Origin of the sequence: Flavobacterium sp., from assembly GCF_041392005.1 — a bacterium.
Classification (GTDB): Bacteria; Bacteroidota; Bacteroidia; order Flavobacteriales; family Flavobacteriaceae; genus Flavobacterium.
Genome location: NZ_JAWKMX010000020.1, coordinates 1 through 47883 on the forward strand (window position 1 = coordinate 1; position 47883 = coordinate 47883).

The 47883-nt window shown below is 32.2% G+C and carries 49 protein-coding genes; 45 read left to right on the top strand and 4 right to left on the bottom strand.

The genetic code is table 11. The features are described from left to right. The 4 genes from rplQ to R2808_RS09210 all read left to right on the top strand — a co-directional run. On the top strand, positions 1–346 hold a 346-nt coding region (rplQ, locus tag R2808_RS09195), incomplete at its 5' end, for a 50S ribosomal protein L17 (RefSeq protein WP_371270682.1). A gap of 244 nt (positions 347–590) precedes the next feature. Next, positions 591–1700 (top strand): glutamine-hydrolyzing carbamoyl-phosphate synthase small subunit, encoded by a 1110-nt coding sequence (gene carA / locus R2808_RS09200; protein ID WP_371270683.1) that lies wholly within the window; start codon positions 591–593, stop codon positions 1698–1700. A 115-nt stretch (positions 1701–1815) separates the two neighbouring features. Further along, positions 1816–3108 carry a phosphopyruvate hydratase gene (eno, locus tag R2808_RS09205; protein WP_371270684.1) on the top strand — a complete coding sequence of 431 codons (1293 nt, stop codon included), beginning with the start codon at positions 1816–1818 and terminating at the stop codon, positions 3106–3108. A 148-nt stretch (positions 3109–3256) separates the two neighbouring features. Next, positions 3257–4540 (top strand): citrate synthase, encoded by a 1284-nt coding sequence (locus R2808_RS09210; RefSeq protein WP_371270685.1) that lies wholly within the window; start codon positions 3257–3259, stop codon positions 4538–4540. Between the two features lie 32 nt (positions 4541–4572). On the opposite strand, the gene R2808_RS09215 is transcribed toward R2808_RS09210, so the two are convergent. After that, positions 4573–4953: a hypothetical protein gene (locus R2808_RS09215; protein WP_371270686.1), complete on the bottom strand. Its 381-nt coding sequence runs from the start codon at positions 4951–4953 to the stop codon at positions 4573–4575. Between the two features lie 271 nt (positions 4954–5224). On the opposite strand from R2808_RS09215, the gene R2808_RS09220 reads away from it, so the two are divergent. From R2808_RS09220 to ctlX, 11 genes are all read left to right on the top strand, one after another. After that, positions 5225–5620: a hypothetical protein gene (locus tag R2808_RS09220; protein ID WP_371270687.1), complete on the top strand. Its 396-nt coding sequence runs from the start codon at positions 5225–5227 to the stop codon at positions 5618–5620. A gap of 7 nt (positions 5621–5627) precedes the next feature. Next, the gene (locus tag R2808_RS09225) at positions 5628–8270 is read left to right on the top strand and encodes a PKD domain-containing protein (protein WP_371270688.1); all 2643 of its coding nucleotides are present in this window, start codon (positions 5628–5630) and stop codon (positions 8268–8270) included. A gap of 39 nt (positions 8271–8309) precedes the next feature. Next, positions 8310–9209: a hypothetical protein gene (locus R2808_RS09230; RefSeq protein WP_371270689.1), complete on the top strand. Its 900-nt coding sequence runs from the start codon at positions 8310–8312 to the stop codon at positions 9207–9209. Positions 9210–9376: 167 nt separating this feature from the next. After that, a complete protein-coding gene (locus tag R2808_RS09235) occupies positions 9377–9691 on the top strand; it encodes a hypothetical protein (protein ID WP_371270690.1) in 315 nt (104 codons plus the stop codon). Between the two features lie 59 nt (positions 9692–9750). Beyond that, on the top strand, positions 9751–10050 hold the full coding sequence (locus tag R2808_RS09240; RefSeq protein WP_371270691.1) for a hypothetical protein: 300 nt from the start codon (positions 9751–9753) through the stop codon (positions 10048–10050). Between the two features lie 92 nt (positions 10051–10142). Beyond that, on the top strand, positions 10143–11852 hold the full coding sequence (locus R2808_RS09245; RefSeq protein WP_371270692.1) for a hypothetical protein: 1710 nt from the start codon (positions 10143–10145) through the stop codon (positions 11850–11852). A 58-nt stretch (positions 11853–11910) separates the two neighbouring features. After that, a complete protein-coding gene (locus R2808_RS09250) occupies positions 11911–12165 on the top strand; it encodes a hypothetical protein (protein ID WP_371270693.1) in 255 nt (84 codons plus the stop codon). 247 nt (positions 12166–12412) lie between these two features. Beyond that, positions 12413–12598, top strand: a complete 186-nt coding sequence (locus tag R2808_RS09255) for a hypothetical protein (RefSeq protein WP_371270694.1) — start codon at positions 12413–12415, stop codon at positions 12596–12598. After that, positions 12555–12767: a T9SS type B sorting domain-containing protein gene (locus tag R2808_RS09260; protein ID WP_371270730.1), complete on the top strand. Its 213-nt coding sequence runs from the start codon at positions 12555–12557 to the stop codon at positions 12765–12767. The genes R2808_RS09255 and R2808_RS09260 overlap by 44 nt, the downstream gene beginning before the upstream one ends. A 108-nt stretch (positions 12768–12875) precedes the next feature. After that, positions 12876–13790 carry a dimethylarginine dimethylaminohydrolase family protein gene (locus tag R2808_RS09265; RefSeq protein ID WP_371270695.1) on the top strand — a complete coding sequence of 305 codons (915 nt, stop codon included), beginning with the start codon at positions 12876–12878 and terminating at the stop codon, positions 13788–13790. 107 nt (positions 13791–13897) lie between these two features. Next, entirely contained in the window at positions 13898–14833 is a 936-nt protein-coding gene (ctlX, locus tag R2808_RS09270; protein ID WP_371270696.1) for a citrulline utilization hydrolase CtlX, read from the top strand. Positions 14834–14842: 9 nt separating this feature from the next. Here the strand turns inward: ctlX and R2808_RS09275 are convergent, their stop codons facing one another. Further along, positions 14843–15472, bottom strand: a complete 630-nt coding sequence (locus R2808_RS09275) for a MarC family NAAT transporter (protein ID WP_371270697.1) — start codon at positions 15470–15472, stop codon at positions 14843–14845. Positions 15473–15582: 110 nt separating this feature from the next. Here R2808_RS09275 and R2808_RS09280 point away from each other — a divergent pair, with 110 nt between their 5' ends. Continuing rightward, positions 15583–15939: a CoA-binding protein gene (locus R2808_RS09280; protein ID WP_371270698.1), complete on the top strand. Its 357-nt coding sequence runs from the start codon at positions 15583–15585 to the stop codon at positions 15937–15939. Here R2808_RS09280 and R2808_RS09285 read toward each other — a convergent pair. Further along, positions 15910–17358: a sodium:solute symporter gene (locus R2808_RS09285; RefSeq protein WP_371270699.1), complete on the bottom strand. Its 1449-nt coding sequence runs from the start codon at positions 17356–17358 to the stop codon at positions 15910–15912. The two genes, R2808_RS09280 and R2808_RS09285, sit on opposite strands and share 30 nt — an antisense overlap. Before the next feature lie 63 nt (positions 17359–17421). On the opposite strand from R2808_RS09285, the gene recR reads away from it, so the two are divergent. From recR to R2808_RS09415, 26 genes are all read left to right on the top strand, one after another. Next, positions 17422–18039 (top strand): recombination mediator RecR, encoded by a 618-nt coding sequence (gene recR, locus R2808_RS09290; RefSeq protein WP_371270700.1) that lies wholly within the window; start codon positions 17422–17424, stop codon positions 18037–18039. A gap of 85 nt (positions 18040–18124) precedes the next feature. After that, positions 18125–18916, top strand: a complete 792-nt coding sequence (locus R2808_RS09295) for a polysaccharide biosynthesis/export family protein (protein ID WP_371270701.1) — start codon at positions 18125–18127, stop codon at positions 18914–18916. A 1-nt stretch (position 18917) separates the two neighbouring features. Beyond that, positions 18918–21386, top strand: a complete 2469-nt coding sequence (locus tag R2808_RS09300; protein ID WP_371270702.1) for a polysaccharide biosynthesis tyrosine autokinase — start codon at positions 18918–18920, stop codon at positions 21384–21386. Further along, positions 21383–22348: an SDR family oxidoreductase gene (locus R2808_RS09305; RefSeq protein ID WP_371270703.1), complete on the top strand. Its 966-nt coding sequence runs from the start codon at positions 21383–21385 to the stop codon at positions 22346–22348. The genes R2808_RS09300 and R2808_RS09305 overlap by 4 nt, the downstream gene beginning before the upstream one ends. Further along, positions 22349–23737 (top strand): UDP-glucose 6-dehydrogenase, encoded by a 1389-nt coding sequence (locus tag R2808_RS09310; protein WP_371270704.1) that lies wholly within the window; start codon positions 22349–22351, stop codon positions 23735–23737. Between the two features lie 10 nt (positions 23738–23747). After that, a complete protein-coding gene (locus R2808_RS09315) occupies positions 23748–25016 on the top strand; it encodes a nucleotide sugar dehydrogenase (protein WP_371270705.1) in 1269 nt (422 codons plus the stop codon). A gap of 10 nt (positions 25017–25026) precedes the next feature. Next, on the top strand, positions 25027–26118 hold the full coding sequence (gene wecB, locus R2808_RS09320) for a non-hydrolyzing UDP-N-acetylglucosamine 2-epimerase (RefSeq protein WP_371270706.1): 1092 nt from the start codon (positions 25027–25029) through the stop codon (positions 26116–26118). A 48-nt stretch (positions 26119–26166) separates the two neighbouring features. Beyond that, positions 26167–26700, top strand: coding sequence for a DapH/DapD/GlmU-related protein (locus R2808_RS09325; RefSeq protein ID WP_371270707.1), 534 nt, complete (start codon positions 26167–26169; stop codon positions 26698–26700). After that, positions 26693–27787 (top strand): oligosaccharide flippase family protein, encoded by a 1095-nt coding sequence (locus R2808_RS09330; protein WP_371270708.1) that lies wholly within the window; start codon positions 26693–26695, stop codon positions 27785–27787. Before R2808_RS09325 ends, R2808_RS09330 begins: the two co-directional genes overlap by 8 nt. 481 nt (positions 27788–28268) lie before the next feature. Continuing rightward, positions 28269–28529, top strand: coding sequence for an acyltransferase family protein (locus R2808_RS09335; protein WP_371270709.1), 261 nt, complete (start codon positions 28269–28271; stop codon positions 28527–28529). A gap of 307 nt (positions 28530–28836) precedes the next feature. Further along, positions 28837–29268, top strand: coding sequence for an acyltransferase family protein (locus R2808_RS09340; protein WP_371270710.1), 432 nt, complete (start codon positions 28837–28839; stop codon positions 29266–29268). Between the two features lie 28 nt (positions 29269–29296). Continuing rightward, positions 29297–29626 carry a hypothetical protein gene (locus R2808_RS09345; RefSeq protein WP_371270711.1) on the top strand — a complete coding sequence of 110 codons (330 nt, stop codon included), beginning with the start codon at positions 29297–29299 and terminating at the stop codon, positions 29624–29626. Positions 29627–30941: 1315 nt separating this feature from the next. After that, a complete protein-coding gene (locus tag R2808_RS09350) occupies positions 30942–31319 on the top strand; it encodes a hypothetical protein (protein WP_371270712.1) in 378 nt (125 codons plus the stop codon). Between the two features lie 380 nt (positions 31320–31699). Beyond that, positions 31700–32701: an asparagine synthase-related protein gene (locus R2808_RS09355; RefSeq protein WP_371270713.1), complete on the top strand. Its 1002-nt coding sequence runs from the start codon at positions 31700–31702 to the stop codon at positions 32699–32701. Between the two features lie 458 nt (positions 32702–33159). After that, positions 33160–33741: a glycosyltransferase gene (locus tag R2808_RS09360; RefSeq protein WP_371270714.1), complete on the top strand. Its 582-nt coding sequence runs from the start codon at positions 33160–33162 to the stop codon at positions 33739–33741. 23 nt (positions 33742–33764) lie between these two features. Further along, positions 33765–34271 carry a glycosyltransferase gene (locus R2808_RS09365; RefSeq protein ID WP_371270731.1) on the top strand — a complete coding sequence of 169 codons (507 nt, stop codon included), beginning with the start codon at positions 33765–33767 and terminating at the stop codon, positions 34269–34271. An 18-nt stretch (positions 34272–34289) separates the two neighbouring features. Beyond that, positions 34290–34931 carry a hypothetical protein gene (locus tag R2808_RS09370; RefSeq protein ID WP_371270715.1) on the top strand — a complete coding sequence of 214 codons (642 nt, stop codon included), beginning with the start codon at positions 34290–34292 and terminating at the stop codon, positions 34929–34931. A 24-nt stretch (positions 34932–34955) separates the two neighbouring features. Further along, complete coding sequence (locus tag R2808_RS09375; protein ID WP_371270717.1) at positions 34956–35672, top strand: hypothetical protein; 717 nt, start codon at positions 34956–34958, stop codon at positions 35670–35672. Beyond that, positions 35672–36838, top strand: coding sequence for a glycosyltransferase family 4 protein (locus R2808_RS09380; RefSeq protein ID WP_371270718.1), 1167 nt, complete (start codon positions 35672–35674; stop codon positions 36836–36838). The genes R2808_RS09375 and R2808_RS09380 overlap by 1 nt, the downstream gene beginning before the upstream one ends. Continuing rightward, a complete protein-coding gene (locus tag R2808_RS09385) occupies positions 36831–37433 on the top strand; it encodes a sugar transferase (RefSeq protein ID WP_371270719.1) in 603 nt (200 codons plus the stop codon). The genes R2808_RS09380 and R2808_RS09385 overlap by 8 nt, the downstream gene beginning before the upstream one ends. Position 37434: 1 nt before the next feature. Further along, positions 37435–38046, top strand: coding sequence for an acetyltransferase (locus R2808_RS09390; protein WP_371270720.1), 612 nt, complete (start codon positions 37435–37437; stop codon positions 38044–38046). After that, positions 38043–38597 (top strand): sugar transferase, encoded by a 555-nt coding sequence (locus tag R2808_RS09395; RefSeq protein WP_371270721.1) that lies wholly within the window; start codon positions 38043–38045, stop codon positions 38595–38597. The genes R2808_RS09390 and R2808_RS09395 overlap by 4 nt, the downstream gene beginning before the upstream one ends. Beyond that, positions 38594–39712, top strand: a complete 1119-nt coding sequence (locus R2808_RS09400; protein ID WP_371270722.1) for a DegT/DnrJ/EryC1/StrS family aminotransferase — start codon at positions 38594–38596, stop codon at positions 39710–39712. Before R2808_RS09395 ends, R2808_RS09400 begins: the two co-directional genes overlap by 4 nt. 98 nt (positions 39713–39810) lie before the next feature. Then, positions 39811–41760, top strand: coding sequence for a polysaccharide biosynthesis protein (locus R2808_RS09405; protein ID WP_371270723.1), 1950 nt, complete (start codon positions 39811–39813; stop codon positions 41758–41760). A gap of 7 nt (positions 41761–41767) precedes the next feature. Continuing rightward, positions 41768–42535, top strand: a complete 768-nt coding sequence (locus tag R2808_RS09410; protein ID WP_371270724.1) for a polysaccharide biosynthesis/export family protein — start codon at positions 41768–41770, stop codon at positions 42533–42535. Between the two features lie 4 nt (positions 42536–42539). Further along, the gene (locus R2808_RS09415; RefSeq protein ID WP_371270725.1) at positions 42540–44918 is read left to right on the top strand and encodes a GumC family protein; all 2379 of its coding nucleotides are present in this window, start codon (positions 42540–42542) and stop codon (positions 44916–44918) included. 182 nt (positions 44919–45100) lie between these two features. Here R2808_RS09415 and R2808_RS09420 read toward each other — a convergent pair whose 3' ends face one another. Next, positions 45101–45835, bottom strand: coding sequence for a tyrosine-protein phosphatase (locus R2808_RS09420; protein WP_371270726.1), 735 nt, complete (start codon positions 45833–45835; stop codon positions 45101–45103). A gap of 129 nt (positions 45836–45964) precedes the next feature. On the opposite strand from R2808_RS09420, the gene R2808_RS09425 reads away from it, so the two are divergent. From R2808_RS09425 to R2808_RS09435, 3 genes are all read left to right on the top strand, one after another. Then, complete coding sequence (locus R2808_RS09425) at positions 45965–46834, top strand: ABC transporter permease (RefSeq protein ID WP_371270727.1); 870 nt, start codon at positions 45965–45967, stop codon at positions 46832–46834. 80 nt (positions 46835–46914) lie between these two features. Beyond that, complete coding sequence (locus R2808_RS09430; RefSeq protein WP_371270728.1) at positions 46915–47271, top strand: four helix bundle protein; 357 nt, start codon at positions 46915–46917, stop codon at positions 47269–47271. A gap of 124 nt (positions 47272–47395) precedes the next feature. After that, a partial coding sequence (locus R2808_RS09435; protein WP_371270729.1) for an ABC transporter ATP-binding protein occupies positions 47396–47883 on the top strand: 488 nt, incomplete at its 3' end.

The window sequence follows — 47883 nt, forward strand, 5'->3', positions numbered from 1 at the left end:
AGAGCCATTAGTAACAAAATCTAAAGAAGATACTACGCACAACCGTCGTATTGTTTTCTCATACTTACGTAACAAATATGCTGTTACCGAGCTATTTAGAGAAGTTGCTGCTAAAGTAGGCGATCGTCCAGGCGGATACACACGTATCATCAAATTAGGAAATCGTCTTGGTGATAACGCCGATATGGCAATGATAGAACTAGTAGATTTTAACGAAATCTATGGCGGCGGTAAAAAAGAAGTTAAAAAATCTACACGTCGTAGTAGAAGTAAAAAATCAGCAGAAACTGCTGCTCCAGAAGCACCAGCCGCTGAAACTTCAGAAAACACCGAAGCAACCGAATAATTATGAAACTATAATATTCAACATAAAAAAGGATAAACTATTTAGTTTATCCTTTTTTTTATGAGTTATAACTAACTACTATTTGAAGCACATATATAGTTAACACTCAATTTTTGTCGTGCTGTTCGCAGTACGCGGTACTTTGCTACCATCACGGCTATACTTCACGTTCTAATAAAAAACTAATCCAGAATCACGCAATACTAAAACCTAATTTATAAATTTGCAAAAACAACAACACACTATGAAATACACAAACCGTCAACCTGCCGTTTTAGTACTAAAAGATGGTACAATTTTTCACGGAAAATCCATCGGAATCTCAGGTACAACCTTTGGAGAAGTAGCTTTTAACACCGGAACAACAGGTTACCAAGAAATTTTTACCGATCCATCTTATTTCGGACAAATTATGGTTACAACCAATGCACACATTGGCAATTACGGTGTAAATCCTAACGAAGTTGAATCTGATGGAATGAAAATTTCGGGGTTAATTTGTAAAAACTTTAGCTTCAATTATTCGCGCTCTAATTCCGAAGAAAGTTTATTTGATTATTTTCAAAAACAAAATCTTATCGTAGTTTCTGATGTTGATACACGTGCTTTAGTAAGTTACATTCGCGATAATGGAGCAATGAATGCTGTTATTTGTACCGATGGCACACCTATCGAACAACTAAAAGAAAAACTCAATCAAGTTCCTGATATGAATGGTCTTGAACTAGCATCACAAGTTTCTACTAAAGAGCCATACTATTATGGAAATGAAAATGCAACCTATAAAATTGCAGCATTAGATTTGGGTATCAAAACCAATATACTACGTAATCTTGCTGCACGCGATTGCTATATAAAAGTATTTCCTTATAATGCAACATATAACGATTTACAAAGCTTTAATCCCGATGGTTATTTTTTATCAAATGGTCCTGGCGATCCTGCTCCATTAATTTCAGCACAACAAGTAGCTCGCGATATTTTAACTGATAATAAACCAGTTTTTGGTATTTGTTTGGGGCATCAAGTTTTAGCTTTAGCAAATGGCATTCCAACATATAAAATGTTCAACGGACATCGGGGCATTAATCATCCAGTTAAAAATTTAATCAATGGTAAAGGCGAAATTACTTCACAAAATCACGGTTTTGCAGTTTCTAAAGAAGCCTTAGAAAACCATCCCGATTTTGAATTAACGCATGTGCATTTAAATGATGGTACAGTTGCAGGAATGCGAATGAAATCTAAAAATTGTTTTTCTGTGCAATATCATCCCGAAGCAAGTCCTGGTCCACACGATTCGTCTTATTTGTTCGATCAATTCATTCAAAACATAAAAACAGCTAAAAACTAAAACGTTATCGTCAATAAGTTTTTATGTCAATTCCATAAAATAATTTATAGATTTAATAAATTTGTACAACTTTTTTTGAAGGTTTTTAAAAAATTATAATTTAAAATAGTAAAATATGAGTATCATTATTAAAATTCACGCACGTCAAATATTAGATTCAAGAGGAAACCCAACAGTTGAAGTTGATGTAATTACTGAAAATGGAGTTTTGGGTAGAGCTGCTGTGCCAAGCGGTGCTTCTACTGGCGAACACGAAGCGGTTGAATTACGCGATGGTGGTAAAAACTATATGGGTAAAGGCGTGTTAAAAGCCGTAGAAAATGTAAATACTACTATTGCAGCAGAAATTGTTGGAATGTCTGTTTTTGAACAAAACGCTATTGACAAAGCAATGATTGAATTAGATGGTACTCCAAATAAATCAAAATTAGGAGCTAATGCTATTTTAGGTGTTTCTTTGGCAGTAGCAAAAGCGGCAGCTAACGAATTAGGAATGCCATTGTATCGCTATGTAGGTGGTGTTTCGGGTAACACTTTACCTGTTCCAATGATGAACATTATCAACGGAGGTTCACACTCTGATGCGCCAATTGCATTTCAAGAATTTATGATTATGCCTGTTAAAGCTAAAAACTTTACGCATGCCATGCAAATGGGAACCGAAATTTTTCATAACCTTAAAAAAGTATTACACGATCGTAATTTAAGCACAGCAGTAGGTGACGAAGGTGGTTTTGCTCCAACTTTAGCAGGCGGAACAGAAGATGCACTAGATTCAATTAAATTAGCTGTTGAAAAAGCAGGTTATACTTTTGGCGACGATGTTAAAATTGCTTTAGATTGTGCTTCTGCCGAATTTTATGTTGATGGAAAATACGATTATACGAAATTTGAAGGCGATAAAGGAAAAGTTAGAACTTCCGCTGAACAGGCAGAATATTTAGCCGAATTGACTCAAAAATATCCAATTGTTTCTATTGAAGATGGTATGGATGAAAATGACTGGGAAGGTTGGAAAATGCTAACCGATAAAATAGGAAACAAAGTACAATTAGTTGGCGATGATTTATTTGTAACCAATGTTGAACGTTTATCTCGCGGTATTAAAGAAGGAATTGCCAATTCAATATTAATTAAGGTAAATCAAATAGGTACATTGTCGGAAACTATTGCAGCTGTAAATATGGCACATAATGCAGGTTATACTTCAGTAATGAGCCATCGTTCTGGAGAAACCGAAGATAATACCATTGCCGATTTAGCTGTAGCTCTAAATTGCGGACAAATTAAAACAGGTTCGGCTTCACGTTCTGATCGTATGGCAAAATACAACCAGTTATTACGTATCGAAGAAGAATTAGGCGAAGTTGCTTATTTTCCTCAAGAAAAAGCTTTTAAAGTAAAGTAATAAAACACAATTTAAAATAAAACCCAACTTTAATTAGTTGGGTTTTTTTATGGTTAATTATTAAGTATAAATTAACGCCTGTTTCTTTAAAAATCGATAAATATTTAGTAACTTCGCAACGTTTCATTAAATAAAATATAAAAAATATATGTCAAAAACTGCAATATTAGAATTAGATGGCACTAAATATGAATTTCCTGTAATAGTAGGAACCGAAAATGAAGTAGCTATTGATGTGGCAAAATTGCGTGGAGCAACTGGAGCCATTACAATTGATCCTGGATATAAAAATACAGGTTCTTGTACAAGTGAAATTACTTTTTTAGATGGAGAAGAAGGAATATTACGTTACCGCGGATATGCCATTGAAGATTTAGCCGAAAAAGCAAATTTTCTTGAAGTTTCTTATCTTTTAGTTTTTGGAGAATTGCCTACAGCATCGCAGTTAGAAAAATTTGAAAATGATATACGAAAACATACATTGGTTAATGAAGAAATGAAAAACATCATTGATGGTTTTCCTAAAACAGCTCATCCTATGGGTGTTTTAGCGTCGTTAACAAGTGCATTAACAGCATTTAATCCAAAATCGGTTAATGTTGATAATGAAAAAGAAATGTATGATGCAGTTTGTAAAACTATGGCAAAGTTCTTAGTTATTGCAACGTGGACATACAGAAAACGCATGGGGTATCCAATGAATTACTATGATAATTCTAAAGGATATGTAGAAAATTTTATGCGTTTAATGTTTGAATTGCCAACAGGTTCTTACAAAGCCGACGCAAGAGTAGTAGAAGCATTAGATAAATTGTTTATACTTCATGCAGATCATGAGCAAAATTGTTCTACATCAACGGTACGAATTGTAGGCTCTTCACACGCAGGTTTATTTGCTTCAATTTCTGCAGGAGTTTCAGCACTTTGGGGGCCACTACACGGTGGCGCTAACCAAGCGGTTTTAGAAATGCTACAAGAAATTCACGATAATGGTGGCGATGTGGCTAAATATGTTTTGAAAGCTAAAGATAAAGACGATTCGTTCCGATTAATGGGCTTTGGTCATCGTGTTTATAAAAACTTCGATCCAAGAGCAACTATTATTAAAAAAGCAGCCGATGATGTTTTAAATGCTCTAGGAGTTGATGATCCACTTTTAGATATTGCGAAGCAGTTAGAAAAAGTTGCCTTAGAAGACGAGTATTTTAAATCAAGAAATTTATATCCAAACGTAGATTTTTACTCTGGAATTATTTACCGTGCTATGGGAATTCCTGTAGAAATGTTTACGGTTTTATTTGCTATTGGTCGTTTACCAGGTTGGATTGCACAATGGAAAGAAATGCGATTAAATGGGGAGCCAATTGGCCGTCCACGACAAGTGTATACAGGGCATACACTTCGACAATTTAACGAAATCAGTAATAGATAATGATTAAAAATCCGCATTAAGCGGATTTTTTATTACGATTCGTTTTCAGGTTTTTTATTTTCTGCTGTTGTTTCTTCCGAAGTTAAATCATTCCATTTGTCTTCTGCTTGCTCCATCAAATCAGCAGAAACTTCTTTAGCTTGATCGGCTTTTTCTTCAACCCAATCTTGCGCTTGGTCCAATTTTTCTTTTGCCGAAGCTTTAGCTTCTTCAAATTTTTCCGAAAGTTTCATTTCTTCTACTTTTTGAGAAACAGTTTCGGAAAATTCGCTTGTTTTTTCTTTTACATCAGCAGCTAATTCTTCTGCTTTGTCCATTGCTTTATCTGCAAATTCGCTTACTTCTTCCGAAGCTTCGTTTGCTATTTTTTTGGCTTTGCCAAACAAATTGTTAAAAAAGTTAGATACTCCCATAATTTTTAAATTTTGCCAAAAGTATAAAAAAATAAGAACGGTTGGTCATTTTATCTTATAAAATTGCGCAATAATTGAAATTATTTTTGTTAAAATTATGAATAAATAATAATGTTGTAACAGTAATTTTGAGTTTTTTAATCAAAAAATGTTTGTATGTATAGAAAATTACTATAAAAATGTGTTATTTTGTTGTTAAGTATTTAAAATATAATTTTTATTTATTACATTCGAAAAATAATATTATACAAATAACCTAAAATCTATACTAATGAAAACGAAAACACTTTTTTTGTGTGGAATTATTTTTTTACTATTTACTTCAGTAAATTTAATAGCTCAAAATAGTAAAGAATACAATTTGCCACCTGGTTATAAAATACATCCTAAAAAGGAAATTATCGATTTGTCTTACAAAATAGATGAAAATAATAAAAATGAAGTGTTTTATTCGCAAGATGATTTGCTTTTTTTAAAGAACCTATCAGACGTAGAATTAGAAAATTTAAAATCTGAATTACCAGACTATTATAATTACATTCAAAGCGGTAAGGCTTTTATTAATTCGCTTTCTCAAAAGGTAAAAAATATTTATACAACAAATGAGTTGTGGTATATTTATGCTTTCGATAAAAAACTAGCTACTACTATTTCGGTATTAAAATAATATGTTTATGAAAAAAAAATACACCTACTACTTAATAATTTTATTTTTTGGATATATAAGTTACGCACAAAATTACACTATGTCTAACGGAGCTAATGGTACAACTAGTACATGTTCGGGTACGTTTAAAGATAATGGTAATAACGGTGTTTACAGTAGTAATCAAAATAGTACCATTACTTTTTGTCCTTCTACACCAGGCACAGCAATAATGTTAACATTTACTCAATTTAATACAGAAGAGAGCTATGATGTTTTAGAAGTTTTTCAAGGCAATTCTGCTACAGGAACACCGTCAGATGTATTAACAGGCAGTTTAACTACTCCTTTTACATTAGTATCAAATAGCCCAGACGGATGTATATCGTTTCATTTTGAGTCAGATAGTAGCGTTACATATAGCGGTTGGTCGGCTACTATTTCTTGTATAGAACCGTGTACGCCTCCTATAGCACAACTAAACGACACATCTACGGTATATATTTGTTCTCCAAATGCCGAAAACCCAGGAAATACTACGGTTTCTTTTGATGCTTCGCCTTCGTATTCTCCAGTAGGAAATACTATTTCATCTTATGAATGGGATTGGGGCGACGGAACAACTACCACAACTACTTCAGCTACTACAACGCATACTTTTCCAACTTCTGGAATTTATAATGTATATTTAACGGTATATGATGATAATCCTGTAGGTTGTAGTAGTACAAATTCTATGACCCAAGCCATAAAAGTTTTACCAGATATTAGTTTTACAGGTACTTCTTCAACATTAAATATTGGTTGTGGCGATTCTGCTACTTTAACAGGTGTAGCAACCTCACAAGCTATAATTGAGCCTGCGCCAGCTTATGCAGGTGGTACAGTTTCTTTACCCGATGGCTCTGGCGTTAATTATTCTTCTACTCTAGATTTTAATGGGTATTTCCCTTCAGGAGCTACAATGACATCGGGTTGTTACCCAACCTTAACATTTGATTTGGAGCATTCCTTTTCTGGAGATTTACAGATTACACTAATAGCACCAACAGGACAATCGGTTATGGTTTTTAACCAACACGGCGGAGGTAATAATTTTGGAACATGTTCCAATGGTGCAGATAATGGTGTTCCAGGTTGTACAGCTCATTATACGGTGGTTAATTCTGGGGGTGTTGCTTGGACTGCTGCAGGAGTAACCACTACAACAACAAGTACTTGTGCAACATATTCTGGTGCTTGCGAAACTGGAGGTAATTATATTGCACAAACCTATAATTCTACAAATCCTTTTACGGCTTTAAATGGTGCTGCTTTAAATGGTGTTTGGACACTACAAATTAGAGATAATTTAACTTGGGACGATGGTTTTATTAGTGGATGGTCATTATCATTTCCTACATCATGCTATGGAACTATCGATTATGAATCTCCAGACGTTGTAGCTTTGCAATGGAGTGCTTCAGGTTCAGCACCGGCATTACCAACTCAAACAACTTCTTCTACTTCTGTAACAGACCCAGGGCCTATATCTTGTTCTTCTTGCGTGGGTACTCAAATGACAAATTCGCCAACGGTAGGGCCATTTAATACAACTGGTACATATACTTATACATTAACAGCAACAGATGAATATGGTTGTGAGTTTACTCAAGATGTAACGGTTAATGTTAGTTGTAGCTGTCTTTTAACTTTAGATTCAGGAAATACTTCTCAAACAATTTGTGAAGGAGATGCAATAACAAATATAGTGTATGAATTCGGAGGTGATGCAACAGGTGTTACTATAACAGGCCTACCAACAGGGGTAAGCTATTCTACAAGTGGTAATTTTGTAACAATAAGTGGAACACCTTCTGTAACAGGAGTTTTTAGTTATGCCGTGACTACTGTTGGTTGTGTAACTAATTTGACTGAAAATGGTACAATAACTATAAATACTCAAACAGTTCCAATGTTTACTCAGCTAGGACCATTTTGTCAAAATGCTATTCCTTCATCATTACCTAGCTCTTCAAATAATAGTATTTCAGGAACATGGTCTCCTGCCACAATTGATACATCATCTTCAGGAACTACTACTTACAATTTTACACCTAATTCTGGTCAATGTGCAACAGCTACGACAATGGATATTACTATTGGAGCAATACCAGTTCCTACGATAAGCACCACACCACCAAGTTGTAGTGCAGATGGCAGTAGTACGATAAGCAATTACGACCCAATGTTCACGTATGCCTTTATGCCAAATGATGGTACGAGTGTTGGTGCAGGCGGTGTAATTAGCGGAATGGTTATTGGCACAAGTTACACGGTAACAGCAAGCAATGGCAGTTGTACATCGGGTTCATCTTTAAGTTTCAGCAATGCTGCGATGTTAACAACTCCAGACGTTCCTACGATAAGCACCACACCACCAAGTTGTAGTGCAGATGGCAGTAGTACGATAAGCAATTACGACCCAATGTTCACGTATTCCTTTATGCCAAATGATGGTACGAGTGTTGGTGCAGGCGGTGTAATTAGCCAGACCGTTCAGCAGCACAAGTTACACGGTAACAGCAAGCAATGGCAGTTGTACATCGGGTTCATCATTAAGTTTCAACAATGCTGCGATGTTAACAACTCCAGACGTTCCAACCGCCAGCACCACACCACCAAGTTGTAGTGCAGATGGCAGTAGTACGATAAAGACAATTACGACCCAATGTTCACGTATTCCTTTATGCCAAATGATGGTACGAGTGTTGGTGCAGGCGGTGTAATTAGCGGAATGGTTATTGGCACAAGTTACACGGTAACAGCAAGCAATGGCAGTTGTACATCGGGTTCATCATTAAGTTTCAGCAATGCTGCGATGTTAACAACTCCAGACGTTCCTACGATAAGCACCACACCACCAAGTTGTAGTGCAGATGGCAGTAGTACAATAAGCAATTACGATCCAATGTTCACGTATGCCTTTATGCCAAATGATGGTACGAGTGTTGGTGCAGGCGGTGTAATTAGCGGAATGGTTATTGGCACAAGTTACACGGTAACAGCAAGCAATGGCAGTTGTACATCGGGTTCATCATTAAGTTTCAGCAATGCTGCGATGTTAACAACTCCAGACGTTCCAACCATAAGCACCACACCACCAAGTTGTAGTGCAGATGGCAGTAGTACGATAAGCAATTACGACCCAATGTTCACGTATGCCTTTATGCCAAATGATGGTACGAGTGTTGGTGCAGGCGGTGTAATTAGCGGAATGGTTATTGGCACAAGTTACACGGTAACAGCAAGCAATGGCAGTTGTACATCGGGTTCATCATTAAGTTTCAGCAATGCTGCGATGTTAACAACTCCAGACGTTCCAACCATAAGCACCACACCACCAAGTTGTAGTGCAGATGGCAGTAGTACGATAAGCAATTACGACCCAATGTTCACGTATTCCTTTATGCCAAATGATGGTACGAGTGTTGGTGCAGGCGGTGTAATTAGCGGGATGGTTGTTGGCACAAGTTACACGGTAACAGCAAGCAATGGCAGTTGTACATCAGGTTCATCATTAAGTTTCAGCAACGCTGCGATGTTAACAACTCCAGACGTTCTACGATAAGCACCACACCACAAGTTGTAGTGCAGATGGCAGTAGTACAATAAGCAATTACGATCCAATGTTCACGTATGCCTTTATGCCAAATGATGGTACAGTGTTGGTGCGAGCGGTGTAATTAGCGGAATGGTTATTGGCACAAGTTCCACAGTAACAGCAAGCAATGGCAGTTGTACATCGGGTTCATCATTAAGTTTCAGCCCAATGCTGCGATGTTAACAACTCCAGACGTTCCAACCATAAGCACCACACCACCAAGTTGTAGTGCAGATGGCAGTAGTACGATAAGCAATTACGACCCAATGTTCACGTATGCCTTTATGCCAAATGATGGTACGAGTGTTGGTGCAGGCGGTGTAATTAGCGGAATGGTTATTGGCACAAGTTACACGGTAACAGCAAGCAATGGCAGTTGTACATCAGCGTTCATCATTAAGTTTCAGCAACGCTGCGATGTTGCACAACTCCAGACGTTCCAACCATAAGCACCACACCACCAAGTTGTAGTGCAGAAGGCAGTAGTACGATAAGCAATTACGACTCAATGTTCACGTATGCGTTTACACCAAACGATGGTACGAGTGTTGGCGCAGGCGGTGTAATTAGCGGAATGGTTATTGGCACAAGTTACACGGTAACAGCAAGCAATGGCAGTTGTACATCGGGTTCATCATTAAGTTTCAGCAACGCTGCGATGTTAACAACTCCAGACGTTCCAACCATAAGCACCACACCACCAAGTTGTAGTGCAGAAGGCAGTAGTACGATAAGCAATTACGACCCAATGTTCACGTATGCCTTTATGCCAAATGATGGTACGAGAGTGTTGGTGCAGGCGGTGTAATAGCGGAATGATTTATTGGCACAAGTTACACGGTAACAGCAAGCAATGGCAGTTGTACATCGGGTTCATCATTAAGTTTCAGCAATGCTGCGATGTTAACAACTCCAGACGTTCCAACCATAAGCACCACACCACCAAGTTGTAGTGCAGAAGGCAGTAGTACGATAAGCAATTACGACCCAATGTTCACGTATTCCTTTATGCCAAATGATGGTACGAGTGTTGGTGCAGGCGGTGTAATTAGCGGAATGGTTATTGGCACAAGTTACACGGTAACAGCAAGCAATGGCAGTTGTACATCGGGTTCATCATTAAGTTTCAGCAATGCTGCGATGTTAACAACGCCAGACGTTCCTACGATAACCACCACACCACCAAGCTGTAGTGCAAACGGCAGTAGCATGATAAATAATTATGACCCAATGCTCACGTATGCTTTTACACCAAACGATGGCACGAGTGTTGGCGCAGGCGGTGTAATCAGCGGAATGGTTATTGGTACAAGTTACACCGTAACAGCAAGCAATGGCAGTTGTACATCGGGTTCATCTTTAAGTTTCAGCAATGCTGCGATGTTGGCATCTCCAATATTTACAAGTATCACAAGTAATACGCCTATTTGCGAAGGAAGTGATGCTATATTTTATATAAGTGGAACATCGGGAGCTACTGTATATTATTCAGAAAATGGAGGAGCTACCCAAACAATTGTATTAAACTCATCTGGAAATGCAGTCTTAACTTTGAACGCAGCTCTTTCTGATCAAACAATAGCATTATCAAATATTGTTTTAGGATCTTGTAATACAATACTAAACATATCTACTACTGTAGAGGTTACATACATGTCAGCTTCTATAAATTATGATAATCCAAGTTATTGTCAAGATTATGGAAATGTATCGGTTAACTTTTCAGGAGATACAGGAGGTGTTTTTAGTGCTTCGCCTTCTGGTTTAGCTATTGATTCTATAACTGGAGAAATTAATACTACAGCTAGTTTAGTTGGAATTTATACTGTAAGTTATACTTTGCCTGACAATTCGCCTTGTGTTAATCCTTTCGTTTCAACGGTTTTAGAGATAGAAGGTATTCCCGCCATTACATCAATAGATTATGATGCTATATGCGATGGTGATTTGGCAAATATTTTGGTAAACATGAACAACGCTACAGGTTTTCAGTGGCAAGCCACTTTAACGAATGTTACTTATGGTGGTTTTACAAGCGGGAATGAGACAGATATTAATCAAATAGCTACTTTAACAGATCCGTTACAACAAGGTTCTATTACTTTTTCGATTTTACCAATTTTAACGGGAGGTAATTGTTCAGGCTCACCTGAAACTATTATAGTTTATGTTAACCCAGTGCCTGTTATAACAGATATAACAATTACACCAGGTACGGCATCTGTTTGTTCGGGCGAATCGGTTACTTTTACGGTTTCGGGCGACCCGAGTGGTATAACGTATAACTGGACAGCGGTATTAAACGGCGTTAGTGTTGTAGATGGTATTACTAGTGGAACCACTACTACTGGAATAGTTACCTTAACAGTTGCTAGTACAAACAATACTGCAGGAGATTTTTATGTAAGCTTTACGCCACAAATAGGTTCATGTGTAGGTTTACCAGAGGATAGTGATAGCGTAACGGTTAATCCTATTCCAGGTTCTGTTATTCCATCTGTTTATACAATTTGTAGCGAAACTAGTTTAGCTGATGTGTTTGACATTCAATTAGATTTTCCAAGTAGTAGCCAATACAGGGTAGAAGTGGTTTGTTATAGATGCAAGTAACAATGTAAGCGGATATTCAGATGGTAGTTTAAGTCGCCGCCTCCGTTTGTAATTCCCGATGGCCATTATCGGTAAATGGCGACTCACAAGGTTATGGTATAGAATTTGGACAGTTTCGCCATCGGGCTGTAGAGGCGAATATGAAGATTTTACGGTTTATGTAAACCCTATTCCAAGCCCTACAATAGAAGATGGTTCGTTGTGTATAGACGATTTAGGCAATGTGTTCCAAACATATTGGTTACAAGCTACAGGTAATTACCCAGTACAGGCAATTATGAGTTTGTTTGGTACGATGCAAACGATGCAGTAGTAGCTATAACTACGGTTCCACAGTTAGAGGTAGCTTACAACGGGTAGTTATTATGTTTTAGTAACCAATTTAGACACAACCTGCGGGCGTATCGAACAGCAGTTGTAAACGAAACAACACCAGCTACTATTGTAACAGCAACGGTTACCGATTATTTTCAGATAATGCTACGGTTGTAGTAAATGTTTCAGGCGGATCAGGTACATTACAATACCAATTAGATGATAGTGGGTATCAAGATAGTAATGTGTTTACCAATGTAAGCACAGGCGACCACACCATAACGGTAATAGACACGCAAGGTTGTACGTTTTTAGAAACTACGGTTCGCGTTATAGATTATCCTAAGTTTTACACCCAATGGCGATGGTTACAACGATACTTGGAATATAGCTGGATTAAACCAGCCCGAGGCAAAACTGTATATTTTTGACCGTTATGGCAAGTTACTAAAACAACTAAGCGCTACCGACGATTCGCTAGGTTGGGACGGAACATTTAACGGACAACTAATGCCATCTACCGATTATTGGTTCTCGTTAGAATATACAGAAAACAACGTGGCTAAAGAATTTAAAGCTCATTTTTCTTTGAAACGATAATTTAATAAAGATTAAAACTAAAAACGCCACTTATTAAGTGGCGTTTTTAGTTTTAACAAAATATAAAAATCCGTTTAGGTTTTTCTATCTTTGTCAAAACCAAAAATTATGTTGCAATTAAATGTAAAAAACGAAACTTCAAGATTACGAGCTGTAGTATTAGGAATAGCAAAAAGTAATGGCCCTACACCTACAATAGAAGAAGCTTACGACCCAAAATCGTTAGAACATATAAAAGCTGGCACCTATCCAATAGAAAAAGATATGGTGGCAGAAATGGAAAGTTTTAATAAAATATTTCAAAAATATGATGTAGAAGTTTTTCGTCCGGAAGTGATTGAAAATTATAATCAAATCTTTTCTCGCGATATAGGTTTTGTTATTGACGACATTTTTATAAAGGCTAATATTTTACCCGATAGAGAAAGAGAGCTCGACGCTATTCAATATGTAATTGATAAGATAGATACTAAAAAAGTGGTGCGTCCACCAGAAGAAGTACACATAGAAGGTGGTGATGTTATGCTTTGGAACGACTATATTTTTATAGGAACTTACAAAGGCTCAGATTATAAAGATTATTTAACAGCCCGAACCAACATGCAAGGCGTTCAGTATATAAAAGATTTGTTCCCTCATAAAATTGTAAAAGAATTCGATTTGGTAAAATCTAAAATTGAACCACGCGATAATGCGCTACATCTCGATTGTTGTTTTCAACCTGTTGGTACCAATAAAGGAATTATTTACAAAAGTGGTTTCCGTGAAGAAGCCGATTATATGTATTTAGTTAATTTATTTGGAAAGGAAAATTTGTTTCACATCGAAAGAGAAGAAATGTACCACATGAATTCTAATGTATTTTCAATTGCGCCAGACGTAGTGGTTTCCGAAAAGAATTTTACCCGATTAAATAATTGGCTTCGCCAAAACGGATTTACAGTAGAAGAAATTCCGTATGCCGAAATAGCCAAACAAGAAGGACTTTTACGTTGTTCAACTCTACCTTTAATTCGTGATTAAAAAAATGTTTCAGATTCTAATTTTCATGTTAAAAATAAGAACTTGAAACTAAGAAAACTTGACTGGAGCAAAGCGACTGAACGAAGTTAAACTAAAAAACATAAAAAATGAACCAAACCACCAATACCATATTAATGATTCGTCCGGTAGCTTTCCGTATGAACGAACAAACAGCCGTTAACAATTATTACCAAAAAGTTTTAGACGATTTATTACCAGCCACTGTAAATACAAAAGCACAAGCCGAATTTGATGCATATGTAGAAAAATTGCGTAGTGTTGGAATTAATGTAATAGTAGTTGATGATACTTTAGAACCCGACACACCCGATAGTGTTTTTCCAAACAATTGGATTTCGTTTCACGAAAGTGGCGATGTAGTTTTGTATCCAATGTTTGCCGAAAATCGTCGTTTAGAACGTAGAGAAGATGTTTTAGATATTCTGGAAGAAAAAGGTTTCCAAGTAAATGATATTATGGATTATACCTCTGCCGAAGAAGATAATATTTTTCTTGAAGGAACAGGAAGTATTATTCTTGATAGAGAAAACGAAAAAGCCTATTGTGCACTTTCTCCAAGAGCCGATGAAGAATTGTTTATAGAATTTTGCGAAGATTTTGAATATACACCTATTATTTTTGAAGCTTTTCAAACTGTAAATGGAGAAAGAAAACATATTTATCATACTAATGTAATGATGTGTATTGCCGAAACGTTTGCAGTAATTTGTGCCGATTGCATTGACGACAAAGCCGAACGTAAAATGGTATTAAATAATTTAAGAGAAAACGGCAAAGAAATTATTTTAATTACGGAAAATCAAGTTAATAACTTTGCAGGAAACATGCTACAGGTTCGTGGTGCTAACGACGAATTATTTTTAGTAATGAGCAATGCGGCTTATCAAAGTTTAACAAAAGAACAAATTTTAAAAATTGAAAAACATTGCAAAATTCTGTATGCCAGTTTAGATATTATAGAAGCTTGCGGTGGTGGAAGCGCGCGCTGTATGATGGCAGAAGTTTTCTTACCAAAAGCGTAATTTTTTATTTTACAACTGAAACTTTAAAACATTAACAATTGCACTTATTATATATTGTATGCCGATAGCAATTACAATAAAACCAATAATTCTAGAAATAGCTACAATGCCTGATGCACCTAGTATTTTTGATAAATAATGAGCACTTTTTAAAATTAAAAATATGCTTAAAGCAACGGTTAAAATAGCCAAACAACAAATAGCTTTTTGAGAAAAATCAGGATGCTCTTGGTACAAAGCAATTAAAAGCGATATAGAACCTGGCCCAGCAAGCATAGGAATAGCTAAAGGCGAAAGGGCAATATCGTTTCGGTGCATAGCATCGTCGGCCACTTTTTTGTTTACGCCACGGCGTTTGCTAAAATTTCCTGTAAGCAAAGCAAAACCAGAGTTTACAATAATTAATCCGCCCGCAATACGGAGTGCATCAATACTAATCCCAAAAAAATTTAAAACATACTCGCCAATAAAATACGAAATCATTAAAATAATAAATACATTAATGGCAGTCCATAACGAAATTCTATTGCGTTCAGCTTTGGAATCGTCTTGTGTTAATCCTACAAAAATAGGAACTGCCCCAAGTGGATTAATTACCGAAAATAAAGCAGCAAAAATGTAAATAAATAATGTTAGCATTGTTTTTTTTGCAAAGGTAGAAATTCAATACTTTTAACCGTATTAAAATTGCGTTATTTTATAGTTATATGCGTAGATATTTTTGTTAACTTTATAAAAAATATAAGCAGATGAAAACACTAGTATTAGGGGCAACAACTAATAAAGATAGATATGCCTACAAAGCTATTCACAATTTAGTAGGAAAAAGCCATCAAGTTGTAGCAATTGGTGCCAAAAAAGGTATGGCACTCGATGTTCCTATAGAAACAGAAAAAATACATTTTTTAGGAATCGATACGGTTACACTGTACCTTAATCCAGAACGCCAAAAAGAGTATTACGAGTATATTATTTCCCTTCAACCACGTCGGGTAATTTTCAACCCTGGAACCGAAAACCCAGAATTTTATAGTATTTTAAAAGAAAATAACATAGAAGTTGAAGTTGCATGTACTTTAGTTTTGTTGGCTACGAATCAATATTAAGCCTATAAATGTAAGTAGTCCGTTTACAATTAATATTTCGAAACCAAATTCAAACCCAAACCAAGTTTTACTGTTACTATTTAATACTAATGAAACAACAACAGCTGCAATTGCAATAAAAGGACTTAATTTATCTTTAATACGCCATTTGGTAAACAATCCAAAAGCAAAAAGTCCTAAAAGTGGTCCATAGGTAAATCCGGCATATTTTAATACTTTATCAATTATACTTTTATCGGAAAAACCATATTTAAAAAATAGAATTACTAAGATAGAAACAATTACAAAATAAAAGTGAACACGTTTTCTAATTTTTACTTGTTCTCTTTCGGTATGTTTTGTTTCAATATCTAAAATATCAACGCAAAAACTAGTAGTTAACGATGTTAAAGCACTGTCGGCACTAGAGTATGCGGCAGCAATTAATCCTAAAATAAAACTAAAAGCTACAATAATACCTAAATGGTTATTGGCTAAAATAGGGAATAAGTTATCGCCATGAGCATCAATGCCATTTTTTATAGCATACTCGGTAAACAACAAGCCCATAATTAAGAAAAAGAAATTAACAATTGTAAGTACTATAGTAAACCAAAACATATTTTTTTGCGCATCTTTTAAACTTCGGCAGGTTAAGTTTTTCTGCATCATATCTTGGTCTAATCCTGTCATAACAATTGCAATAAAAGCACCTGCAAAAAACTGTTTCCAAAAGTAACGAGGCGAACTAACATTGTCTAAAAATATAATTTTTGAAAATTTGCTTTCGGCTATATAATTTGAAAAATTAGAAATATTTAATCCTAAATCTACCGAAACTACATAAATACAAATTCCAACTGCAATAAGCATAAAAAGCGTTTGCAAAGTATCGGTCCAAATAATGGTTTTAATACCCGTTTTAAAGGTGTAAAGCCAAATAAGAAAAATAGTAGCCGAAACGGTAACCCAAAAAGGAATGCCAAGTGGATCAAACACTAAAATTTGCAAAACATTTGCTACTAAAAGTAAGCGTAAATTAGAACCAACAGTTCTAGAAATTAAAAAAAACCAAGCACCCGTTTTATACGAATAGTTGCCAAAACGTTCCTTTAAATAAGTGTAAATAGTGGTTAAGTTTAATTTGTAGTATAAAGGAAGTAATATTGTGCCAATAACCAAATAACCTAATATATAACCCAAGACAATTTGAAAATAAGCAAATTGTGAAGCTTCAACTTTTCCCGGAACCGAAATAAAAGTTACACCCGAAAGCGATGAGCCAATCATACCAAATGCTACCAAATACCAAGGCGATTGTTTGTTTGCTTTAAAAAAAGAGTCGTTGTTTGAAATTTCATTTCTTCCTACAAAATAGGAAAGAATAAATAACGCAATAAAGTAAGAAATTATCAATAACAATATAGAAATTGGTTGCATAGGTATAACTTTTCCACAAAGATATAAGAATAAATTTTACAAATTGTTTGTATTTTTGCAGCTATGGAATTGCCCTCAAAATTATTAGAAAAAGCAGTAAACGAAATTTCACAATTACCCGGAATAGGTAAGCGTAGCGCACTTCGTTTAGTTTTACATTTGTTAAAACAACCCAAAGAGCAAGCAAACGATTTAGCCGAGGCCATTGTAAATTTGCGAAATTCGGTTCAGTATTGTACAGTATGTTATACCATTTCAGACAATCAGGTTTGCGAAATATGTAGTTCGCCACATCGAGACAAAAGCGTTATTTGTGTAGTAGAAGATATACGCGATGTAATGGCTATCGAAAACACCGGAATGTTTAAAGGTGTTTACCATGTATTAGGAGGGAAAATAAATCCTATAGAAGGAATAGGGCCAGCTCAACTTCAAATAAATTCATTAGTTGATAAAGTAAAAAAAACTTTGGTTTCAGAAATTATTTTTGCATTAAGCTCTACTATTGAAGGTGATACTACAAATTTTTACATTTACAAACAACTACAAAATTTCGACATTAAAACATCAACAATTGCTAGAGGAATAGCTGTGGGCGACGAACTAGAATATGCAGATGAAGTAACATTAGGAAGAAGTTTGTTGCAACGAATTCCTTATAAAACCTCTGTAAACACATAATTTTACCAAAATTAAACTAATAAAATTCCGTATTAAAAATTGATAAACTATATTTGTTAACTTAAATAGGTTACAACAAAAAACCATGCGAAAAATAATATTTTTTTTAGTGTTACTTTTTATAACGTCTTGTATTTCCAATAAAGAATTGGTTTATTTACAAAACGATGGAAAATCCCAAAATTTGCCAATTGAAGTAGCAGAATCGTTTTCGAAACCGTATAGAGTGCAAATAAACGATATTTTAAACATTAGCTTAAAAGCAACAAACCCAGAATTAGTCGAAATGTACACTACCACCAATCAGGCTAGTTCGGCACAGCAAACATCTATGCAAAATCTTTATTTTAATGGCTTTACAGTTAACGATCACGGCAATATTAGAATACCCGTTTTAGGAGAATTGAATGTTTTAGGTTACACCATAGAGGAAATTCAACAAACCATAGAAAAAAAGTTATTAGACGAATATTTACATAAAGATTCGCGATTGTTTGTTTCTGTAAAACTTGCAGGGTTACGCTATACTATAAACGGCGAAATTTCAACACCAGGAACCAATATCTTGTTTCAAGATAAAGTTACTATTATGGAAGCCATTGCTAATTCGGGCGATATAACCGTAACTGGCGATAGAAAAAATGTGCAAATAATAAGAAAAGTACCGCAAGGTTACGAAACACATTATTTAGATTTAACCAATGCAAAAGCCATGCAGTCGCCTTATTTTTACCTGCAACCAAACGATTATATCTACATAAAACCATTGCCGCAAAAATCGTGGGGAACAGGTACAACAGGCATACAAACTATAGGTACTATAATTACAGCAATATCTTTAATAACCACAACATTATTGTTAACAGGAAATTTATAAAATGTTAGATGTAAAAGATTTTAATTTTGCAGATTCTGCATACTCCACATCAAGCTTCGATTTTAAAGGGTTTTTATCGAAAATGTTAGGCTATTGGAAATGGTTTGTTTTTTCTATAGTAATTGCTCTTTTAATTGCTTACAATATCAATATAAGACAACAAAAAATATACGGATTAGACGCTTCAATAGTTGTAAGAGACGAAAACAACTCGTATTTTACGTCTAATACAAGCTTAGTTTTTAATTGGGGCGGCGTTTCAGAGAAAGTACAAACGGTAGTAACTACATTAAAATCGAGAACACACAACGAAAAAGTAGTACAAAAATTACACTATTATATCAGCTATTTAAAAGAAGGAAAATACAATTTAGAAGATGTTTATGGGCAAACGCCATTTACTGTAACAATTGATGAAAATAAAGCCCAATTGTTGCAAGTTCCTATTAAAATAAAATTTATTTCCGAAACAGAATACGAATTAAGTATAGATTTTAAAGACAAGCAATCGGCAACAATTGTGTATTATAACGATAATACCAAGGAAAATATACCTATTCAAAATCAGATGTATAATAAAAAAGCTGTTGTAAACGAAAAAGTACAGACACCTTTTTTAAATTTTACACTTAATATTAAGCCTAGCGCTTTTAATTATGTAGGTTCAGAAACCTATATTCAATTTGAAAATTTTGATTCTGTTGTTTCTAAATATAGAAACTTAAGTGTTTCTGTTGATAATCAAGCACAATCGGTAATAAAAATTGGTCTAAGTGGTACTAATAAAAATAGGTTAGTAGAGTATTTAAACACAACCGTTAAAATACTGAAAGAAAATCAATTACAAAGCAAAAATAAATTTGCTACCAATACTATTAGCTTTATAGACAGTACGTTAGTGGTTATGGAAGGACAGTTAAACGATGCCGAAAAAGAATTAAACGAATTTAGAAAAGGTAAAAATGTTTTCGAAATGGAAGTTGGTGGAAGTACACTTACGCAACAACTTTCAGATTACGATGTTCAAAAAGAAACCATAAATAGAAAAGTTAGCTACTTAAATCATTTAAAATCGTATTTGCAAAAAGACAAAGGTTTTGCTTCGCTTCCAGCACCAGCGGTAGCAGGAATAGAAGATCCTAATATTTTATTAAATGTTTCGAAGCTAATACAACTTTCAGCTCAAAAAGACGAGCTAAGTAAAACCGCAAAAAGCGCAGTATATTTTGAAGAAATTAATACCGAAATGAACGCTTTGAAAACGGTATTGCTAGAAAATATTGAAACAGCCAAAGCAGCTACTCAAATAGATTTAGGCGTAATTAATAAAGTTATTTCAAAAGCAGAAAACAAAGTAAGAGTTTTGCCCGAGCAAATGCAAGAGCATGTAAAAATATCTCGTAAATATAATTTAAAAGACAATTTATATAGTACATTTCTTCAAAAAAGAAGCGAAGCCGAAATTGTTAAGGCATCTAATGTGTCGGATATAGAGTTTATAGATTCGGCTAAAGATATTGGCGGCGGATTGCAAGGGCCAAAAAACGACGTAAACTATATTTTAGCCATTATTCTCGGGTTTTTAATTCCATTTTTTATTGTCTTAATCATCACACTGTTAGATAATAATATTAATACAAGTGAAGATATAGTTAGGTTAACCAAAATTCCAGTTATAGGTGTTATAGGAAAGAAAATATCAAAAGACAATTTAGCGGTTATTAAACATCCAAAATCAGCATTAGCAGAATCTTTTAGAGCTTTGCGAACATCGTTACAATATATTTACAAAAGGCAAGATGCAGAAGGTGCTAAAATTGTAATGCTAACGTCTTCTATAAGTGGAGAAGGAAAAACATTTTGCTCTATGAACTTGGCAACGGTATTTGCGCTAAGCGAAAAGAAAACTATTATTGTAGGATTAGATTTACGAAAACCCAAAATATTCGACGATTTTAACATCAATAATAGCGTAGGAGTTGTTAACTATTTAATAAAACAAAAAACATTAGACGAGGTAATAGAAACAACACATATTCCATATCTCGATGTTATTTCCTCAGGACCAATTCCACCAAATCCGTCAGAACTTTTAATGAATGAAATGATGACGCAATTAATAAATGAACTTAAAGAAAAATACGAATATATAATTTTAGATACACCACCAGTTGGCCTTGTTTCAGATGCACTAGAACTTACACAATATTGTGATGCTACACTTTATGTAACACGCCAAGGCTTTACAAAAAAAGGAATGCTTGCTGTAGTAAACGAAAAACATAAAAGAGGCGAACTGCATAACATTAGTATTATTTTAAACGGCTATCAAAATAAAGCAAAATACGGTTATGGCGGCGGCGGTTATGTTTATGGTTATGGCGAGTATGGCGAAAGTTATTTAGATCAAGTACGCGAATACACTTGGTGGGAAAAAATTAAAAATAAAGCCAAAAAAAGTAAAAAATGAAAATACTAATTACCGGAGGAGCAGGATTTATTGGATCAAATTTATGCGAATATTTTTTAAATAAAGGCTATAAAGTAACGTGTTTAGACAATTTTGCAACAGGACATCGTCATAATATTGAACCATTTTTTTCAAATAAAAACTTTGAATTAATTGAAGGCGATATACGAAATATTGAAGATTGCAATAAAGCCATTTTAGGAGCCGATTATGTATTGCACCAAGCAGCATTAGGTAGTGTACCACGTTCTATAAATGATCCTATTACTTCAAACGAAGTAAATGTTTCGGGTTTTTTAAATATGCTAGTTGCTGCTCGAGATGCGGGTGTTAAGCGATTTGTGTATGCTGCAAGTTCATCAACTTATGGCGATTCAGAAAGTTTACCTAAAGTAGAAGATAGAATTGGTAAGCCATTATCTCCCTATGCTATTACCAAATATGTAAATGAATTGTATGCCGAAATATTTAGTAAAACCTACGGATTAGAAACCATTGGTTTGCGTTATTTTAATGTTTTTGGAAGAAAGCAAGACCCTAACGGGGCGTATGCAGCTGTAATTCCTAAATTTGTAATGCAGTTTATGAAGCATGAAAGCCCAGTCATCAACGGCGATGGAAATTATTCCCGCGATTTTACCTATATTGATAATGTTATTCAAATGAATGAATTAGCAATGCTTACGGAAAATAAAGAAGCAGTAAATACAGTGTATAACACTGCTTTTGGCGATAGAACTACCTTAAATGATTTAGTAGCTAATTTAAAAACGTATTTAGCTGAATTCGATTCTAAAATTGCAGATGTAAAGGTGGTACACGGGCCAAATAGAGTAGGCGATATTCCACATTCTTTGGCAAGTATTGATAAAGCAAAAACAATGTTAAACTATAATCCAAAATATTCTATGAAAGCGGGTTTAAAAGAAGCAGTGGAATGGTATTGGAAAAATTTAAAATAAATGATTAAAAATATTTGTTGTATCGGTGCAGGTTATGTTGGCGGCCCTACAATGGCTGTAATTGCACAGAAATGCCCCCATATAAAAGTAACTGTAGTCGATTTAAATGAGGCTCGTATTAAAGCTTGGAACAATGAAGATGTTAGTAAATTACCAATTTACGAACCAGGTTTAGATGAAGTGGTAAAAGAAGCTCGTGGGCGTAATCTATTTTTTTCTACAGATGTAGATAAAGCAATTGACGAAGCCGAAATGATTTTTATTTCGGTTAATACACCTACAAAAACTTATGGCGTTGGTAAAGGTATGGCTGCCGATTTAAAATACATCGAACTTTGTGCTCGTCAAATTGCTCGTGTAGCAAAAACCAACAAAATTGTAGTCGAAAAATCAACTTTGCCGGTTCGTACAGCACAAGCCGTTAAAGATATATTAGATAATACAGGTAATGGTGTGCAGTTCCAAATTTTATCAAATCCAGAATTTTTAGCGGAAGGCACAGCTATTGAAGATTTATTTCAACCCGACAGAGTATTAATTGGTGGCGATACAACTCCCGAAGGCCAACAAGCAATTAATGCTTTAGTTGAAGTATATGCTAACTGGGTAGATAAAGATAAAATTCTTACAACAAACGTGTGGTCTTCAGAATTATCGAAGTTAACGGCTAACGCATTTTTAGCGCAACGTGTTTCGTCTATAAATGCTTTAAGCGAATTATGCGAAAAAACAGGTGCCGATGTAAATGAAGTAGCCCGCGCAATAGGAACCGATAGTAGAATAGGTTCTAAGTTTCTAAAATCATCAGTAGGTTTTGGTGGTTCATGTTTTCAAAAAGATATCTTAAACTTAGTTTATATAGCAAAATCGTATGGTTTACAGGAGGTTGCCGATTATTGGGAACAGGTAATTATAATGAACGACCATCAAAAAAGACGATTTGCAAAAAATATTATTAACACTTTATACAATACTGTTTCAGGTAAAAAAATTGCATTCTTAGGTTGGGCATTTAAAAAAGATACAAATGACACCCGAGAGTCAGCAGCTATTTATGTAGCGGATTATTTACTTGCCGAGCAAGCAAAAATTGCAGTTTACGATCCAAAAGTTGAGACGCATCAAATTTATTCCGACTTAGATTATTTAGAATCAAGAAGTCCTGAAGAAAATAAAAAAGGAATTAGTATCTTTGCAAACCCTTATGAAGCGTGTGAAAATTCACATGCTATTGCGGTATTAACAGAGTGGGATGAATTCAAATTTTATGATTGGCAAAAAATTTACGACGCTATGTTAAAACCAGCTTTTGTTTTTGATGGACGCAATATATTAGATCGTGAGAAATTAGAAAAAATAGGTTTTAAATACCAAGGAATTGGAAAATAATAAAAAAAAAATGAAAATTGCAATAATAGGTTTAGGTTATGTGGGTTTGCCTTTGGCAAGACTCTTTGCTACAAAATATGCTGTAGTTGGTTTTGATATTAACGAAAGTCGTATAAACGAATTAAACTCAGGTGTAGATTCTACATTGGAGGTTGAAAATAATGTATTACAATCGGTTTTAAAAATATCCAATTCCAATGAAATAGGGTTGTACAATTCTAATCAATTGGAAGATATAAAAGAATGTGATTATTATATTGTTACTGTTCCTACACCTGTCGATAAGAATAATCGTCCTGATTTAACACCTTTGTACAAAGCTAGTGAAACGGTGGGTAAAGTGATTAGTAAAGGAGATATAATTATTTATGAATCAACAGTTTATCCAGGGGCTACAGAAGAAGATTGTATTCCGGTAGTTGAGAAAACATCGGGGTTAAAATTTAATGTAGATTTCTTTGCGGGTTATTCACCTGAAAGAATTAATCCAGGTGATAAAGAACATACGGTTGAAAAAATATTAAAAGTAACTTCGGGTTCAACTCCTGAAATTGGAAAAAAAGTAGATGCCTTATACAAAAGTGTTATTACAGCAGGTACGCATTTAGCGCCAACTATTAAAGTTGCCGAAGCAGCAAAAGTTATTGAAAATTCACAACGCGATATCAATATTGCTTTTGTAAACGAGTTAGCTAAGATTTTCAATTTAATGGATATTGATACCCACGCGGTATTAGAAGCTGCTGGTACTAAGTGGAATTTTCTTCCTTTTAAGCCAGGTTTAGTGGGCGGACATTGTATAGGTGTTGATCCGTATTATTTAGCGCAAAAAGCACAAGAAAAAGGGTATCATCCTGAAATTATTTTAGCAGGAAGACGCTTAAACGATTCTATGGGCGAATATGTTGCCTCACAAGTTATTAAAACTATGATTAAAAAGGGAATCAATGTAAATGGTGCCGAAATTTTAATGTTAGGCATAACTTTTAAAGAAAACTGCCCAGATGTTCGTAATACTAAAATAGTCGATGTTATTACTGCTTTGGAAGATTATGGTGTAAAAGTAACTACTTATGACCCTTGGGCAAATACACAAGAAGTAAAGCACGAATACAATATTGCGAGTACTACAGAATTACCAAAAACTAAATTTGACGCCATAGTCTTAGGTGTAGCACATAAAGAGTTTTTAGAATTAGAATTAGATTTTTTCAAGAAAGATAATGCAATAGTCTATGATGTAAAAGGTGTTTTAACCTTAAGTGATAGTAGTTTGTAAAAAAAGATATATGAAAATTACTTTAGTAGCAGGGGCAAGACCAAATTTTATGAAAATTGCACCTATAATACATACAATACTTAATGCTCAAAAAGAGAGTAAAAATATAAATTATAGGCTAGTACATACAGGTCAGCATTACGACCATGCTATGAGTGAAACATTTTTCAATGAACTTAATATTCCACATCCTGATACAAATTTAGAATGTGGAGGTGGAACGCAAGCAGAGCAAACAGCAGCTATTATGATTGCTTTTGAAAAGGAATTATTAAGCAATCCAACAGATTTAGTTTTAGTTGTAGGGGATGTTACCTCTACAATGGCATGTAGCATTGTGGCAAAAAAATTAAACACTAAAGTTGCACATGTTGAAGCAGGGATTAGAAGTGGAGATATGACTATGCCTGAAGAAATCAATAGGATTGTTACAGACTCTCTAACAGATTATTTCTTTACAACATCAGAGGTTGCCAATCAAAATTTGCGAAATAGCGGTGTTAAGGAAGAGAAAATCTTTTTTGTTGGAAATGTAATGATTGATACACTTTTAGCAAATTTTAAGAAGCTTTCAAAACCTCAAATATTTGAACAGAAAAAGTTGCAAGAAAAAGAGTATATTGTATTAACTATGCATAGGCCAGCAAATGTTGATGCAGCAGAAAAACTAAAAAGCACAATGCACGAGATTGTAGATAATGTTCAATCTTTGCCTATCATTTTTCCAATGCACCCAAGAACTGCAAAAATATTTGAAGCGCTAGGTATTAAAGCTAATAATTTATTTATAATTAATCCGTTAGGTTATTTAGAATTTAACTATTTAGTAAAGAATGCTATGGCAGTTATAACCGACTCAGGTGGAATAACAGAAGAAACTACAGTAATGGGAGTGCCTTGTATTACCCTTCGAGACAATACAGAAAGACCTGAAACTATTACTGTTGGAACAAATGAGTTGATTGGAACTAACCCACAAGATATAAAGCCTGCTTTAGAAAAATTATTTGCAGGAAACTGGAAAAAAGGAGGAATCCCAGAATTATGGGATGGACATTCGGCAGAAAGAATTATTCAAGTTATTTTAAATAATTTTTCATAAAGTTTTATTGTAACCTGAATAGTATTTGAATACATTATTAATTATTAAATGAAAAAAATTGCTTTATTCTTTTACTTTATTCCGTTCGTAAGAAAGACTATTGACAGGAAATATTTTTCAACTGGAGCAGGTACTTTTTTCTTAAATATATTTTATAAGTACATTTTTAGGATTAATAAAGGAGATTTACTTATTCATTATACGTCTAGGGTAAATAATCCTGAAAGGATAAAAGTATTAGGAAATGATAAAACTGGTTCATATTTTCATTTCGCTACGTCCGGTGGATGTTACTATCAAGCAATTAATGGAATTGAAATTGGAGAGGGTACAATTTGGTCATACAATTGTTGTTTTATTAGTGCTAATCATTCAAAAACGGATTACCAAAAACATGAATTGTGTTTACCTATAAAAATTGGAAAAAATGTTTGGATTGGAGCAAATTGTGTTATTTTACCAAGCGTTAATATTGGAGATAATGTGATTATAGGGGCAGGTTCAGTAGTTGTAAAAGATATTCCTAAAAATTCAGTTGCAGTTGGAAATCCTTGTAAAGTAATAAAAACAATAAATGAATAATGATAATAGTAATACTACGCAAGCTTTTTGGGTTTTATTAGGTAGTTTTAGCGCGTTTTTTGTTAGTATATTAAGTGCTGCTTTATTGTCACGTTTTTTATCTAAAGAAGACTATGGAACATATCGTCAAATACTATATGTTTATAATACATTGTTAGTTGTTTTTAGTGCAGGATTACCTAGAATTTTTCAGTATTTTTTACCAAGACACGAAATTAATGAAGGAAAAAGTATAGTTAACAGGGTTACTAATTTATTATTGCTACTAGGTCTTTTTTTCTCTCTTTTCTTATATTTTTTTTCAGATCAAATAGCTAATTTACTTAGTAATCAAGAGCTTTCAATTGGTCTCAAATATTTTTCACCTATACCATTTTTGCTTTTGCCAACTTTGGGTATCGAAGGGATTTTTGCTTCGTATAAAAAAACGAAATATATTGCTAAATATAATGTTATTACAAGATTTTTACAATTGTTAGGAATTGTTGTTCCAGTTATTTTGTTTGATGGTGGTTATTTAATGGCAATTTTTGGTTGGAGTATTACATCTTTAATTACATTGCTCATTGCAATTTACTTTAAAAATATTCCTTTTGTTAAAATAGCAAGCATTTCAAAAACAAAATTATCGTATAAAGAGATTTTTTCATATAGTTTACCTCTGGTTTTTGCAAGTTTAGCAGGAATTGCTTTCAAATCAGCTAATCAATTCTATATTAGTCGATATTTTGGAGCAGAAATATTTGCAGAATATGCTAATGGATTTATGGAATTGCCTTTTGTTGTTATGATTACAGGTGCGACTTCGACTGTTATGATGCCTCTTTTTTCTAAGATGTTTTATGATAAAGATAGTGTATCTAGTATTTTAAAAGTATGGAATAACGCTATTGTAAAATCAGCAATAATAATTTATCCTTTAGTTGTTTTTTTTATCGCAAATGCCCAAAACATTATGGTAATATTATACACTGCAAAATACAGTAATTCAGGAATTTATTTTAAAATTAATCTTGTAGTTAACTTTTTGAATATAGTAATATTTGCACCATTGTTTTTTCAATGGGAAAACAAAACTTTATGCTAGAATTCACGTGTTTTTTAAGCTGTTTTAATATGGATTTTAAACTTCATTTTAGTTAAAGTTTTTATGAATCCATTTCTTGATTGCTTTTGCAAGTACATTTTTACAATCTATAATGATATATGTAAGTAATTGTGTTCATTACTGCTAAAGTAAAGTTTTCTGATATTTTTCCAATTAAAATTGAGTTATTACTTCTTATTGTTCATTCAAGTTTAGTAATGTTAATTGTAAGTTATATACTAAATTATTTTGAATTCACTCAAATAGTAGTAAAAGTAATTTTATCTGCAATAGCCTATTTTTTACTTTTACTACTAACGGCTCCAATATTTAAGATAAATTATTTAGAAAGTATAGCCAATAATTAATAAGTTAAATGCTAAAGTAGTAGCTAATTTTTATAGAGCGTACAATCAAAATATAGTTATAAAATATTTTAAAATTTTATAATGAAATGTAATAACAAGTTAATAAATTAATAATGAAATTAAATTCATTACAAATTTTACGAGCCTTTGCTGCTCTTCAAGTACTTCTAACACATGTTTTTCAGATAAGTAATTTCAAACCGTTTGGTGATTATTATCTATCGGGTCAATTCGGTGTTGACATTTTTTTTATCTTAAGTGGATTTTTAATTTTTTTAACTACAAAAGAAAATATCAAAAACCAAATATTTATGCCAAGAAAAGAATTTTTAGAATCTTTCCCTTATACATTTTTGCATTGTTTCTTTACGTAATTTTTGATGTGGGAACCTATTCATTTGATTATTCTTTAAAAAGTTTTTTAAAGAATATACTAATGTTTCCGTGGGATAAATCAATTGGGTACGATAGTTTAATTTTAGGGGTAGCATGGTCTACAGTATTTGAAATGTTTTTTTACACACTATTCTTCTTTGTTTTAATCACAAGATCTTCGAAAAGGAAGATTTTTATTATTATACCAGTTATTTTCTTAAGGCAGCAATTTATTTTACAAATACATTATTAACGAGAACGATAATATACCTTTATTTCACATGATATTTGTGTAAATTGTTCTTTTTGTTTTTTTTCTCAGGCTGTTTAATAAGTGAATTATTCGTAAAGAATAAATTACCAATATTAAGGCATAAAAAAATATATAATATTATCTTTATAACAAGTTTACTAGTAACTCTTGTGATGATTAGTCAAGTTAGAAATGGAATTGTATCATTAATTGTTTGTTCAATATTTTTTGCTATAGTAACTCAATTTGAAAGATACCATAGTAACTATTTTAAAAATAGAATTGTAAAGGTGTTGATTTATCTGGGAGATATTTCATTTTCAATATACATTTTTCACATATTTTTTATTCATATTTGGAAAGATTACTTCCATATTAATAGTTTAATTACGTTACTACTACTCACTATTTTTGGGACACTGTTATTGTCTTCCATCACTTATAAATATATTGAGCAACCTTTTATTAAATACAGTAAGAAATAGTTTTTTTATAAAAAAGATATCTAAAAGTATGAGTACAAAATTAGTAAATAAGCAAAATGCAATAATAAAGTATTTTTTCTTTATAATTAATCCTCTTTTTGGATTGTTCGTATCGTTGAGAGACTTAAAAAGTGAATCTTCTTATAAAGTTTTTATGCTGTTTGCTGTTCTTTTTGGTATTTGCTTCACTGTTCCTTCTGGTAGAACTTCTGAATTTACAGGTGATGGTGCTGTTTATCGGTTAAGATTTGATCGAAGCGCAGCTAAGTCTTCAAATGATTTTAACGAATTAGTAACTGGTTATTTTGCTTTTGATGAAGGAGAAAAGACTTTTATATTACAACAGTATCCTACATAGTTTCACACGTTTTACAAGTAATTATCACTATATGTTGCGGTTTTAGCTTTTATTTTTGGTTTTTTATATATGCTAAAATCATTACGTTTTTTAACAAGTCATTCTAATTTTGAAAATGGTTCTTTGTATTGTTCCTTAATTGCTTTTATATTATGAGTAATGGCATTTTTAATATTAATGGTGTAAGATTTTGGACAGCAGCATGGTTGGCAGTATATTGTATTTTTCAAATTTTTCTAAAAACAAGCCAAAATATTTTGTTAGCTATTTTAACTCCTTTTATTCATGTAGCATATTTTATATTTGTAACGATAATTATTATAGCTTACTTTTTTCGTACAAAAAGTAATTTTTTAGCTTGGCATTTATATTTAGTTTTTCCTTTCAATTTTTGCTGAAGATCTTCTAAAAAAATTGCAGGAAATGTACTGCCAGCCTTTCTTTCTAGAACGATCAACCTTTACACTGACGAAGAAATTATAGCTAATATTAATGAAAGTAAACCTTGGTTCGTTAGATTTTTCGTTTTTCTTCAAAGTTTTGCTGTGAATGGTAGCCTTTTAATATTTAACAAGAATAGAGAAGAAATAAAAAAATATTCAAATGTTTATAATCTTTATCTATTTCTTATAGTTTGGATGACATTTGTTAACTTTTCAATGGCAGTTCCTTCATTAGGTGGGAGATTCATCTTATTGTCTTTGCCAATCATTATGTATATATTTTTAGCGGTATGGAAACCCACGGAAAAGTATTTACAATGGCTACTATTTTTTCTGCTTTCATATTCATTATTTTTTTATTTTCAAATAAAATATATTGGGAATGTTGTAGAATTCGAATTTTTTATATTCAGTCCTATATACCTTATTAATCATTATTTAGTTTGTTACGAGAAAATTAAAAATTGTAATTGTTTCCCATGGAATGTTTCCAATAATTTCACCACGTTCTTTTCGTACTACTGAGCTAGCAAAAGAACTAGTTCGGCTAGGCCATAATGTAACATTATATACTGTATGGAAGAGAATGACTTTGATTGATGATTCTTATGAAAAAGAAATTAGGAGTTATTTTTAAAAAAACTTAGGAAAAGTCGATTTAGAAATCGGAAAGAATATTTTTAAGAAAATTTCGAATAGGTTTTTTGCATACCCTATGATTATATTAATTCCTAAAGTTATAAAGGCAATAAAAAGCAGGTAAGATGGATTATTTGATTACAATTGCAGCACCTCATTCAATACATTGGGGTGCTTCTTTGTCAATTCTACTAATTACAAATTTTGGGTAGCTGACTGGTGGTGATCCATATATGAAAAACCCTTATGGTGCCACTATTTTGGATGGCTTGAAAAATGGTGTAGAAAAGGATAAAATATCAGTTCCAATTTTAGAAGCTAAAGATGGCTATTATAAAGAGTTTCATGACAAAATAGTGGTAATTCCCCAAGGTTTTGATTTTAAAAATGTAAAAGTTGGAGAGTATAAAAAGAATGATATTCCAACTTTCGCTTATGCTGGCAATTTGATTAAAAACGGTAGAGATATTACTAATTTTTTAGAGTATTTAGAAAGTCAAAATTTAATTTCAAAGTTTATAGTTTATACAAAGTCTTTTTCTTTTTTTGAAAAATTTATTCAGCCTCTAAAAGGAAATAGAAGTATTGATTTATACCAAGAGATAAATTAATTTATGAATTATCAAAAGTTGATTTCTTAATTAATATTAAAAATGATTATGCAGTACAAAGTCCTAGTAAACTTATTGATTATAGCTTAATGAGAAGACCAATACTTGAAATAGACTCCAGTTTTAGTAACAAAAAATCATTTGTTAATTTTTTAGAGGAGAAATATGATGAGCAATTAACTTGCCCAGACATATCATCTTATGATATCTCAAATGTTGCAAAATCGTTTTTAGATCTTTATAAAGAAAACCGAAACAAAGAGTAGCTTTTTAACAATACTATTATGCTGGTGTATATAAAATATATTGGTCTTTTAGACGATTTTTTTCTTAAATTTATAAAGTTGTAACCTTCCTACAACATTCTTAAAGCTTTTAATATGAGTAACTCTTTTGATAACTTTAATAGTCTTGGTTTTTTTAACCCTTATTATGTAAAAATTAACGGTAATCTAAAAATAGAAACTGAATTTTCTAATATACTTGACTATTCAGAAAGGATGTTAGATATTAACTCTGTATCTCAGATTTTAAAGTTTGGATTTACTCTAGGTGATAGAACTTTAATTTCGGATATATATAAAACACCTTGGATGGCAAAACCAAATAAAAGCAATTCAGGATGGAGTTTTTTTGATGTCCCCAATCATAAAGAACAATTACTTTCCAAAGATTACATATATAGTGAATTATATTGTAGATTACAAAATGAGTTGTCTAATTATATAACTGGGAAAAGCAATGTGGGTATTTTGTTAACTGGAGGAATGGATAGTAGAGTTGTAGCGGCTGTTTTGTCTAAACTACAATCTGAAAAATGTTTTGCAAACATTAATGTTTATGCTTTTACTTGGGGAACTTTAGATTCTAGAGATGTTATTTATGCAAAAAAAATTGCTCAACTTTATAATTGGAAATGGCAACATTTAGAAATTGACGTAGATCAAGTGCGTGAAAATATTGAATATACTATTAATACTGGATGTGAATTTTCCCCAATTCATCTTCACGCAATGCCCAAAATACTTGAAAATAAATACCTAGATTGTGTGTTAGCAGGTAGTTTTGGAGACAGTATAGGTAGAGGTGAATATTCAGGCGTAAAAGTAAAAAACTTAAAACCATTTGAAAATAAAATCAATAAAAGTACTATTTTATTTAATTCAAAAATATATAATTCAGTTCTTACAGATTGCTTAAAAGATATTAAATATTACCATGAAAAGTTTCCACAAACGAAAAATTATCAACAATTAGAACAAGATTATCAATTACATTATATGAGGAAGATGTTAAATCCTTGTATGAATGTTATCAATAAAGAAATACCAGTTTATCAAATGTTTAGTTCTCCTGAGGTTTTTGGTTTTATGTGCTCCTAGATCCCGAAATCCGTACTGATGATATTTATTATGATTTACTTAAAAATTTTGTTCAGAACTCATTCCTTGGGCTAGAACAGGATTGATATTTCCTAATAAAAAGGAAAGCCAGATGAATATAAAAATAAGACTATGATGGTGGGGCTATTATTAGAGATAATTTATATAAGGAAATTGAAAAGTTAATAAAATAAAAATATTGTTATAAAAGTAATCTTTGTTCAAAAAGAAGATTAAGCAAGTTGGATTTAATTAAACTCAAACAATAGTTAATAGCTATTACTTTGAAGATAAAGTTAATTTGGTTGTATTCGTTAGAGTTGTTTATTGAAAATTCCAAATAAAAATATCTGATTATCCTAGTTCAAGAAGCACAACAAAGTTAACTGTTGATTATTACACGAGATATTATTTTTATAACTATAGAAAAATAATAAAAAGGATTATAAATTAACTTGGTGGATAAAAAAAATATAAACATTGTTGCAATTTCAATGGGTTCTGGGGGAACGGAAAAAACGTTATATCTTATTCTTCCTTTATTAATAAAAAATTTTAATGTAAATTTAATATTATTCAATGATGTAAGACATTTTGCTATTCCTAAAGAAGTGAATGTTTATTTACTCTCAAAAAAGAAGAAAGATTCATTTTTAAATAAAGTATTATCACCTTTCAAGTTCTTTTTTACCTATAAAAAAATACTTAATAGAACAAAGCCCGACATATCAATTTCATTTCTTACTCGCCCGAATTTACTAAATACTTTTATTAATAGCTGTAATACAAGAATAATAATTAGTGAGAGATGTTTTCCTTCAATTGCTTATAAATCAAATTCTATCAGATATTGGTTGTATAAAATTCTTTTACCTAAATATTATAATAAAGCTGACTTGCTTTTTTCTAACTCTATATATATTAATAATGATTTAAAACAAAATTTTGGAGTTACTATTCCAATGAAAGTGATATATAACCCTATAAAGGTAAATAATAATGACGAGATAAATTCTTTAATTCAAAGAATATTGATATAATTTGGATAGGTAAATTATATCAAATAAAAAATCCGAATCTTTTAGTTAAGGCTGAAATTTGCAAAAGCAAACCGAAAGTTACAGTTTTAGGAGATGGTGTGCTTCTTCCTGAAATCAAAGATTTAGCTACTAAACTAAATTTTAGTTTTGAAGGAAATGTAAGTAATGTTTTTGAATATATAAAAAGAAGTAAAGTTTTATTACTTACCTCAAATTCAGAAGGATTCCCAAACGTTATTTTGGAAGGCATGTCATATGGGTTACCCATAATAGCAACTAATTGTAATTCAGGTCCTTTAGAAATACTTAACGATAACTGTTCTGTAGATATAATTTATGGGGAGTATTATGTAGCAAAATATGGTATATTAGTTAATGTAAATGATGATTTAGCATTATCAAAAGCAATAGACTATCTTCTCTCAAATCAACAACTTTATAATAAACTTAGCTTGGCGAGTAGAAATAGAAGTCAGGATTATGATGTTGAAATAATATATGAAAAATATAAAAATATGCTACTAAATTAAAAAAATAATAAAAAACATATGAAAGAAAAAATTTATAAACTATCTCCTCATTTTTTTCAAAACTTATTAATAACTATTTTTAATGTAATTGCATATAAAAAACGATACGGAGGTAGTTATCATGAATGGAGAAATACACTTTTAAAAAACCGAAGTTTGTCTTTTGTTGAGTTACAGAATGTTCAAAATAAACGTTATAAAAGCTTTATAAAGAATAGTATTGCTAATTCTAAATTCTACAGAGAAAAATATAAAAATATCAAAAATGTTGACGATTTGGCGTTGATTCAAAATTTACCCATTATCAATAAGGAAGAAGTAAGATCAAATATTAATGATATTATTATTAAAACCAAAGATAAATTTGAAATAAGTAAAACTGGAGGAACTACGGGTAAGTCATTACAGGTAAAGTTTACGTATAGTAATATGCAGGAACGTTTTGCTTTTTTAGATGATTTTCGATCTCGTTTTGGTTACGAGTTAGGAAAAAAAACAGCATGGTTTTCGGGTAAAGGTTTACTCACAGATAGAGATATTAAAAGAAATAGATTTTGGAAAACAGATATTTATCATAATGTTCGATATTATTCAACTTTTCATATTAAGGATGAATACTTAGGGTTTTATATAAGTAATTTAATACTGTATCAGCCATAATATGTTGTGGGATTCCCTTCCACAATGAATGAAATTGCAAAATACGGATTAAGACACAACTTGTCTTTCCCTAAAGATGTTGTAAAAGCTATTTTTCCTACCGCAGAGACAATATCTTTTGAGATGAGAAAAGTAATTGAAGCTTTTTTTAAAGCAAAAGTATACAATCAATATGCTTCATCAGAAGGTGCTCCATTTATTTTTGAATGCAAAAATGCTAAATTACATCTCGAATTACAAAGCGGTGTGTTTGAAGTATTAGATGAAAATAACAATACTGCACAGTCAGGTAGATTGGTTATTACTAGTTTTACTACAGAAGGAACTCCATTAATTCGTTATGATATAGGAGATCAAATTATATTAGAAGAATCTGATAAAACTTGTAATTGTGGCAACCATAATCCTTTGGTTAAAGAGATTTTAGGAAGAGTTGATGACTACATTTATTCTCCTGAAAACGGTAAAATTAATATCATAAATATTGCGAATTCTATAAAGGATGTCAAAGGTATCATTAAGTTTCAAGTGGTACAAAATGAACTAAATGCCTTGCGATTTAATATAGTAGTAGATAAAGATCTATATTCTAAAGATCAAGAAAATTTATTAATTAAAAATTGGAAAGATAGGGTTGGTCTTAAAATGGAGCTAATAATTGAGTATGTCACCGATATTGATGTTGAAAATAGTGGTAAATTTAGAGTTGTAAAAAACAATATAAAGCATTTACTTCTGTAATGAAAGAACCAAAACTCATCCGCATTACCACCGTTCCACTTTCTCTTGATAAATTATTAGGAGAGCAACTACGTTTTATGAATCAACATTTTGAGGTTACGGCAATTTCTGCGGATAAAATAGAGTTAGAGAGGGTTGCAAAAAAATATGGCGTAAAAAATTACCACGTTGAAATGACTAGAGCAATTACGCCTTTTTCAGATCTACGTGCAATTATTAAGCTTTACCATTTTCTTAGCAAAGAGAAACCTGAGATGGTTCATACCCATACACCAAAAGCGGGTTTGGTGGGTATGATTGCTTCAAAATTAGCTGGAGTTCCCATAAGATTACATACTGTTGCAGGATTGCCATTGATGGAAACAACTGGAGCAAAGAGGAAAGTTTTGAATTTCGTAGAGAAACTAACTTACTACTTCGCAACAAAAATATATCCCAATTCTAAAGGTTTAGAAGATTTTATTATAAAAGAAAAGTTTTGTAAGCCATCTAAGCTAAAAATAATTGGTAATGGAAGCTCAAATGGAATTAATACAAATCACTTTAATCCTACCATTTTAAGTGAATCAGAAAAAAATAATCTAAAATTTCAACTCGGAATAAATCAGAATGACTTTGTTTTCATCTTTGTGGGTCGTTTAGTAAAAGATAAAGGAATAAATGAATTAGTAACCGCATTTTCTAATATTCAAACTTCAAATTCCAAACTACTTTTGATTGGTCCTTTTGAGCCTGAATTAGATCCGCTTATGTCAGAAACAGTTCAACAGATAAAAGAAAACCCTAATATTATTAATGTTGGTTATCAAAATGATGTAAGACCATATTTTGCAATAAGTAATTGTTTAGTCTTTCCTAGCTATCGTGAAGGATTTCCAAATGTTGTAATGCAGGCTGGTGCAATGGGATTACCATGTATTGTAAGCAATATAAATGGTTGCAATGAAATTGTTGTTGAAGGAGAAAATGGAACTATCATACCTGTTAAAAATGATAAAGCGATTCAAGAAGCGATGATAAGAATGATTTATAATGCAGAATTTTATAACCAACTGAAAGATAAGGCAAGACCGATGATTCTAAAAAGCTATGAACAAAACATAGTTTGGCAAGCGCTATTAAAAGAATATCAACTACTATTAAAGAAAAATATATACAATGTATAAATCATTTTTTAAAAGAATACTCGATTTTATTTTATCCTTATTCGGATTTACCCTTTTGAGTCCAATTTTTATTTTGGTAGCCATCGGACTTTTTATTGCCAACAACGGAAAACCATTTTTCTTTCAAATACGTCCAGGGTTAAATGAAAAATTGTTTAAAATTATCAAGTTCAAAACCATGAACGATAAAAAAGATAAAGAAGGGAATTTATTACCCGATGCAGATCGATTGACAGCTATTGGTAAATTCGTTCGCAAAAGTTCTTTAGATGAAATTCCTCAGTTATTGAATGTGATAAAAGGAGATATGAGTTTGGTGGGGCCACGTCCTTTACTTGTGCAATATCTTCCTTTGTATAATGCTGATCAAAAAAAACGACACAACCTTCGTCCAGGCATTACAGGTTGGGCACAGGTAAATGGCAGAAATGCAATTTCATGGCAACAAAAATTTGAGTATGATATTTGGTATGTTCAAAATTGTTCTTTTGCGTTAGATACGAAAATTGTACTTTTGACAATTAAAAAAGTTTTCGTAAGAGAAGGAATTTCTCAAGAAGGGCAAGCAACTGCGGAAGTTTTTAAAGGAAATTGATATGTATTTATTTGGAGCAAGCGGACATGGAAAAGTAATTGCAGATATTGTTTTATCTCAACAGATAGATATTATTGAAGCATTTATTGATGATAATCCTAAGGTTACTCAAGTCCTCAATATTCCAGTTATTCATACCAACCAAATAATATCGTTTGATGATTTAAAAATAATTATTTCAATAGGTGATAATGCAATTCGTAAAAAAATTTCATCTCAAATTAATACAAATTATGGTATTGCTATTCACCCAAAAGCTTCAGTTTCATCTTTTTCATTTATTGATGAGGGTACAGTAGTGATGGCAAATGCAGTAATCAATGCAGCTACTCAAATAGGAAAGCATGCAATAATCAACTCGGGAGCAGTGGTTGAACACGATTGTATTCTATCAGATTTTGTACATGTTTCACCAAATGCTTCATTGGCGGGTCACGTTACTGTAGAAGAAGGTGCTCATATAGGAATTGGTGCTTCGGTTATTCCAGGTATAAAAATTGGTAAGTGGTCTATTATTGGTGCAGGTGCAGTGGTTCTAAATGATGTGCCAGATTATGCTGTAGTTGTGGGTAATCCTGCTAAGATTATTAAATATTCAGATCAAAAATTATGAAAGTAAAACGTATTTTCGACTTTACTTTTTCAATACTCCTAATTTTAATATTGGTTATACCTTTATTATTTATTTGGGTTATAACGTGTCTTGATGTTAAATCAAACGGATTTTTCCTACAAAAAAGAATTGGACAGTTTGGTAAACCATTTACCATTTATAAATTGAGAACCATAAATAATGAAACAGGAAAAATATCGAAATGGGGAACTTTTCTTCGAAAATATAAAATAGACGAGTTACCACAATTGTTTAATATTTTGAAAGGAGAAATGAGTTTTGTTGGACCACGCCCAGATATTTCAGGATATTATGATACATTAGAGGGCGAAAATCGCAAAATTTTGGAGTTGAAACCCGGTTTAACCAGTGAGGCAAGTATTAAATATGCTAACGAAGAAGAATTGCTAAACCAAAAAGAAAATCCGTTACAGTATAACGACGACATCATTTTTCCAGATAAAGTACAATTAAATTTAGACTATTATTACAACAGAAGTTTTTTTTTAGATTGTAAAATTATTTTCAAAACGATAAAAAGTTTTTTATGAGTAAATCAAAAATATGGCTGTCATCACCACACATGGGTGGTACCGAATTAAAGTATATACACCAAGCATTCGATTCCAATTGGGTAGCACCTCTAGGACCAAATGTTACGGGTTTTGAGGAAGATTTAGAAGTTTTCTTACAACAAAATGTACAAGTTGCTGCATTAAGTTCGGGTACAGCTGCATTGCATTTGGCACTTATTCAATTAGGTGTAAAAGCAGGCGATGAGGTTATTTGCCAAAGCATGACGTTTTCGGCTTCAGCAAACCCAATAGTATATCAGGGTGCTACACCTGTTTTTATTGATAGTGAACCCGATACTTGGAATATGTGCCCAGTAGCATTAGAAGAAGCTATTAAAGATAGAATTTCTAAGGGTAAAAAATCAAAAGCCATTATTGTAGTGCATTTATACGGAATGCCTGCCAAAATGGATGAAATTTTAAGAATTGCCAATCAATATGAAATTCCTGTAGTAGAAGATGCTGCCGAGGCTTTAGGTGCAACTTATAAAGGTAAATTTTGCGGAACTTTTGGAAAATATGGCGTTTTATCGTTTAATGGAAATAAAATTATCACAACTTCTGGTGGTGGCGCATTGGTTTGTCATTCGGAAGAAGATAAAAGTAAAACAGTTTTTTTAGCGACACAAGCTCGCGATAACGCACCGCATTATCAACACTCTGAAATTGGCTATAATTATCGAATGAGTAATATTTGCGCAGGAATTGGTCGCGGACAAATGGAAGTGTTAACAAAGCATATTGCCTTACGCCGAGAAATGAATCAATTTTACGCAGAGCTATTCAAAAATACAACAATTACACTTTTTTCAGAACCAAATACCAATTATTTTTCAAATCACTGGTTATCGGCTATTATTTTAGATTCATACGAAAATCGAGAAAAACTTCGATTAGCTTTAGAAAAAGAAAACATTGAATCACGACCGCTATGGAAACCAATGCACTTACAACCTGTTTTTGAGCAATACCCTTATTATGGCAATAGAGTAGCAGAAACATTATTCCAAAAAGGATTATGCTTACCTTCGGGTTCAAATTTATCGCAAGAAGAAAAATCCAGAATTAAAGATGCGTTGCTAAATTTTTAATTTCAGTAATAAAAATCAAAGTAACGAAAAAATGTGTTAATTTTGCAGCACAATATAGCACATAAGTTATTGGCTGTGTTGTGTAAATTTTTTTCCAATTGAAAAGTAGCTACATAACTAAAATAATATCAAGTAATTTCATACAAAAAAGGTTTAGTAATTTAAGTTACTTACCTCGTTGGATTGTTGTGTGTATAGATATTTTTATACTACTGCTAGCTAGTTTTCTTACATTTTTTATTGTTTCAAATCTTACTAATAAATTCAACGAAGCTTATCCAATAGAATTTAGATACGGATTAATAATTTGCATAAATCTTATATTCTTTTTCATATTTAGAACTTATGCAGGTATTATTAGGTTTACTACATTTGTAGATGCGATTAGAATTTTAGTAGCTACTTTTTTGTCATTTCTAACATTAGTAGTTATAAATTTTGCTAGTTATGCTCTTTATGGTAGTAAAATATATTTATTACCTACGTTAATAATTTATTTTATCACGTCGTTTGTTTTGTTGTTTTTATTTCGAGTAGCGGTTAAATTTACTTTCGATAATTATTTGAGCAAAAGCAAAGAAAAAAACATTCAAAAAGTTGTTATTTTAGGAACGAGTCAAAATGCAGTAGCTTTAGCTAATTCACTAAATATTCAAAATCCTCAAAAATACAAGTTAGTAGGCTTTGTAGATATTTCTAAAGCAAAAAATCACAATAAAGATTTATTAGGTATTCCAATTTTTAAAGTAAAAAATAGCATACCGCCACTTTTAAGAGTATTAAAAGCAGAGGCTATTATATTGCTAAATGAAGATATTTCTAACGAAGAAAAACTAAAAATTGTAGAAGAATGTTTACGCTTCGATTACAAAATTTTAACGGTTCCAGAACTTAACGATTGGAGCAATAAAAAACACTTATCGAAACGAATAAAAAAATTCGAAATAAAAGATTTATTAGAACGCTTACCTATAGAGCTCGATAATAAAAATATCGAAATTCAAATTAAAGATAAAGTATTATTGGTTACAGGCGCGGCTGGTTCAATAGGTAGCGAGATTGTAACACAGGTTTTAAAATATAAACCCGCAAAATTAGTGTTGGTCGATCAGGCTGAAACACCTTTACATAATATCGTTTTAGAACTTGCAAAAAAAGCTTCAGATACAGAAATAATATCGTTAATTGCCGATATAAGAGACGAACTTTTATTGCACCATATTTTTACCACATATAAGCCTAATGTTGTGTACCATGCAGCTGCCTATAAGCATGTACCACTTATGGAAGAAAATCCGTATCAAGCAATTATGACCAATGTTAAAGGTACTAAATGTTTGGCCGATTTAGCATTACAGCATAATGTAGAACGTTTTGTAATGGTTTCTACAGACAAAGCTGTTAATCCTAGCAACATTATGGGGGCAAGTAAACGAATTGCCGAAATTTATGTGCAATCGTTGTTTTTTAAAGGTAATGCTAGCAATGAACAAACGACAAAGTTTATAACAACTCGCTTTGGAAATGTATTAGGCTCAAACGGATCAGTAGTACCATTGTTTACCAAACAAATTGAAGAAGGTGGCCCAATAACCATAACACATCCCGACATTATTCGGTATTTTATGACCATTCCCGAAGCGTGCCAATTGGTTTTAGAAGCTGGCGCAATGGGAAATGGAGGCGAAATTTACATTTTCGATATGGGTAAACCTGTAAAAATAATAGATTTAGCCCGTAAAATGATACAATTAGCAGGGTACGTACCTGAGGTAGAAATTCCAATAAAAATTGTAGGCTTACGACCTGGAGAAAAATTATACGAAGAGCTTTTAAATGATAGTGCTAAAACACTGCCAACGCATCATCAAAAAATTATGATTGCTACCGAGCAAAGCAATTATAGCAATAAAGAAATACAAGACTTATTAGAAGAATTATTACAAACATCTAAACAATTTAAAATTAACGAAGCAGTAGGTATTATGAAACGTATTGTTCCAGAATTTGTAAGTAAAAATTCTGAATTTGAAATATTAGATAATTAATTAAACTATGTTAAAACACTTAAAAAAGATTACGGGTATTATAATACTAACGTTGTTAGTTTCGTCTTGCGCATCAAAAGATAAAATGTTGTATTTGCAAAATAAAATTAATAGGGTGGCAACAGATAATTATGAAACCCAACTTAAGCCAGACGATATTTTATTAATTGTTGTTTCATCAGACAATCCAGAAGCTTCACAAGCTTATAATTTAGAAGCGGTAACCATGCAAGGAACTTCTGAAACGGGTGTTTACCAAAGAAGATTGCAAACCTACATAATTGATAAAAACGGTAGTATAGATTTTCCAAATATTGGCAGTGTAAAACTGGCAGGTTTAACCAAAACACAAGCAGTACTTTTTATTAAAGAGCTCTTAAAAGATCATATAAAAAATCCTATTGTTAATATTCGCATTCTTAATTATGAAGTTACCGTTTTAGGCGAAGTAAACAGACCAGGGGCAATATCTATAGATAGTGAACGTTTAACATTACTAGAAGCTCTTGGTAAAGCTGGCGATTTAACCGTTTACGGAAATCGAAAAAATATTATGCTAATTAGAGAAGAAGACGGAAAAACAACCAGCCATAAAATAGACATAACAAAATCTAATTTTGTAAACTCGCCGTATTACTTTTTGCAACAGAACGATGTGGTTTATGTAGAACCAAATCAAACTCGTGTAAATTCTTCGGTAATTGGTCCTAATTTAACAGTGGGTATTTCCGCACTATCATTAATAGTAACGATTATTGCACTAACATTACGATAATAAAATGCAACAAGAAATTAATATACAAACAAAAGAAAATAATTTAAATTTAAAAGAAGAAGTTTTTAAATACCTTTTTAATTGGAAATGGTTTGCAGTAGGTGTTTTTCTTTCTTTACTATTAGCCTTTTTGTATTTACGATATGCTGTGCCGCAATACCAAGCAACTGCAAAAATTTTAGTAAAAGACGATAGAAAAGGCGGTATGATGTCGGAACTTTCGGCTTTTTCAGATTTAGGCGTACTAGGTGGCGTTTCGAGCAATGTAGATAACGAGTTAGAAGTATTAAAATCAAGCGCAATTTTATACGAAGTAAGCAAAGAATTAGAATTAGATTTTACGTATTACAGTATAGGACGCGTTATTACTTCTGAAGTATATGAAGAAAAACCTTTAAAATTAGTGTTTGTATCGCCTAGTAGCGAATTTTTAGAAACTAAAAATCAATTTAGAGTTGAACATAAAAACGACACTTCGTTTACCATTTTCGATAAAAACGATTCTAAAATAGGAACTTTTACATACAATAAACCTTTTACTATTGGCAAAGAAAAACAAGAAGCAATTTTGTTTAAAACAGAATTTTTCAATAAAGAAAAAAACTATAATATTCAAATATTTTATAAACCAACCGAGTTAGTTGTTGAAAGTTTAAAAAAAGATTTAAAGGTTGCCACCCTTAGTAAATATACAAGTGTTATCGAAATTTCGTATGTAAATCCGGTTCCCGAAAAAGCCGAAGATATTATTAACACATTAATTAAAAAATACAACGAAGATGCTATAAACGATAAAAAGTTTATTTCCGAAAACACGTCAAAATTTATAGAACAACGATTGGGTATTATTTCCAAAGAGTTAAGAGAAGTAGAACAAAATGTTGAAACTTTTAAAAAAGAAAATGGCGTTACCGATATTATCTCTGAAGCTGGTATTTACTTAAGCAATTCAAGCGATGTATCTAAAAAAATTCTAGATACCGAAATACAACTAGAAGTAGTAAAATCGCTTTCTAGCTATCTTAAAAGTTCTTCTACCGATTTAATTCCGTCTAACGTTATTCCATCTTCAGAAGGTGCATCATCACAAATAAGCGAGTACAACAATTTAGTTTTACGCCGAAATGAATTACTAAATTCATCAGCGGGTTCAAAAAACGTTACAGTTCAAAAACTAAACGAACAAATAGACGCTTTAAAACAAACCGTTTCTTCTAGTTTAAATCAGTTGCAATCAAATCTAAAAATTGAAGTTGCTAGTTTAAAAAGACAAAGTGGAATATTAGGCGGTAAAATATCACAAATTCCTACACAAGAAAAAGGTTTTAGAGATCTTAATAGACGCCAAAACATTAAAGAAGCGCTTTATTTATACCTACTTCAAAAAAGAGAAGAAACACAGCTTTCTTTAGCGGTAACAGCGCCAAATGCAAAAGTAATTGACGATGCAAAAGCGGGTTCAAAACCAATTTCGCCTAAAAAAATGATTGTTTATTTAGGTGCGCTTATATTAGGACTACTTATTCCTTTTGGTATTTTATATTTAATTGATTTGTTTGATACCAAAATAAAAACAAGAAAAGATATAGAAGACACTATTACAGTGCCATTTTTAGGAGAAATTCCGTTGTTAGAAAATGAAACTTTAATTTTAGAATCGTCAAATAGGTCGGGAACAGCCGAAGCACTTCGTATAATTAGAACCAATTTAGAATTTGTTCTTAACGATGTTCCCGAAGGCAAAGCCAAAACTATATTTTTAACATCAACTTACCCAAAAGAAGGAAAAACTTTTGTGTCGGTTAATTTGGCAACTATAATTTCCAAAGCCGAAAAGAAAACGTTGTTAATTGGGTTAGATATTCGTAATCCTAGACTAGACGATTATTTTAACCTTCCACAAAAAGGACTTACCCATTATTTAACTGATAAAACAGGAAAAAGTATTACAGATTTTATAGTTAAATCGAAAGAAATAGAAACGTTAGATGTTCTAGTAGCAGGAGTTATTCCGCCAAATCCAGCCGAATTATTAATGAGTAAAAAAGTAAACGATATGTTTGCAGAATTAGCTCAAATGTACGATTATATTATTGTAGATACTGCTCCAGTAAGTTTGGTAACCGATACGTTACTTATTGCTAAATATGCCGATGCGTTTGTATATGTTTCTAGAGCTAATTATCTGGATAAGCGTATGCTAGAACTACCACAAAAATTATACACCGAGAAAAAACTTCCAAATATGACAATTGTCTTAAACGCTTCCGATACTAAAAAAGGCTATGGTTATGGTTACGGCTATGGTTATGGTTACGGCTACGGAAGAGAAACGGAAAAAGTACCTTTTTGGAAAAAATGGTTAGGTTATTTCAAAAAATAAATATTACCCCTTTGGCTGTAATTAAAATTAGCTAATTATTTCCGTCAGTTTGAGTGATTTTTGATAGAAAATCGTATCGAAAACTAGGAAAAATTACTTTCAAATCGATTCTCGATATAAAATTCTAAAAGAATTTTACTCGAATTGACGATTTGGAGTAATTGCACCCAGCGGGTTAAATATTAACTAAAAAATGAATTATTAAGCATTGTTTCTGTAAAAGTAGCAATGCTTTTTAATTGCACTTTATTTTGAAAAGCTTGAATGTGGTTTTTATGATGAATATCGGAACCTACATAATCAATCATATGGTTTGCTAAAAGTTTATCGGCAGTTGCTAAAACGCCTTTTCCATAGTAACCCGTACTCGATAAAAGGTTCATTTGAAACAAACACCCAGCTTTTTTTAACTTTTCGTATTGTTTAAAATCGGTATGATAAAAATTATACCGTTCAGGATGTGCCAAAACAGGAATGTAACCTTCTACTTGCAATTCAAACAATATGTCAAACAATTGAATGGGCGGATTTAAATACGACATTTCTACTAAAACATAATTGTCTTTTAAGGTAAGTAATTTTTCATTTTTTAATAATGATAAAAAACTATCATCCATCATATATTCAGAAGCCGCATTTAAACGCAATTTTTCGCTTAAATTATTTAATTTATCATGCGTTAATTCTTTTGCAGCAGTTATAGTTTTTGTAGTATTATTCCATACCGTTTTAATAGTATGAGGCGTTGCAATTACTTTCGAAAAGCCAAGTTTAGTCATTTCGGTAAGCAAAAATTCGGTATCATTTATATCTTTTGCGCCATCATCAATTCCTGGTAAAACATGAGAGTGAATATCTACATAATTATTCGGAAGTAAGCTAGCTAAAATAGGTTTCGATTTAAAAATAGAAAACATTAATTTAAAATTTTAACACAAATATACTATAAAATAGCACATACGAAGAGTAATAAAATGTTAACATAACAGCTTATAATTTGTTTGTTAACCAAAAACAATTAATTTTGAAACATCAGCAATAAAACAATGAGCAATACAGAATTAAAACAAAACGATTGGCTTTATGAAATAAAACCCAAAACGTCTAATTTTTCATTAAACTTACAAGAAGTTTGGCGTTATCGTGATTTGCTTATTTTGTTTGTAAAGCGTGATATAGTAACCGTTTACAAACAAACCATTCTGGGGCCGCTGTGGTATTTTATTCAGCCATTGTTTACAGCTATAACATTTACGATTATTTTTAATAATGTAGCAGGAATTCAAACAGGTTCCGTTCCTCCCTTTTTGTTTAATTTGGCAGGTATTATTGTTTGGAATTATTTTACGGCTTGTTTAAACGAAACTTCCGATACGTTTAAAAAAAATGCCAGTATATTTGGTAAAGTATATTTTCCAAGAGTAATTATGCCTATGGCAACGGTAATTACCAATTTGGTTAAACTCGGGATTCAATTTTTAATTTTTATTGGGTTTTATGTTTATTTTGTACTTAATGGTATGGAAAGCACTTTGTCATACAAATGGTTGTTTTTACCTTTTTTAGTGGTTATTATGGGTTTGTTGGGTTTGGGTTTAGGAATGATTATCTCTTCCATGGTTACAAAATATCGCGATTTAAGTTTTTTGGTTTCATTTGGAGTTCAATTGCTTATGTACATTTCAGCAGTAATGTATCCTATGGCTTTAATAAAAGAAAAGTTGCCAACATTAGGGTGGATAATAGAATATAATCCTTTAGCTTATGTGATCGAAACTTCTCGATATATTTTACTAAACGAAGGTGCTATTTCATTTGGTGGTTTAGCATATACGGTTGCTGTTACAATTTTTGTTTTTTTTGCTGGACTGGTAATTTTTAACAGAACAGAGAAGAGTTTTATTGATACGGTTTGATTTTAGTGAATAGTGAATAGTGAGAAGTGAATAGTGAGAAGTGAATAGTGAGAAGTGAATAGAAACTTGTAAAAGAAAAGATGAATCATAAAGATTTAGATGCTTGGAAAAAAAGTATGGATTTGGTAGAAGAAATTTATGCTTTATCTAAGTTTTTTCCTGATGATGAAAAGTTCGGTCTTACTAATCAGATAAGAAGAGATTCGGTTTCAGTTCCTTCTAATATTGCTGAAGGTGCTGCAAGAAAAAGCGATAAAGAGTTTATACAGTTTCTTTATATTGCTTTAAGATCATTATCAGAAGTTGAGACACAATATATGATAGCTGTACGTTTACATTATGTGATTGAAAACAAAGACATTGAAAATAGAATAAATGAAGTAAAGAAATTGATAGTTGGATTACGAAGTTATTTATTAAAGAAAAGTAATTATTAATAAGTGAGTAGTTAAAAGTAAAAGTGAGAGGTGAGTAGTGAGTTTCGAATTGTTAGAAAATACTTAGCTTAATACTTTATCTCTTCACTATTCACTCCTCACTATTCACTTCTCACGAATAAAAATGAAAAACATCATATTAAAAGCTGAAAATATCTCTAAGCAATACCGACTGGGAACAGTTGGAACTGGAACAATTAGTCATGATTTGAATAGGTGGTGGTATAAAATACGCGGAAAAGAAGACCCCTATTTGAAAGTGGGCGAGGTGAATGATAGAAGCACCAAAGGTACGAGTGATTATGTATGGGCATTACAAGATATTAATTTTGAAGTAGAGCAAGGCGAAGTATTGGGCATTATAGGCAAGAATGGCGCAGGAAAATCAACGTTGTTAAAAATTTTATCAAAAGTTACGGCACCAACCACAGGAGTAATAAAAAGTAGAGGACGAATTGCTTCATTGTTAGAAGTAGGAACAGGTTTTAATCCTGAATTAACGGGTAGAGAAAACATTTATTTGAATGGCGCCATTTTAGGAATGACTAAAAAGGAAATTACAGCCAAACTCGATGAAATTATTGCCTTTAGTGGTTGCGAACGCTATATAGA

Bases quoted from the DNA above. Each gene is read 5' to 3' on its own strand.
- carA (WP_371270683.1), top strand. From the start codon at position 591: ATGAAATACACAAACCGTCAACCTGCCGTTTTAGTACTAAAAGATGGT.
- eno (WP_371270684.1), top strand. From the start codon at position 1,816: ATGAGTATCATTATTAAAATTCACGCACGTCAAATATTAGATTCAAGA.
- R2808_RS09210 (WP_371270685.1), top strand. From the start codon at position 3,257: ATGTCAAAAACTGCAATATTAGAATTAGATGGCACTAAATATGAATTT.
- R2808_RS09215 (WP_371270686.1), bottom strand. From the start codon at position 4,953: ATGGGAGTATCTAACTTTTTTAACAATTTGTTTGGCAAAGCCAAAAAA.
- R2808_RS09220 (WP_371270687.1), top strand. From the start codon at position 5,225: ATGAAAACGAAAACACTTTTTTTGTGTGGAATTATTTTTTTACTATTT.
- R2808_RS09225 (WP_371270688.1), top strand. From the start codon at position 5,628: ATGAAAAAAAAATACACCTACTACTTAATAATTTTATTTTTTGGATAT.
- R2808_RS09230 (WP_371270689.1), top strand. From the start codon at position 8,310: ATGTTCACGTATTCCTTTATGCCAAATGATGGTACGAGTGTTGGTGCA.
- R2808_RS09240 (WP_371270691.1), top strand. From the start codon at position 9,751: ATGTTCACGTATGCGTTTACACCAAACGATGGTACGAGTGTTGGCGCA.
- R2808_RS09245 (WP_371270692.1), top strand. From the start codon at position 10,143: ATGTTAACAACTCCAGACGTTCCAACCATAAGCACCACACCACCAAGT.
- R2808_RS09250 (WP_371270693.1), top strand. From the start codon at position 11,911: ATGGCCATTATCGGTAAATGGCGACTCACAAGGTTATGGTATAGAATT.
- R2808_RS09265 (WP_371270695.1), top strand. From the start codon at position 12,876: ATGTTGCAATTAAATGTAAAAAACGAAACTTCAAGATTACGAGCTGTA.
- ctlX (WP_371270696.1), top strand. From the start codon at position 13,898: ATGAACCAAACCACCAATACCATATTAATGATTCGTCCGGTAGCTTTC.
- R2808_RS09275 (WP_371270697.1), bottom strand. From the start codon at position 15,472: ATGCTAACATTATTTATTTACATTTTTGCTGCTTTATTTTCGGTAATT.
- R2808_RS09280 (WP_371270698.1), top strand. From the start codon at position 15,583: ATGAAAACACTAGTATTAGGGGCAACAACTAATAAAGATAGATATGCC.
- R2808_RS09285 (WP_371270699.1), bottom strand. From the start codon at position 17,358: ATGCAACCAATTTCTATATTGTTATTGATAATTTCTTACTTTATTGCG.
- recR (WP_371270700.1), top strand. From the start codon at position 17,422: ATGGAATTGCCCTCAAAATTATTAGAAAAAGCAGTAAACGAAATTTCA.
- R2808_RS09295 (WP_371270701.1), top strand. From the start codon at position 18,125: ATGCGAAAAATAATATTTTTTTTAGTGTTACTTTTTATAACGTCTTGT.
- R2808_RS09300 (WP_371270702.1), top strand. From the start codon at position 18,918: ATGTTAGATGTAAAAGATTTTAATTTTGCAGATTCTGCATACTCCACA.
- R2808_RS09305 (WP_371270703.1), top strand. From the start codon at position 21,383: ATGAAAATACTAATTACCGGAGGAGCAGGATTTATTGGATCAAATTTA.
- R2808_RS09310 (WP_371270704.1), top strand. From the start codon at position 22,349: ATGATTAAAAATATTTGTTGTATCGGTGCAGGTTATGTTGGCGGCCCT.
- R2808_RS09315 (WP_371270705.1), top strand. From the start codon at position 23,748: ATGAAAATTGCAATAATAGGTTTAGGTTATGTGGGTTTGCCTTTGGCA.
- wecB (WP_371270706.1), top strand. From the start codon at position 25,027: ATGAAAATTACTTTAGTAGCAGGGGCAAGACCAAATTTTATGAAAATT.
- R2808_RS09325 (WP_371270707.1), top strand. From the start codon at position 26,167: ATGAAAAAAATTGCTTTATTCTTTTACTTTATTCCGTTCGTAAGAAAG.
- R2808_RS09330 (WP_371270708.1), top strand. From the start codon at position 26,693: ATGAATAATGATAATAGTAATACTACGCAAGCTTTTTGGGTTTTATTA.
- R2808_RS09335 (WP_371270709.1), top strand. From the start codon at position 28,269: ATGAAATTAAATTCATTACAAATTTTACGAGCCTTTGCTGCTCTTCAA.
- R2808_RS09345 (WP_371270711.1), top strand. From the start codon at position 29,297: ATGAGTACAAAATTAGTAAATAAGCAAAATGCAATAATAAAGTATTTT.
- R2808_RS09350 (WP_371270712.1), top strand. From the start codon at position 30,942: ATGAAAAACCCTTATGGTGCCACTATTTTGGATGGCTTGAAAAATGGT.
- R2808_RS09355 (WP_371270713.1), top strand. From the start codon at position 31,700: ATGAGTAACTCTTTTGATAACTTTAATAGTCTTGGTTTTTTTAACCCT.
- R2808_RS09370 (WP_371270715.1), top strand. From the start codon at position 34,290: ATGAAAGAAAAAATTTATAAACTATCTCCTCATTTTTTTCAAAACTTA.
- R2808_RS09375 (WP_371270717.1), top strand. From the start codon at position 34,956: ATGAATGAAATTGCAAAATACGGATTAAGACACAACTTGTCTTTCCCT.
- R2808_RS09380 (WP_371270718.1), top strand. From the start codon at position 35,672: ATGAAAGAACCAAAACTCATCCGCATTACCACCGTTCCACTTTCTCTT.
- R2808_RS09385 (WP_371270719.1), top strand. From the start codon at position 36,831: ATGTATAAATCATTTTTTAAAAGAATACTCGATTTTATTTTATCCTTA.
- R2808_RS09390 (WP_371270720.1), top strand. From the start codon at position 37,435: ATGTATTTATTTGGAGCAAGCGGACATGGAAAAGTAATTGCAGATATT.
- R2808_RS09395 (WP_371270721.1), top strand. From the start codon at position 38,043: ATGAAAGTAAAACGTATTTTCGACTTTACTTTTTCAATACTCCTAATT.
- R2808_RS09400 (WP_371270722.1), top strand. From the start codon at position 38,594: ATGAGTAAATCAAAAATATGGCTGTCATCACCACACATGGGTGGTACC.
- R2808_RS09410 (WP_371270724.1), top strand. From the start codon at position 41,768: ATGTTAAAACACTTAAAAAAGATTACGGGTATTATAATACTAACGTTG.
- R2808_RS09415 (WP_371270725.1), top strand. From the start codon at position 42,540: ATGCAACAAGAAATTAATATACAAACAAAAGAAAATAATTTAAATTTA.
- R2808_RS09420 (WP_371270726.1), bottom strand. From the start codon at position 45,835: ATGTTTTCTATTTTTAAATCGAAACCTATTTTAGCTAGCTTACTTCCG.
- R2808_RS09425 (WP_371270727.1), top strand. From the start codon at position 45,965: ATGAGCAATACAGAATTAAAACAAAACGATTGGCTTTATGAAATAAAA.
- R2808_RS09430 (WP_371270728.1), top strand. From the start codon at position 46,915: ATGAATCATAAAGATTTAGATGCTTGGAAAAAAAGTATGGATTTGGTA.